This window comes from Staphylococcus sp. 11-B-312, assembly GCF_016743055.1.
GTDB classification, from domain to species: domain Bacteria; phylum Bacillota; class Bacilli; order Staphylococcales; family Staphylococcaceae; genus Staphylococcus; species Staphylococcus ureilyticus.
On record NZ_CP068241.1, the window covers coordinates 634387 to 692057 of the forward strand.

51 protein-coding genes and 3 pseudogenes (1 of these 54 running past the window's edge) are annotated in these 57671 nt (G+C 32.1%); 37 read left to right on the forward strand and 17 right to left on the reverse strand.

The features are described from left to right. Window positions 1–55 precede the first annotated feature (55 nt). From JG554_RS02760 to JG554_RS02775, 4 genes are all read left to right on the forward strand, one after another. Complete coding sequence (locus JG554_RS02760; protein WP_046207587.1) at window positions 56–1723, forward strand: Na/Pi cotransporter family protein; 1668 nt, start codon at window positions 56–58, stop codon at window positions 1721–1723. Between the two features lie 339 nt (window positions 1724–2062). Next, a complete protein-coding gene (locus tag JG554_RS02765; RefSeq protein ID WP_046207588.1) occupies window positions 2063–3079 on the forward strand; it encodes an MsnO8 family LLM class oxidoreductase in 1017 nt (338 codons plus the stop codon). Beyond that, window positions 3076–4407, forward strand: a complete 1332-nt coding sequence (locus JG554_RS02770; protein ID WP_064209325.1) for an LLM class flavin-dependent oxidoreductase — start codon at window positions 3076–3078, stop codon at window positions 4405–4407. The genes JG554_RS02765 and JG554_RS02770 overlap by 4 nt, the downstream gene beginning before the upstream one ends. Before the next feature lie 29 nt (window positions 4408–4436). Then, window positions 4437–5909, forward strand: a complete 1473-nt coding sequence (locus JG554_RS02775; RefSeq protein ID WP_040030123.1) for a Na+/H+ antiporter NhaC family protein — start codon at window positions 4437–4439, stop codon at window positions 5907–5909. 94 nt (window positions 5910–6003) lie between these two features. Here JG554_RS02775 and JG554_RS02780 read toward each other — a convergent pair whose 3' ends face one another. Beyond that, on the reverse strand, window positions 6004–6765 hold the full coding sequence (locus tag JG554_RS02780; protein WP_019468844.1) for a DeoR/GlpR family DNA-binding transcription regulator: 762 nt from the start codon (window positions 6763–6765) through the stop codon (window positions 6004–6006). 174 nt (window positions 6766–6939) lie between these two features. Between JG554_RS02780 and JG554_RS02785 the strand changes: the two genes are divergently transcribed. The 9 genes from JG554_RS02785 to JG554_RS02825 all read left to right on the forward strand — a co-directional run bounded on the left by JG554_RS02785 (window position 6940) and on the right by JG554_RS02825 (window position 14618). Then, window positions 6940–8022, forward strand: coding sequence for an MDR/zinc-dependent alcohol dehydrogenase-like family protein (locus tag JG554_RS02785; RefSeq protein ID WP_203265366.1), 1083 nt, complete (start codon window positions 6940–6942; stop codon window positions 8020–8022). Window positions 8023–8070: 48 nt separating this feature from the next. Beyond that, on the forward strand, window positions 8071–9069 hold the full coding sequence (locus JG554_RS02790; RefSeq protein WP_046207592.1) for a dihydroxyacetone kinase subunit DhaK: 999 nt from the start codon (window positions 8071–8073) through the stop codon (window positions 9067–9069). Window positions 9070–9081: 12 nt separating this feature from the next. Next, window positions 9082–9714 (forward strand): dihydroxyacetone kinase subunit DhaL, encoded by a 633-nt coding sequence (dhaL, locus tag JG554_RS02795; protein ID WP_070037502.1) that lies wholly within the window; start codon window positions 9082–9084, stop codon window positions 9712–9714. A 32-nt stretch (window positions 9715–9746) separates the two neighbouring features. Next, window positions 9747–10190: a ribose 5-phosphate isomerase B gene (gene rpiB, locus JG554_RS02800; RefSeq protein WP_064209329.1), complete on the forward strand. Its 444-nt coding sequence runs from the start codon at window positions 9747–9749 to the stop codon at window positions 10188–10190. Window positions 10191–10559: 369 nt separating this feature from the next. Continuing rightward, window positions 10560–11816: a copper resistance CopC/CopD family protein gene (locus JG554_RS02805; protein WP_046207593.1), complete on the forward strand. Its 1257-nt coding sequence runs from the start codon at window positions 10560–10562 to the stop codon at window positions 11814–11816. Between the two features lie 11 nt (window positions 11817–11827). Next, on the forward strand, window positions 11828–12412 hold the full coding sequence (locus JG554_RS02810; protein ID WP_019468850.1) for a YcnI family copper-binding membrane protein: 585 nt from the start codon (window positions 11828–11830) through the stop codon (window positions 12410–12412). Window positions 12413–12531: 119 nt separating this feature from the next. Beyond that, on the forward strand, window positions 12532–12945 hold the full coding sequence (locus JG554_RS02815) for a DUF2871 domain-containing protein (RefSeq protein WP_019468851.1): 414 nt from the start codon (window positions 12532–12534) through the stop codon (window positions 12943–12945). Window positions 12946–13151: 206 nt separating this feature from the next. Beyond that, window positions 13152–14183 (forward strand): NAD(P)/FAD-dependent oxidoreductase, encoded by a 1032-nt coding sequence (locus JG554_RS02820; protein ID WP_019468852.1) that lies wholly within the window; start codon window positions 13152–13154, stop codon window positions 14181–14183. A gap of 33 nt (window positions 14184–14216) precedes the next feature. After that, entirely contained in the window at window positions 14217–14618 is a 402-nt protein-coding gene (locus JG554_RS02825) for a GNAT family N-acetyltransferase (protein WP_064209331.1), read from the forward strand. 315 nt (window positions 14619–14933) lie between these two features. Here the strand turns inward: JG554_RS02825 and JG554_RS02830 are convergent, their stop codons facing one another. Together JG554_RS02830 and JG554_RS02835 are read right to left on the reverse strand one after the other, a co-directional pair. Next, a complete protein-coding gene (locus JG554_RS02830) occupies window positions 14934–16298 on the reverse strand; it encodes a glucose transporter GlcP (protein ID WP_176745319.1) in 1365 nt (454 codons plus the stop codon). A 215-nt stretch (window positions 16299–16513) separates the two neighbouring features. Then, window positions 16514–17503 (reverse strand): acrylyl-CoA reductase family protein, encoded by a 990-nt coding sequence (locus JG554_RS02835; RefSeq protein WP_046208541.1) that lies wholly within the window; start codon window positions 17501–17503, stop codon window positions 16514–16516. A 253-nt stretch (window positions 17504–17756) separates the two neighbouring features. Between JG554_RS02835 and JG554_RS02840 the strand changes: the two genes are divergently transcribed. Together JG554_RS02840 and JG554_RS02845 are read left to right on the forward strand one after the other, a co-directional pair. After that, on the forward strand, window positions 17757–18275 hold the full coding sequence (locus JG554_RS02840; RefSeq protein WP_019468856.1) for a GNAT family N-acetyltransferase: 519 nt from the start codon (window positions 17757–17759) through the stop codon (window positions 18273–18275). Between the two features lie 269 nt (window positions 18276–18544). After that, window positions 18545–19345: a hypothetical protein gene (locus tag JG554_RS02845; protein WP_070037504.1), complete on the forward strand. Its 801-nt coding sequence runs from the start codon at window positions 18545–18547 to the stop codon at window positions 19343–19345. Window positions 19346–19582: 237 nt separating this feature from the next. Here JG554_RS02845 and JG554_RS02850 read toward each other — a convergent pair whose 3' ends face one another. Beyond that, a complete protein-coding gene (locus tag JG554_RS02850; RefSeq protein ID WP_070037506.1) occupies window positions 19583–21286 on the reverse strand; it encodes a CDP-glycerol glycerophosphotransferase family protein in 1704 nt (567 codons plus the stop codon). A gap of 273 nt (window positions 21287–21559) precedes the next feature. On the opposite strand from JG554_RS02850, the gene JG554_RS02855 reads away from it, so the two are divergent. Then, a complete protein-coding gene (locus JG554_RS02855) occupies window positions 21560–23164 on the forward strand; it encodes an L-lactate permease (RefSeq protein WP_070037508.1) in 1605 nt (534 codons plus the stop codon). Window positions 23165–23286: 122 nt separating this feature from the next. Here JG554_RS02855 and JG554_RS02860 read toward each other — a convergent pair whose 3' ends face one another. After that, the gene (locus JG554_RS02860) at window positions 23287–24438 is read right to left on the reverse strand and encodes a glycosyltransferase family 4 protein (RefSeq protein ID WP_064209334.1); all 1152 of its coding nucleotides are present in this window, start codon (window positions 24436–24438) and stop codon (window positions 23287–23289) included. 392 nt (window positions 24439–24830) lie between these two features. On the opposite strand from JG554_RS02860, the gene mqo reads away from it, so the two are divergent. Further along, entirely contained in the window at window positions 24831–26309 is a 1479-nt protein-coding gene (gene mqo, locus JG554_RS02865) for a malate dehydrogenase (quinone) (RefSeq protein ID WP_046208536.1), read from the forward strand. Window positions 26310–26517: 208 nt separating this feature from the next. On the opposite strand, the gene JG554_RS02870 is transcribed toward mqo, so the two are convergent. Both JG554_RS02870 and JG554_RS02875 read right to left on the reverse strand, forming a co-directional pair. Continuing rightward, a complete protein-coding gene (locus JG554_RS02870; RefSeq protein WP_107360003.1) occupies window positions 26518–27882 on the reverse strand; it encodes a sensor histidine kinase in 1365 nt (454 codons plus the stop codon). Next, window positions 27875–28549 carry a response regulator transcription factor gene (locus JG554_RS02875; protein ID WP_019468863.1) on the reverse strand — a complete coding sequence of 225 codons (675 nt, stop codon included), beginning with the start codon at window positions 28547–28549 and terminating at the stop codon, window positions 27875–27877. Before JG554_RS02875 ends, JG554_RS02870 begins: the two co-directional genes overlap by 8 nt. Before the next feature lie 155 nt (window positions 28550–28704). Here JG554_RS02875 and JG554_RS02880 point away from each other — a divergent pair, with 155 nt between their 5' ends. Both JG554_RS02880 and JG554_RS02885 read left to right on the forward strand, forming a co-directional pair. Next, window positions 28705–29757, forward strand: coding sequence for an ABC transporter permease (locus tag JG554_RS02880; RefSeq protein WP_070037510.1), 1053 nt, complete (start codon window positions 28705–28707; stop codon window positions 29755–29757). After that, window positions 29757–30425: an ABC transporter ATP-binding protein gene (locus JG554_RS02885; protein ID WP_019468865.1), complete on the forward strand. Its 669-nt coding sequence runs from the start codon at window positions 29757–29759 to the stop codon at window positions 30423–30425. The genes JG554_RS02880 and JG554_RS02885 overlap by 1 nt, the downstream gene beginning before the upstream one ends. Before the next feature lie 160 nt (window positions 30426–30585). Here JG554_RS02885 and JG554_RS02890 read toward each other — a convergent pair whose 3' ends face one another. Next, a complete protein-coding gene (locus JG554_RS02890) occupies window positions 30586–31557 on the reverse strand; it encodes a YdcF family protein (RefSeq protein WP_019468866.1) in 972 nt (323 codons plus the stop codon). 224 nt (window positions 31558–31781) lie between these two features. On the opposite strand from JG554_RS02890, the gene JG554_RS02895 reads away from it, so the two are divergent. From JG554_RS02895 to JG554_RS02905, 4 genes and pseudogenes are all read left to right on the forward strand, one after another. Beyond that, window positions 31782–32246 (forward strand): MarR family transcriptional regulator TcaR, encoded by a 465-nt coding sequence (locus tag JG554_RS02895; protein ID WP_019468867.1) that lies wholly within the window; start codon window positions 31782–31784, stop codon window positions 32244–32246. A 365-nt stretch (window positions 32247–32611) separates the two neighbouring features. Next, window positions 32612–33081, forward strand: a pseudogene (locus tag JG554_RS13180) (TcaA second domain-containing protein); the annotation flags it as partial. Next, a pseudogene (locus tag JG554_RS02900) lies at window positions 33079–33996 on the forward strand (TcaA NTF2-like domain-containing protein); the annotation flags it as partial. The pseudogenes JG554_RS13180 and JG554_RS02900, both read left to right, overlap by 3 nt. Before the next feature lie 268 nt (window positions 33997–34264). Beyond that, window positions 34265–35467: a putative multidrug effflux MFS transporter TcaB gene (locus JG554_RS02905; RefSeq protein ID WP_070037513.1), complete on the forward strand. Its 1203-nt coding sequence runs from the start codon at window positions 34265–34267 to the stop codon at window positions 35465–35467. A gap of 361 nt (window positions 35468–35828) precedes the next feature. Here JG554_RS02905 and JG554_RS02910 read toward each other — a convergent pair whose 3' ends face one another. Continuing rightward, entirely contained in the window at window positions 35829–36377 is a 549-nt protein-coding gene (locus tag JG554_RS02910) for a TetR/AcrR family transcriptional regulator (RefSeq protein WP_046208532.1), read from the reverse strand. Window positions 36378–36503: 126 nt separating this feature from the next. Between JG554_RS02910 and JG554_RS02915 the strand changes: the two genes are divergently transcribed. After that, entirely contained in the window at window positions 36504–37151 is a 648-nt protein-coding gene (locus tag JG554_RS02915) for an HlyD family secretion protein (RefSeq protein WP_046208531.1), read from the forward strand. 12 nt (window positions 37152–37163) lie between these two features. Continuing rightward, entirely contained in the window at window positions 37164–39038 is a 1875-nt protein-coding gene (locus JG554_RS02920) for a DHA2 family efflux MFS transporter permease subunit (RefSeq protein WP_046208530.1), read from the forward strand. A gap of 366 nt (window positions 39039–39404) precedes the next feature. Here JG554_RS02920 and JG554_RS02925 read toward each other — a convergent pair whose 3' ends face one another. Next, the gene (locus JG554_RS02925) at window positions 39405–40040 is read right to left on the reverse strand and encodes a hypothetical protein (protein ID WP_070037516.1); all 636 of its coding nucleotides are present in this window, start codon (window positions 40038–40040) and stop codon (window positions 39405–39407) included. A 273-nt stretch (window positions 40041–40313) separates the two neighbouring features. On the opposite strand from JG554_RS02925, the gene JG554_RS02930 reads away from it, so the two are divergent. Further along, window positions 40314–41219, forward strand: a complete 906-nt coding sequence (locus JG554_RS02930; RefSeq protein ID WP_070037519.1) for an alpha/beta hydrolase fold domain-containing protein — start codon at window positions 40314–40316, stop codon at window positions 41217–41219. Window positions 41220–41356: 137 nt separating this feature from the next. Here the strand turns inward: JG554_RS02930 and JG554_RS02935 are convergent, their stop codons facing one another. Continuing rightward, window positions 41357–41764: a hypothetical protein gene (locus JG554_RS02935; RefSeq protein WP_070037523.1), complete on the reverse strand. Its 408-nt coding sequence runs from the start codon at window positions 41762–41764 to the stop codon at window positions 41357–41359. Window positions 41765–41776: 12 nt separating this feature from the next. Further along, a complete protein-coding gene (locus JG554_RS02940; protein ID WP_064209339.1) occupies window positions 41777–42244 on the reverse strand; it encodes a thioesterase family protein in 468 nt (155 codons plus the stop codon). Between the two features lie 141 nt (window positions 42245–42385). On the opposite strand from JG554_RS02940, the gene corA reads away from it, so the two are divergent. Together corA and fni are read left to right on the forward strand one after the other, a co-directional pair. Further along, entirely contained in the window at window positions 42386–43333 is a 948-nt protein-coding gene (gene corA / locus JG554_RS02945) for a magnesium/cobalt transporter CorA (RefSeq protein ID WP_070037526.1), read from the forward strand. A gap of 71 nt (window positions 43334–43404) precedes the next feature. Continuing rightward, the gene (fni, locus tag JG554_RS02950) at window positions 43405–44451 is read left to right on the forward strand and encodes a type 2 isopentenyl-diphosphate Delta-isomerase (protein WP_046208524.1); all 1047 of its coding nucleotides are present in this window, start codon (window positions 43405–43407) and stop codon (window positions 44449–44451) included. 222 nt (window positions 44452–44673) lie between these two features. On the opposite strand, the pseudogene JG554_RS13185 reads toward fni, so the two are convergent. Both JG554_RS13185 and gltS read right to left on the reverse strand, forming a co-directional pair. Then, window positions 44674–44874: pseudogene (locus tag JG554_RS13185) on the reverse strand (IS5/IS1182 family transposase); the annotation flags it as partial. Between the two features lie 240 nt (window positions 44875–45114). Beyond that, complete coding sequence (gltS, locus tag JG554_RS02955; RefSeq protein WP_203265367.1) at window positions 45115–46320, reverse strand: sodium/glutamate symporter; 1206 nt, start codon at window positions 46318–46320, stop codon at window positions 45115–45117. A 351-nt stretch (window positions 46321–46671) separates the two neighbouring features. On the opposite strand from gltS, the gene JG554_RS02960 reads away from it, so the two are divergent. The 4 genes from JG554_RS02960 to JG554_RS02975 all read left to right on the forward strand — a co-directional run bounded on the left by JG554_RS02960 (window position 46672) and on the right by JG554_RS02975 (window position 49853). Next, complete coding sequence (locus JG554_RS02960) at window positions 46672–46995, forward strand: PadR family transcriptional regulator (protein WP_046208522.1); 324 nt, start codon at window positions 46672–46674, stop codon at window positions 46993–46995. Continuing rightward, a complete protein-coding gene (locus tag JG554_RS02965) occupies window positions 46988–47548 on the forward strand; it encodes an HAAS signaling domain-containing protein (RefSeq protein WP_070037528.1) in 561 nt (186 codons plus the stop codon). The genes JG554_RS02960 and JG554_RS02965 overlap by 8 nt, the downstream gene beginning before the upstream one ends. Then, window positions 47545–48348, forward strand: a complete 804-nt coding sequence (locus JG554_RS02970; protein ID WP_070037531.1) for a DUF4097 family beta strand repeat-containing protein — start codon at window positions 47545–47547, stop codon at window positions 48346–48348. Before JG554_RS02965 ends, JG554_RS02970 begins: the two co-directional genes overlap by 4 nt. 176 nt (window positions 48349–48524) lie before the next feature. Continuing rightward, entirely contained in the window at window positions 48525–49853 is a 1329-nt protein-coding gene (locus JG554_RS02975) for a Na+/H+ antiporter NhaC family protein (RefSeq protein WP_046208519.1), read from the forward strand. Window positions 49854–49996: 143 nt separating this feature from the next. Here JG554_RS02975 and JG554_RS02980 read toward each other — a convergent pair whose 3' ends face one another. Then, a complete protein-coding gene (locus JG554_RS02980; RefSeq protein WP_046208518.1) occupies window positions 49997–50605 on the reverse strand; it encodes a DNA-3-methyladenine glycosylase in 609 nt (202 codons plus the stop codon). Window positions 50606–50813: 208 nt separating this feature from the next. Between JG554_RS02980 and JG554_RS02985 the strand changes: the two genes are divergently transcribed. The 4 genes from JG554_RS02985 to JG554_RS03000 all read left to right on the forward strand — a co-directional run bounded on the left by JG554_RS02985 (window position 50814) and on the right by JG554_RS03000 (window position 55453). Then, entirely contained in the window at window positions 50814–51392 is a 579-nt protein-coding gene (locus JG554_RS02985) for a DUF805 domain-containing protein (protein ID WP_070037534.1), read from the forward strand. Window positions 51393–51698: 306 nt separating this feature from the next. Then, the gene (locus tag JG554_RS02990) at window positions 51699–52598 is read left to right on the forward strand and encodes an ABC transporter ATP-binding protein (protein ID WP_203265368.1); all 900 of its coding nucleotides are present in this window, start codon (window positions 51699–51701) and stop codon (window positions 52596–52598) included. Then, complete coding sequence (locus JG554_RS02995; RefSeq protein ID WP_070037542.1) at window positions 52591–53829, forward strand: ABC transporter permease; 1239 nt, start codon at window positions 52591–52593, stop codon at window positions 53827–53829. The genes JG554_RS02990 and JG554_RS02995 overlap by 8 nt, the downstream gene beginning before the upstream one ends. 595 nt (window positions 53830–54424) lie before the next feature. Then, on the forward strand, window positions 54425–55453 hold the full coding sequence (locus JG554_RS03000; protein WP_046208513.1) for an aldose epimerase family protein: 1029 nt from the start codon (window positions 54425–54427) through the stop codon (window positions 55451–55453). Between the two features lie 262 nt (window positions 55454–55715). On the opposite strand, the gene JG554_RS03005 is transcribed toward JG554_RS03000, so the two are convergent. Next, window positions 55716–56372: an MOSC domain-containing protein gene (locus JG554_RS03005; RefSeq protein WP_046208512.1), complete on the reverse strand. Its 657-nt coding sequence runs from the start codon at window positions 56370–56372 to the stop codon at window positions 55716–55718. A 158-nt stretch (window positions 56373–56530) separates the two neighbouring features. Between JG554_RS03005 and JG554_RS03010 the strand changes: the two genes are divergently transcribed. Beyond that, window positions 56531–57220, forward strand: a complete 690-nt coding sequence (locus JG554_RS03010) for a ribose 5-phosphate isomerase A (RefSeq protein WP_046208511.1) — start codon at window positions 56531–56533, stop codon at window positions 57218–57220. A gap of 106 nt (window positions 57221–57326) precedes the next feature. On the opposite strand, the gene JG554_RS03015 is transcribed toward JG554_RS03010, so the two are convergent. Continuing rightward, on the reverse strand, window positions 57327–57671 hold the 3' portion of the coding sequence (locus tag JG554_RS03015) for a peptidoglycan release complex CPBP-like subunit SdpC (protein WP_203265369.1). The gene runs 975 nt beyond the window's last position; 345 of the gene's 1320 nt are visible here — the last part of the coding sequence; the start codon falls outside the window, past its right edge — the gene reads right to left on this strand; it ends in the stop codon at window positions 57327–57329.

Below are 57671 nucleotides of genomic sequence, written 5' to 3' on the forward strand. Positions count from 1 at the left end.
AACAAAAATTAGTTATACTTCACATAGTTTACAAATATTTTAAAGAGGTGTAACGATGGATTCTTCTGTAATGGAGATTATTTTTACCTTTATTGGTGGATTAGGTATTTTTCTATATGGTATTAAACAAATGGGAGACGGTTTACAAGCCGCAGCTGGTGATAGATTAAGAAGCATTTTAAATACTTTTACAAGTAACCCTTTAATGGGTGTCTTGGCTGGTATGATTGTAACGATATTAATTCAAAGTAGTTCGGGCACAACAGTAATTACTATAGGTCTTGTTAGTGCAGGCTTTATGACAATGCGTCAGGCAATTGGAGTAGTTATGGGAGCGAATATTGGTACTACAGTTACTGCATTTATTATAGGTATTGATATCGGTGAGTATTCGCTGCCAATTTTAGCAATTGGTGCATTTCTAATTTTCTTTATTCAAAAACGTAAAGTGAAAAATGTGGGTATGATTTTATTTGGTTTTGGTGCATTGTTCTATGGTTTAGAACTTATGAGTGGTGCAGTTAAACCATTAGCAAATTTAGACTCTTTTAAACAAATTATGTTAGATATGTCTTCGAATCCATTATATGGTGTGGTAGCAGGTACATTATTAACAGTAATTATCCAAAGTTCAAGTGCCACAATTGGTATTTTACAAGGATTCTTTGCCAATGATTTAATTAGTTTACACGGTGCACTTCCTGTACTTTTAGGCGATAATATTGGTACGACAATCACGGCAGTACTTGCCAGTTTAGCAGGCTCGTTGGCGGCAAAACGTGTGGCAGCTGTACATGTACTCTTCAATGTAATTGGCGCTATCATTTTCTTAATAATCATGCCTCTCTATCAATTAGTTATTGAATGGATGCAAGGGATTATGAATTTAAAACCTGAAATGGTTATTGCATTTGCACATGGTACGTTCAATGTAACAAACACAATTATTCAATTGCCATTTATTTTCATCCTAGCATGGATTGTGACGAAGTTAGTACCAGGCGAAGACTTGAATGAAAAATATAAACCAAGAATGTTAGATAAAAATTTAATCAACAGAGCTCCTAACATTGCATTACAAGAAGCTCAAGATGAAATTCAAAATATAGGTCATATGACTTTCGATATGTTTAGATATGCTAAGAACTATGATGATAAAACAGAAAAAGATATAATTCAGAAGCATGCAGCTGTGGAAAGTATGTATGACAATGTAAGACAATATTTAACAAAAATCTCTGAGAAGAAGATATCCAAACAAGATGCAGAAAGAATGTCTGTGTTATTCGATGTTAATCGAACGTTTATTAAAGTAGCAAGTTTAACAGAAGCTTATTTATTGGATTTAAAGAAAAAAGAAACAGAATCAATTCAAATATCTGCAAAAGCAGAACAAAGTATTGAAAGACTATATGACCATGTCGATGCGTCACTTGAAAAAACAATTGATATGTTTAACGTATATGACAGAGTTAAAAAAGATGAAATCGTTCGTTTGAGTAACGATTCGTATACATTAGAACATGATCTTAGGAAGAAACATATCAAGCGCTTAAGTTCTGGAGAATGTTCTTTAGAAGGTGGTTTGCTATATCTAGATATGATAGCTATCTTAGAGCGTATTGGTTACCATTCTAGAAACATTTCAGAATCTATGATTGATATAGATAATATTGAACATGAGGATGATGAAGTGGAACATACTTTGGGTTGGTCATATTAAAAAGTTATTTTAACCACAATGTATGCAAAATTTAATATCATATAATGAGGCAAGCCATAACAGAAATAAATTTTATGCTTAGTCTTTTAAATTAGAGCGGAATAACATCACTTTATTAAAGGGTGATGTTACTCTGCTCTTTTTTTATGAGAAAAGTGTACTTGGTTAACAATTTTCAATTTAAATGATAAATGGTATGTAAAAAATGGAGTACTCGAGATGGCAAAAGCAATCCCTCTCTTAATCCTTAGTAAAACGATAAGGATACTTGACAAAATGTTACCGTGAGCATAAGATTGAAACTAATATAATTTTCAGAAATCGATTGGGGGATTGTTTATGACATCTATTAGTATACTTGATCAAAGTCCGATAGATCATAATGAAGCAGTTAGCGACGGGATAAAGAGAACAGTTGAACTCGCTCAATTAGCAGAAAACCTGAATTATACAAGATATTTTGTTGCAGAGCATCATAATATACAAGAAGTCGTTGGTACGAGTCCTGAAATATTAGTTACACATCTATTAAACCAAACAAATAGAATAAACATTGGTTCTGGTGGGGTTATGCTACAGCATTATAGTCCATTTAAAGTGATTGAGCAGTTTCATTTTATGAGCCAAATCGCTCCGGGAAGAGTAGATTTAGGTATAGGTAAAGCACCTGGTGGTTTTCCTCTAGCGACACAAGCATTGCAAGAAGATATCAAAAGTTCACCTACATCTTTCAATGATAAATTTCATTTATTAAATCAATTTAATAATGGAAACTTTCCTAAAGAAAATCCATATTCAAATTTAAAAACAACGATTCGTAATAAAGAGGTTGAAAAACCACATGTTTTTCTTTTAGGTGGCAGTGAACGATCAGCGCGTTTTGCAGCAGAAGAAAAAGTAGGATTTATTTATGCATATTTTTTGAATTCGGATAATGAACTTTTACAAAAAGCCATTCGTACATACAAAGCATTTTACCCTGAGGGGAGAATAATTGTTGCCTTGGCTGCTGTTGTATCGAATAGCGAAGCGGAGTACGCATTAATTGAAGAAGGGCGTACAAACTATGTTTTACACTTTGATGACGGTCAAAAATTAACGGTATCAAGTGAACACCAAATTGATGATTTTAAAAAGCAAAGTTCAAGGACATTTGAAATTGAAGCACAACAAATAGAGGTATTTAATGGTACAGCTGAGTCCATAAAACAACAGATTCATGAATTAAATATAGATGATGAAGTTGATGAATTTATGTTTCATATGCCCGTTCAAAATCATTCATTACGATTAAAAACAGTAGAGCAATTAGCGCGTGTATATAAAAAATCGACTTTGAAAGCAGGGGTAAAATGACAAATAAAAAAATAGATTTTGGAATTATGTTGAACGGTCCTGGTAGTCATATGCATGCTTGGAAATCAAGTGAGGTTCCAAGTGATGCAAGTACAAATTTTGAATTTCAACTTGAAATTGCTCGCAAAGCAGAAAAAGCTGGCTTCAGTTTCGTTTTTGTAGCAGATGGATTATATATCAATGAAAAATCGATACCACATTTTTTAGATAGACATGAACCTTTAACATTTTTAGCAGCTCTTGCTCCTATAACGCAGCAAATTGGATTAGTTGGTACGATTTCAACTTCGTATAGTGAACCGTTCACAGTGGCCAGACAACTTTCAACCATTGATAACATTAGTAAAGGTCGTGCAGGCTGGAATGTGGTAACTTCGCCTTTAGCTGGGAGTGCTGACAATTATAGTAAAGGAGATCATCCAGAACATGATGTTCGATATGATATTGCTGAAGAACATATCCAAGTTGTACAAGGATTATGGGATTCGTACGAAGATGACGCGTTTACGTTCGATGTTGAAAATGGTGAATATGTTGATAAAAGTAAAATGCATACTTTAGATTACAAAGGTCAATATTTCCAAGTTAAAGGTCCTTTGAATGCAAGTCGGTCAGAACAAGGACAACCTGTTATATTCCAAGCAGGAGCTTCTCCTAAAGGACAGGCATATGCAGCTAAATATGCTGATGCCGTTTTTACACTTGGTGAGTCACTTGAAATTGCTAAAAGTAATTATGACAGTATTAAAAAACAAGCCCAAGCATTTGAGCGTAATCCCGACCATGTTAAAGTCTATCCAATGCTAGCACCAGTCATTGGAAAAGATAAAGCCGAAGTAGAGCGACGATTAAATGAACTTAAATCATTAGCAACAATTGAAGAGGCTTTAGACTACTTGGGAAGATATTATGATCACCATGACTTTACTCAATACGAATTAGATGCACCATTTCCAGAGTTAGGTGACGTAGGGAAAAATAGTTTTCGTGCAACTACTGATGCAATTGCTGAACGTGCGAAATCACAAAATTTAACGTTAAGAGAAGTTGCTCTAGAAGAAACTGTAAGACGTTCACCATTTACAGGCACTTATGAAGAAGTAGCAGCATTAATAATTGAATGGTTTGAACAAGGTGCAGCAGATGGCTTTATCTTTGGACCACATGTCTATGGTGAAATATATGATGAATTTTTAAGAGAAGTGTTACCGATATTAGAAACAAAAGGTTATTATTCGAAATCTTATGAAGGTAGTACATTACGTGATCATCTTGGTATTCCGTTTAAAGAAAATCGATATCGAAACACAAAAGTAGAGCATATCTAATTTAAATGATTTTTAAGGAGTGAAATAGAATGTCTGAATATAGTGCAACTTCACATCATTCGCAAACAGATGTTGAACAAGACCAATTAAAAATAAAAGAAAAAAGAAAATTTCAATTGCCACACGTGTTATTAATGATGTTGATGATGATGATGTTTGCATGTTTACTGACATATGTCATTCCAGCTGGTGAATTTGACACGACAAAAAGTGGTGAAATTGTACAAGGAACTTATCATGCTATTTCACAAAATCCAGTTAATCCATTTTATGCAATTACCTTAATATTAAATGGGGGTATACAATCAGCTCAAACTGTAACTTTATTGCTATTTGTTGGTGGGGCAATTGGAGGTATGTTGCAATTGGACTCAGTGACAAAGTTAACTAATTATATGATATATAGATTTGAACACGCAGGTGCTTTACCACTCATTATAGGATTATTTTCTTTAATGGCGTTTATAGGGTTTTTTGTAGGTGGCGATCAGATGATTGTTTTTGTCACGCTCGGTGTCATTTTAGCGAATAGGTTAAAATTAGATCCAATTATTGCCCTTGGCATGACCTTCCTACCTTTGTATATGGCATTTTCAGTTTCTCCTTCAGGTATGGCTAAAATTGGTCAAATCGTTTATCCGGAAGTCACTTTATATTCAGGATATGGTGGGAGAGCAATTATGTATACAGTGTTTTTATTGGTCACTTTATTATATGTTATCTGGTATGCGAGAAGGGTTATTAAATCACCAAATAAAAGTTTGATGAATACTACATCTTGGCAACAAAATAATGTGCAAACAACAAATACAGAAATTGATTTGAAAGATAGAACAATTAATTGGAGAGATTTGGTTGTAGTAGGATTAGTGATTTTTACACCTATAGTATTAGCAATAGGTAACGGCATGTTAAGTTGGACTGAGAAATATGGAAATGGTGTATTCATTACTGTTTTTGGTATTAGTTTTGTGCTTGCTTACTTAATAAAAAGTAAACGGCCTAGTGAAATGGTGGATGGATTTCTAGCAGGAGCTAAACCAATGCTAGTGGTTGCTTTTGCTATTATCATGGCAAACACAATCAGCGTCATTCTAGAAAAAGGTAAGATTTTAAGTACGATTGTCAACGGATTAACGACACAACTTGATGGTTCTTCAGCCGGTGTCGTATCAATATTAATATTTTTAGTAGCAACAGTATTTAATTTTTTAGTACCATCTGGTTCAGGTTTAATGAGTGTCATGGTTCCAATATTACAACCAGTTACGCATACACTTGGTGTGAATGACCAAATACTGTTAACTTCACTATCTTTTGGCGGTGGATTAGGTAATTTAATTACGCCAACATTGGGTGCGACAGTAGGTGCGATTGCTATTGCGAAAGCTAATTTTAGTTCATGGTTTAAATTTATGGCACCATTGTTTTTAATTTGGGTCATCGTAGGTTCAATTGTGTTGTATATCTTCACTACTGTTGGATGGTCAGGTGGTATATAAAAAGATTGGATAATTATTTTAAGTAAAAAAGCTGTATCAATTAGGTATTAAATTATTCTAATTGATACAGCTTTTTAAATTGTTAATTTTGAAATTAAACAACAGTTAACTTAAATGGCATGTTTTGTAGCCATTTTTTTTGGGGGGGTTCATCAGTAATAACTTCAGTAATATCAGTGATTTTAGCAAATGATAAAGTAGATGAAATATCAAATTTACTGTGGTCTATCAGAGCAATTACTTTTTCACTTTCTTGAACCATCTGCTTTTTGAGTTGAACTTCAGGTAATGAAAAATCAGTCAAACCATTTTCTAAGGTGAAACCGTTTGCAGATAAAAAGAAATAATCAATATGATACATTTCTAAAATTTGTGAATCAATGTTTCCAGTAATTGCATTTGAATCTTGTGATACAAACCCTCCAACTACGAGCACTGTTAAGTTAGGATTTTCTTTTAAGAGTACTGCATTTTCCAATCCATTTGTAATAATCGTAAGTTCCATTGTTGTCTCAGATATTAATTTTGCAAGCTCATATGTAGTTGAACTTGCGTCGATGAGTATGCATTGTTGCGGTTCGATTTTATTTAACGCATGCTCACTTATTTTATGTTTTTCACGATGCTTTTGTGTTAAGCGGTAAGAAAAGTTTAATTTAGAAGTCATCGTATCATTTACTTTTGCTCCGCCATGTGTACGTGTAATCTTATTTTCACTTTCTAAAAGCCTTAAATCGCTCCGAACTGTTGCTTCTGTCACGCTTAAGTAATCTGAAAGTTGTTTTACAGTAGCTCTTTTATGTGACTTTATATAAGTATATATGTGCTCTCGTCGTTCATCTGCATACATTTTCATATGATTCGCAACCTCCTTATGTTCATAATTTAGTTTAACACAATTTTTTATAAAAATAACAAAACAAAAGCAAAACGAAAATAAACGAAAAAATATTTGAAAGAAATGAAAATATATATTAGAATTATAGGTATAAATGAAAGCGTTTTCTAATAAAAGAAGGGGTTGTTGAAAATGACGAATAAAAATTATCCAGACAAAATGAATGCAGTTGTAGCATATGCGCCAGGGGATTATAAATATGAAACAGTAGAGACGCCAACAATTGAGAATTCAAAAGAAATTATAGTGAAAGTTGAAGCATGTGGTATTTGTGCAGGAGATATTAAAGCGTATGGCGGAGCACCAAGTTTTTGGGGTGATGAAACGCAACCTTCTTATATTAAAGCACCGATGATACCGGGCCACGAATTTATTGCACGTATTGTTGAGAAAGGCGAAGATGTGACTGATTTTGAAATAGGTGATCGTGTCATTTCTGAACAGATTGTACCTTGTTGGGAATGTAGATTTTGTAAACGTGGAGAGTATTGGATGTGTGAAAAACACGATTTATACGGTTTCCAAAATAATGTCAATGGCGGTATGGCTGAATACATGAAATTCACTAAAGAAGCAATAAATTATAAAGTTCCTGAAGATCTACCTATAGAAAAAGCAATTCTAATTGAACCATATGCTTGTAGTTTACATGCAGTGCAACGTGCAAACATCAAATTAGGAGATTTCGTTGTATTATCTGGTGCTGGAACACTGGGGCTTGGCATGATAGGAGCTGATAAAAAATCTGGCGCTGAAACTTTGGTTGTACTAGATATGAAAGATGATCGTTTAGAATTAGCGAAACAGTTTGGTGCAGACATTGTAATGAATCCAGCAAAAGTTGACATAGTAAAAGAAATTAAGGATATGACTGAGGGCTATGGTTGTGATACTTACATTGAAGCGACAGGACATCCTAAATCTGTTGAACAGGGTTTGAGTGCAATTAGAAAACTAGGAAGATTTGTCGAATTTTCTGTATTTGGGGATCCAGTAACTGTTGATTGGAGCATCATTTCTGATCGTAAAGAACTAGATTTAATGGGTAGTCATTTAGGACCTTACTGTTATCCGCTTGTGATAAATGGTATACAAAATGGTGATTATCCAACTGAAGGCGTAGTAACACATCAATTGCCACTGCAAGATTTTGAAGAAGGCTTTGAATTGATGAAAAAAGGAGATAAGTCATTGAAAATTGTGCTTGTACCTTAAAACAGCAAAGTGATAGATAACATAGATAGTTAAAAGGAGAGACTTTAAATGAAAAAGATGATTAATCATCCTGATGACGTTATAGAAGAATTAATGGCCGGATATTTAATTGCTTATCCTGAATATATTAGACGTTCAAACTTGCATCAAAGAGCATTAATTGGAAAAAAACGACACCCTAATCGTAAAGTGAGTGTTTTAATTGGTGGAGGATCAGGACATGAGCCAGCTTTTATCGGATATGTTGGTCAAGGTATGGCTGATGGTGTGGCAGTAGGTAATATTTTCGCTTCACCTTCACCAATTCCTATACAAGCTGTAACTAGAGAAATTCATGACGGCAATGGTGTGTTATATATTTATGGAAATTATGCAGGAGATTTAATGAATTTTGAAATGGCCAGCGAAATGACAGAAGTCGAAGATGATATTGAAACAGCAGTAGTAATAGGAAATGATGATGTTGCTTCAGCGAAGGAAATTGAAGAGAGACGTGGCATAGCAGGTGAATTACTGGTTTATAAAGCTGCAGGTGCTGCTGCTGATTTTGGCTATGATTTGAAGGAAGTACGTCGTATTGCACAACTGGCAAATGATTATACACGTTCGATGGGCATTGGGTTAAGTCCTTGTTATTTACCGCAAACAGGAAAACCAAGTTTTGATCTTGAAGATAATGAGATGGAAATTGGATTAGGACATCATGGTGAACCAGGTATTGAAAAAACAACGATTCGCACAGCAAAAGAAACCGTCCAAGTTATTATGAAAAACATTTTGAAAGAAGGTCTTTATCAATCAGATGATGAAGTGGTTGTGTTAGTAAATGGGTTGGGTGCAACCTCACAAATGGAATTATATATTATCAATAAAGAAGTTGATGCAATATTAAATGAAAATAATATAAAGACGTACAAATCGTATATTGGTAATTTTATTACATCAATGGAAATGGGTGGCTTCTCAGTAACATTGATGAAGGTGGACGAGACGTTAAAGTCATGTATAGATCATCCTGTCGATTGTCCAAATTTTAAAGAAGTCTAGGAGGAAATTGTAATGACATTAACAAGTGAAACATATAAATCATTCATCCTAGCATTAGCTGAGTTGTTTGAAGAACAAAAAGATAACTTATGTGAATTAGATAGAAAAATAGGTGATGGTGATCATGGTGTGACGATGAATATTGGTTATCAAGCTGTAAAAAGTACGATTCATAACGAGTTACAAGTACAAGATGATATTGCAAAAATCAGTGTTGCTGTTGGTAAAAGCTTTTTGGATGCAGTCGGGTCATCTGTAGGTCCTTTATATGCTTCAGGTTTTTTAAAGTCAGCAGTTGCAGTGAAAAATAAAACTGAATTAGATGATACAGATTTATATCAATTTTGGATTGCATTCAGTAAAGGAATTAAGGCAAGAGGTAAAACTGAAATAGGTGATAAAACGATGATTGATACACTTGAACCATTCTATCTTTCATTAGAAACATCTAAATCTCAAACTATTAATTTCAAGGAAGCATTTGAGATTGCACTTTTAGAGGCTAAAAAAGGTATGGAAAGTACAAAGGATATTGTTTCAAATAAAGGGCGTTCTAAGCGATTAGGCTATCGTTCGCAAGGTCATGTAGATCCTGGCGCGATGTCAGCGTATCTGATGTTAAATACATTTAAATCATATGTATAAGTGAAGTGATAAGTATATAAGGAGGAGTTAGAATGAAAATAGCAATCGGTGCAGACCACAATGGTTACGACTTAAAAGAAGCAGTGAAAACGCATATAGAAACACTCGGCCATGAAGTAGAAGATTTTGGTTGTTATCATTGTGCAGAGACGGATTATCCAGATGTTGCTGCTAAAGTTGGTAAAAGCATCCAACAAGGAGATAATGAACGTGGTATTCTTATTTGTGGAACTGGCATTGGCGTTGCGATAACAGCCAACAAATTAAAAGGCATACGCGCTGCTTTGGCGCATGATTACTATTCTGCAGAGCGTGCACAGTTAAGTAACAATGCCCAAATACTGACTATGGGTGCACAAATTATTGGTATAGAAGTTGCTAAAAAAAATGTTGAAGCATACTTAAATGTAAGTTGGGAAGGCGGTTCTCAACGTAAAGTAGATAAAATTGTGCAAGTTGAACAAGATGAATTTTAATGCGTTATATTTATGTAAACCATATCATTCTTGAAGAATAAGAAGTTGAGGCCTAAAGCGCATAATTAAAGCAAAGGACTAGTCCGTGTGAGAGTCGACGGATTAGTCCTTTGCTATTTAAATTTATACATAATTTGTAACTTAGCATTTCTAATAAAAACAAATTTAGCATTAGTTTAATACTTATTTTTATAACAACACATTATAAATATTTTTAATGGTAACAAAACTAATCTTTTATTTCTAATTAATTGGAACAATAATATTTAATTTATAATTATTTGTCCAAAAATGACAAAATGAAATTTATATTGTGAATATATATTTCATTTAATATCATTGATAATATAAACTTTTTGAAAAAGGGGGATGAAAGTGCAATTAACATTTAAACTTCATAAGTTTTCTTATGTTATATTTATAATTTCGTTGATCATTGGGATAGTTACTTGTTCTCAGCAAGTTTCAGCACATGCAACTTTAGAAAAAGTTACTCCAGCACAAAATAGTGTGGTTGAAAACGCGCCAAAAGAAATAACATTACAATTTAATGAACCAGTCCATTCAAAGTATTCAAGCATAAAGATTTATGATGACAATGGTTCTGAATTGACTGAAGTAAAACCAAGTACAACAGGTTCCTCTCAAACATTGACATTTCCTATTGAAAATTTAAATAAAGGTACGCACAGTATAAAATGGCATACAATGTCTGCAGATGGCCATGAGATCAATGATAGTTTTGAATTTTCAGTTGGAAAACAGACAGCAAATGGAATTGATACAGCACCACCGTTTTATGAAAAGGCAGATTTTTGGTTTGGGGTTACGCGCTTTATAATAGAAGGATTATTGATTACACTTACCGGCCTTTATTTTGTCAACCGCTTAGCTAAAAGACAAAGTTTACCTCATTTAAATTTTAAAACATACACGATGCCAACCATTTTGACGTTGGTCATGATTTCCGTTATCACAGTTTTAATTTATATGATGACTTTATCTTCTGATGTTGTGTCAGATGTGTTAAGTCTACAAAAAGCAACTTTATTGCAAACACCATTCATATTAACAATGATTGCAGTTATCATATTATTATTGCTTTTCACTTTGAAAAATATGGCTACAAGTTGGTATATATTCATTCCAAGTCTAATATTAATTGCGCTTAGTATGTCTGGACATGCTTGGTCTCAATCTGTACCAATATGGTCGATTTTTATCAGAGTGATCCATATTACTGGAATCTCATTTTGGTTAGGCGCTTTGATATACTTAGTGGTGATGGTATTGGGTAAAAAACAATTTGCAGTAAATCAAATGAGACCTTTTTTATTAAAAGTAAATATTAGCGCTGTCATGTTAATTGTCATATCAGGTGTCCTTATGTCAATTGACCAAACGAATGTCTTAACATTGTGGAAAAATATTCAAACGTGGAGCGTTTTATTACTTATTAAGATTTTGCTAACATTTGTGATGATGACGTTAGGATTTTATCAAACAACTAGAGCGCTTGGTAAGCATCGTCAGACAAATAGATTTGCATTAATCATAGAACTAAGTATAGGTATTTTACTCATATTAGCAGGTGTAATTATGAGTCAATTAAATATCCCAGGATAGGAGTTTAAAAGATGAAAAGACAATTTATTTTAGCCATCGCAGTTTGTTTTACTGTTTTAGTATTTTCCAAAAGTGCTCATGCACATGTGACTATGAATCCTGACACAAGTGAACCAGGTTCTTATGAAAAATATGATGTTAGAGTTCCAGTAGAAAAAGAAGCGAACACGACAAAAATAGAGTTGAAAGTACCCAAAGGTGTAAATGTTGTAGGTGTTGCACCACAGGAAACATTTGATCATAAATTAACTAAAGATGACGATGGTAATATTACCAAAATCACTTGGACAGCTAAAGATAAAGGTATTGGACCCAATGAATTTGTCGATTTACCTATTCAAGTAGCAAATCCTGATAAAGAAGGCGAATTTAAATGGGATGCTTATCAAACTTATGACGATGGAGAAACTGTAAAATGGAATGGTGATGAAGACGCAGAAAAACCATCACCTATGACTAAAGTATCCAAAAAAGCTGATGTTGATTCTGAAAATAATCAATCGGGCAATGATTCTATCGCTTTATGGATTGTATCTATCATAGCTATTATTTTAGCGCTCATAGCAATTTTTAAAAAGTCTCGTAAAGAAAGATAAAGTATAAGTGATTAAGCTAGTAATCAGATTTTGATTACTGGCTTTTTTGTGAAGTTTGGTGAATTGTCACTGTATTTTAATTAAATTTATTTTATAATAATTTTTAAGGAGGATTTTGAATGCGCAGAATATTATACGCTTTTTTAATTTATACAATCTTAGGATTGCTTAGTGGTTTTTATTATCGTGAATTAACACTTGCTTATGACTTTACAGGTGATACACAATTAGTAGTAGTACATACGCATACGTTAATATTAGGAATGTTTATGCATCTCATTTTATTACCAGTAACAAAAGTATTTAATTTGAGTAGTTATTATTTATTTAATTGGTTCTTTATCGTGTATAATATAGGTGTATTGGTAACGATTGGTATGATGTTTACGAAAGGCACTTACCAAGTGATGGGACTTAAAGTTCCAGAATCATTTGCTGGCTATGCAGGAATGGGGCATACAGTGATTACAGCTGGTTTTATTTTATTATTCTTCTTGCTTAAAAACGCCATTGTCAAAAAATCAGAAAAATAATTTCTCTAAATAGAATTTTTAAAACAAATATAGTAATCATAGATATAGTAGACGATCGATACGAATTTGATCGTCTTTTTATTTTATTTTACAGCCATTATACATATAAAGTAATTAATTATTAAAAAGTCATCCTTTTTAATTGATAAGCATTATCAATAATAGGATAATAGGTATTAATAAGTAGTACATGTAGGAGGATTATTATGGATGATGTAATCATTATCGGTGGTGGACCAGCCGGTCTGTTCGCGAGCTTTTATTCTGGATTAAGAGGGATGAATGTAAGAATTATTGATATTCAAGATAAGCTAGGAGGTAAAATGCACGTGTATCCTGAAAAGATTATTTGGGATATCGGGGGATTGGCACCGAAACCTTGCTATGAAATTATACAAGATACTGTTAATCAAGGACTACATTTTAATCCTAAAGTAAATTTAGAGGAACGTGTGATAGATATTAGGAAATTGGCTGAACGTCATTTTGAAGTAGAGACCAATAAAGGAAATATATATAAATCCAAATCTGTTATTATCGCCATTGGTGGTGGCATCATTAATCCAAAACAACTTGATATCAAGGGAGCAGAAAGATATCAATTAACAAACTTACATTATGTTGTGCAATCTTTAAAACATTTTAAAAACAAAAACGTATTGATTTCAGGGGCAGGTAACTCTGCTCTAGATTGGGCAAATGATTTAAGTGGCTATGCTAAAAGTGTGACATTAATTTATCGAAAAGCGGATATCAAGGGTTATGAAGCAATGAAAAATATATTAGATGGATTGTCAGTAGAAAAGTTACCCAACACACATATCTATCAATTAATAGGAGACGTTACCCAGTCGCGTATAGAACAAGTGATATTGGAAAATATTGAAACAGGGGAACAAGAGGTACGTGCTTTTGATGAAGTCATCGTCAGTCATGGATTCGATAGAGAAAATACATTATTAGAACAATCTACAACTCAAGTTGATATGCATAGTGAATATAATATTAAAGGGTTTGGTAACACTGCAACGAGTATTGAAGGTCTATACGCTTGTGGTGATATTATTTATCATGAAGCAAAAGCACACTTAATCGCGAGTGCTTTTAGCGACGCAGCAAACGCAGCTAATCTAGCAAAGCTTTATGTTGAACCAGAAGCAGCTCCTGAAGGTTATGTATCGAGTCATAATGATGCATTCAAAGAATCTAATAAAGTAGTGATGAAAAAATATTTATAAATCATGGTTTAGCAGTCTGGGGGATGAAAATACATGGTTAAAATAAAGTACGAAGCGCCAACAGTACAAGATTATAGAAATATGAGAAAAAAAGCTGGGTTAAGTGAAAAATCACAAAAGGCGACAGAAAAAGGGATATCAAATGCATGCTTTGACATTACAATATATGATGATGACTTATTAATAGCGATGGGCAGAGTAATTGGAGATGGCGGTACTGCTTTTCAAATTATTGACATAGCAGTAGAACCACGTTATCAAGGTCAGGGTTATGGTAAACAGGTTATGACTAATATTATGAAATATATATCATCTGTTGCAGAAGATGGTACTTATGTGAGTTTAATGGCAGATTATCCTGCAGATCAATTGTATGAACAATTCGGATTTACGACTACGGAACCTCATTCTTGTGGGATGTATATCAAATACTAAATTTAAATATGTTGAAGAATGTTTAAATGCGAAGCAGTAGTTTAAAGATAGTTATCTATGAAACACACGTCCATTGCTCTATCATAAAGATAGAATCTGACGTGTGTGATGTTGTGCTAATTGATATCATTTTTTAATGATAATACAACGCGTTCACATTCAGAGTGAATGATACCAAACCATCTTTTAGAAAACTATACGGATTAATTTGCGAGATGCAAAGAGAGCTAATCCAGAACGGATTAGCTCTCTTATTTTGAGCATAGGTTTTATACCCTAAAAACTCACATTAATTTTGTTTTAGCAATGTAATGTTTATTTGGATTCTTTAACATTGACATCAGTTGCATTTGTTCTAGATCTTAAATCAGCTTCTATTTCTTCTAAACTACGTCCGCGTGTTTCTGGTAAGTATTTAATAACAAAGATTAAAGCACAGACACCGATAGCTGCAAAGATTAAGAAAACTTGTTCTACTGATAAAACATCAGTCAAAATAGGGAATAATTGCGCAACTAGTAAACTACCAATAGATAGTACTAAAGCAGCGATTCCTGTTGCAGCACCACGTGCACGCATTGGGAATAATTCTGGTAACATAACCCAAAGTACTGGTCCCCAAGTAAAACCAAAGAAGATGATGAAAAGCGTTAGACAAGCAACCATAATCCATGCAGAAGATTGGATACCAACTGTCCAAACTAATATTGCCATGATTAATAGTGAAGCTACCATACCAATATTACCGATGACTAATAATCGCTTACGATCTATTTTATCAATAATCATAATTGCTACAATCGTAATAAGGACGTTTACGGTACCAATACCAACTGTGCCTAATATAGAAGTTGCATTTCCAAGACCAGCTTTACTAAATATCGTTGGTGCGTAATAAATAATAGCGTTAATACCTATAATTTGTTGTAATAAAGCAAATACACTACCAATGATCAATGTTGGTCTTAACCAAGGTGATTTTAATACATTCCAAGTGCTTTCAGAAATAGCATTTATTTCTTTCATATCAGCAATTTCTTTATCAATTTCGCTTTCTTTAAATGTTAATTTCATAACGTCACGAGCAGCTTTTTCACTTCTGTGTTCAAGTAGCCATCTAGGGCTTTCAGGCATAAATGCTACACCGATTAATAGAATGAGTGAAGGTAATACTGCTAAACCGAGCATCCATCTCCATCCTTCGATTGGAGTGAAAGCATAGTTAATTAAATATGAAGATAAAATACCAATTGTAATCATTAATTGGTTTAAGGAACTTAACGAACCACGTTGTTCGGTAGGTGCCATTTCAGATAAATATACTGGTACGATTGCTGTTGAGCCACCGACAGCTAATCCGATAACAAGTCTACCAATTACTAATACTGGCATTGATGGTGCTAAGGCTAAAATTAATGCACCGACAATATAAATAATAGCGATAATAAATACAACACGTCTACGACCTAATCTATCAGACATAGGTCCACTCGCACCGGAGCCGAAGATAGCGCCGACTAACATCGATGCAACGACAAGTCCTTCAGTAAAACTATTTAACGGTATGTCATCTTTTATAAATAACAGTGCACCTGATATAACCCCCATGTCATAACCATAGAGTAATCCTCCCAATGCACCAAGGAAAAAGATGAGCTTTTTATTCACTTTGATTCCCATATTAACCCTCCTGATAATATTCAATAATAATAAGTATACGCTTTCATATTTTAATTGTAAATGTTAAAGTATAATAAATTTATCTATTGATATATATTTATATGAATTGTAATATTTTTGTAGTTTAAATAAAAATGTATAGTTATATAAGTTGATATCAAATAAAACTCCGCACATCAATTTTTGTTTGATGTGCGGAGTTTTATAAAATCATCTTATGCGTCGAATTCGATAACAATTCTACCAGAATTATTATGTTGAAGCACTTCATCTATGCTGTTTTTAATATCTTTAAAGTTTATATTATGTTTTATATCATGTAATTGATCTGGTTTTAAATCTTTTGACAGACGACGCCAAATATGTTTCCGTTGTCTCATTTCTGTATATACAGAGTCAATACCTATAACGTTTACACCTCTTAATATGAAAGGAAAGACTGAACTATCGAATGTAGCGCCTCCTGTCATGCCAATGAGCGCAACGCTACCATTATAATTAAGTTGCTTAATGATTTGTGAAAAACTGTCACCACCAACTGGATCGATGACTGCTTGCCATGTGCGTTTACCTAAAGGTTTATTATCTTCTTTGTCAATTCTAGAAATAACATCTTTTGCACCTATGGTTTTAAGTGTTTCAGTAGCTTCAGTCTTACCTGTACTAGCGATCACATCATATCCAATGCCATTTAACATCATAATCGCTAATGTTCCTACACCACCTGTTGCACCTCTTACAAGCACTTGATCTTTTTCTACAGATAGTCCATTATGCTCTAATTTTTCAATTGCTAAACCAGCTGTGTAACCTGCTGTCCCATATATCATAGCTTCTTCAAGTGTGAGGTCTTTAGGTAAAGGTACAATCCATTCTTCTTTTACGCGAACATATTCACTAAAACCTCCGAAATGGTCTGTTCCTAAACCGTATCCTGTAACGATGACTTCATCTCCTGGTTCAAAAGCATGTGTGTCAGAGTGAGCTACCACACCTGCTAAATCGATGCCTGGCACCATTGGATAACTGTTAACAATTTTTGAATTGTCTAATGTAGCTAATGCATCTTTATAATTAATTCCAGAGTATTTCGTTTTAATCAACACTTCACCTTCTGGAAGATCATCTATTGTCATATCTTTAAATTCGCTTGTTACTTTGCCGTCTTGTTCATTGACCACAAAAGCTTTAAATGTTTTCGTCATTGCCTTATGGCACTCCCTTATGTATATATTTATGAACAATTAAAAAACTAGAACTACTTTATCATGATATTGTGAATTTCACAATAAGTGTAAAAGCGCTGATTTAAAAGTAAGCGTTTTAATTTTAACAATCGTAAACTTTATGTCATTTGACTATACTTTAAGTTGTCAAAAAAATATATTAAGTCGTATAGTAACATATTTAACATTTTAGTATACTAATTGACAAGATGGTAAAAAGGGGGCATGCAGTATGACAGATAATATTGAATTGGTAAAACAATCGGAAGTACATCGGTTAAGAGAAATTTGTATTACAACATTTAAACATACATTCAAAGAAGGTGGATATACACAGGAAGATTTTGAAACCTATTTTAAACAGGCATATAATGTGGAAACGTTACAAGACGAATTGAATAATAAACATTCATTCACATATTTTTATCTCAGCAATAATGAAATTGTAGGTTATTTTAAATTAAATATAGACGATGCACAAACTGAGGCAATGGGTGAATCCTACTTAGAAATTCAAAGAATATACTTTTTACCTCAATCACAAGGTGGAGGAAAAGGGAAAAATGTTTTTGATTTTGCAATTAAAAAAGCACGCGAGTTGTATAAAACAAAAATTTGGTTAGGTGTATGGGAATATAATGAAAAAGCATTAAACTTTTATAAAAAACAAGGCCTACGTATAACAGGTTCCCATGAATTTCATACTGGTAACGTGGTAGATACAGATTTAATAATGGAAAAAAACATATAGCAGCTTTTGAAAAAGTCATTTATCCTGTAATCTGTTCAATTATCTTGGCGCATTGTATTCCTATTGCAAAAGCTAGATATTAAATTAAAGTTTCTATTTTTTAAGTTTTTGTAAAAATTATATTTATTTCAAAAAAAGTTTTGATAAAAGGTGTTTATTTTAATAATAATAGTGAATAACATAATAATTCTCATTTATCCTAATTGTTAAACACATTACATAATTTTAAATTAGGCAATGGGAAGGACACAACTAAGGAGGCTTATTATATGAAGAAGTTATTAGCAGGTTTTCTTACACTTACATTAGCACTTGCTGCTTGTTCTAATGGTAGTGATGACAATGGCGGTAGTAAAGACGATAGTTCGAAAGACAAACAGTCTTCCGATGACAAATCAAAAGACTCAAAAGATTCTAAGAGCGATGACAAAAAGGACAATGATAGTTCCGATAAAGATTCAGATAGTAATTCGGACAACAAATCAGACAGTGATGCTGATAAAAATAGTTCTGACTCAGACTCTAGTTCTAACTCTGATGATAGCAGCAATTCTGGAAACAGTGACAATGCCAATGATAGTTCGACTAACGGTTCCAACGGCAGTGATAGCAATAGCGATAATTCAAATAATGATAACAATTCAAGCAATGCGGATAGCAATGATAGTACAGCAAGTAATGCAAATAGTAATGCTGATCAAGCATCTAATAGTGCAAGTAATTCAAATGCGGGCAACACAGGTAACAGTGGTGCTTCTCAATATGTGGCACCTTATCAAGGTCAAAATGCAGTGCCAGTCGCACAAAACATTACTTCAGGTAGCACTGACGCACAAACAGCTTTACAGTCATTGCCTAATTTCCAAAACGCTTTAGACAATGCAACTGCTGAAGTCAATGCGTTAAATGGCCAATCAAATCCTTATAATGATTATGCTATTGAAGGAAGCGAAGGGAATTATAGCTATATCTTTAGCTTCCAAAACCAAGCACAACCTGGTAGTTATTCAATTGTAACTGTTGACCAACAAGGGACTGTTAGAGTAGTTGATCCAGCTTACCAACAATAAAAGCATCATAAAATAACGTGATTTTTATACGTATTATAAAAAAGTGGCAAGTAGAAAGCATTAACTTCTAACTTGCCACTTTTTATTTTGGTAAAATTTTCTTTATGTGCGAATCGTTCGAGTATGATTCCTTTAAATGCATTTTATATTTAATTAAAAGCACCAAAGCCAATATTCATATTTTAAAACTTTGAATTTTAAATTAGAATAACAAATTGTTGGTTGTATATGTGATGATTAGTTTAATTTATTGGAATTAATCGACTTTTGAATAATATGTGAAATCGTTTCAAAGGCATGGTTGTCTTTATTTATAAACGGATTAGCATGTATATCTTTCATTTGGTGACTGATTAAATCATTTAAGAGCGCTTTTGAATCACTATATCTGACTGTAGAAAGAGAATGCATAACATCTTCATAAACACCGCGTTCACTCACATATTTTTCATGGTCAGGCGTATATTGGCAGACAGTTTTATCAATCGTAAGTGCATCAAAAATAAGTGAAGAATAATCTGTTAATACTGTATCTGATACTAACAATAAATCTTGAACTTCAATATGTGATGGCGCAATGATAGCATTTTCAGGTATATAGTTAGATTGGTCGTTGATATGTCCTTTAAAGATAACATTATATTTATTCAATAAGCCATCACTCATTGGTAACAAATCGGTTGCTTCATTTGCTGCTTTCCATGTAGGAACATAAAGTAATGTTTGTTTTTGAGGATCTAGTTTTAATTCTTTCTTTATAAATGAGATATATGGTTGATCAGATTGTTTATCTAACAGATATCTAATTCTCGGATACCCACAATTTAATAAGTGTGTGTGTTGTTGGGGAAACGCAGACTTGAAATGTTCCATAATGGCTCCGGAATCACTGATGAAGTAATCTTGTTGCAACCATTTATTATATTTGCGTGCACGATAATTATAGATATTGAGATTCTCATTAGGTTCATGACTATCTAAAAATAGTTTTTTAATAGGTGTGCCATGCCATAGTTGTATAATTGTACCATTTGGTTTGATATCATCAGGGATATCGTTTTCTAAAATAACCACACTTGCTGTTTCTATTAGATTTTTTGATTTCGCGTCATTTGGATCGATAAAATTAGGGCCATTTACATCATTCGTTATAAAAAATATAGGTAATTTAGAAAAGTACTTTGCAAAATGATTAAATAAATAGCGAGAATTACCTCGAAATCCATAATCAAAACCTAAAAAGACGATATGATTTTTAACTTTCGATTTATCTTTCTTATAAATATAACTGCTTTCATAATGTTTTTTTTCGTAATGACGATGAACTAAAGTATAAATCCAATGTGGAAGTTTGAATTTAGTATTTTTAAGCACTTTATCTGTAAATCGAATGTCGTCGTGATTAGGCGCTAGTGTTTCACTATTTTTAAATGGTATCGAGTGTTTATGTTCAAAGGCTAATTTGTTTAAATTGAATTTAGTAGTGTTTAATGGCGTGAATGCTTGAATGTAATCCCATATAGCACTACTGGTTGTAAAAGCATGTTTGAAATTGAAAACGACATGGCTATCTGTTGCTACATCATCTTGCAATAGTGATAATAATGCTAAGTCAAATATATTATTAATGGTATAATTGTTTATTATTTTTTGAGTGGTTTCTATATGGAAAATAATATTTGGAAAATGATTTAGATTATCCATCCAATCATTAAAAGTGATTTCGGGTTTACCAAAATATCGGCAATCATTTAAATATTGTTGATTGATTGTATAATCTGCAACGATAGTGACCGGTTTTAGTGTAACTGCGTCTAACATCGATTGATAAATTTCACTATTTTGATCTATATATACAAAGTGAGTATATCCTTGTGCTGTAGCTTTCTCAAGGTCCTTTACGAAAAGGTCCCACGTTGAAACTTCTATTTGCTTTATCATTTATAATCCCTCGATTTAAATATTATTATCCTTATTTTATCATTTAATACGTCATAGATAAAAGAAACTTCAATATTCATATTAGGATTGAAGAATTGCGTTTGAGATGATGTATATTCAATTGGAATTTATTAGAAAAATAAAAACTTTAATTTTAGGCTATTAATTTTTTGGAAATTATTGTATTTTACTTAAAGTAGATGTTATAATTTATGTGAAATAATTCACAAATGGAAGATGATTAATTAATTTAAGTATAGGAAGTGAGTATAAATGTTTGTAGAAAGTATTAACCCCTTTAACAATGTATTATTATCCAGTATTGTAGCCGCTATCCCTATCATTTTATTTTTATTATGCTTAACCATTTTCAAAATGAAAGGGATATATGCTTCAATTACGACATTATTAGTTACATTGATACTTGCAATAACGATATTCAAATTGCCTATGAATATCGCAACAGGTGCATCAATTGAAGGATTTTTCCAAGGCATCATTCCAATTGGTTATATTGTGATTATGGCAGTGCTGTTATATAAGGTTACAAATGAAACTGGGCAATTTGATAAGATTCAAGATAGTATTGCGAGTGTATCGCAAGATCATCGTATTCAATTATTGCTCATAGGTTTTGCGTTTAATGGATTTTTAGAAGGTGCAGCAGGCTTTGGTGTGCCGATTGCCATATGTGCCTTGTTATTAACTCAATTAGGCTTTAAACCTTTAGAAGCTGCAATGTTATGTTTAATTGCTAATGCTTCAGCTGGTGCATTTGGAGCAATTGGCTTGCCTGTAACAGTGATTGATACACTTGGTTTACCAAGTGATGTTACAGGATTTGCGGTTTCTCAAATGTCTGCTTTAACTTTATCGATTATGAATATGTTTATCCCATTTTTATTAGTATGGATTATTGACGGTTTTAAAGGTATTAAAGAAACGTTACCAGCAATCCTTATTGTTGGTGGAACTTTTACGATATTACAAGCTTTGATTACGGTGTTTATTGGACCAGAACTAGCTGATATTATCCCACCGTTAGTATCAATGTTAGCGTTAGCCTTATATTCTAAAAAACATCAGCCTAAAAATATATTTAGGTTGAAAGATAGTGGAGAACCTAAGTCTATTGTAAAACATAATTTTAAAACTTTAATATATGCATGGAGTCCATTTGTGATTTTAACAGCATTAGTTATGATTTGGAGTGCACCACAATTTAAAGCGTTGTTCTCACCTAATGGTGCGTTGAGCGCATTAGTATTTAATATTCAACTACCAGGTACGTATAGTGACATTGCTGACAAAGCAATTACATTACCACTCAATATCATTGGACAAACTGGTACAGCGATTTTATTAGTAATTTTAATAACTATATTAATGTCAAAACAAGTGAACATGCTTGATGCAACACGCTTATTAAAATTAACTTTTAAAGAATTATGGTTACCTATTATTACAATTTGTATTATTTTAATTATTTCTAAATTGATGACTTATGCAGGTTTAAGTAATGCTTTAGGTGAAGGTATTGCTAAAGCAGGATCAATCTTCCCACTATTGTCACCTATCTTAGGTTGGATTGGCGTATTTTTAACTGGTTCTGTGACAAATAATAATACACTATTTGCTCCGATACAGTCAGCGGTAGCTAATAATATTGGTACAAGCGGTGCATTGCTTGTATCTGCAAATACAGTAGGTGGTGTAGCAGCGAAATTAATTTCACCACAATCCATTGCGATTGCAACTGCATCTGTACAACAAGTAGGTAAAGAATCAGAGTTATTAAAAATGACGTTACGCTATAGTTTTGCATTTATTATCTTTATATGTTTATGGACTTTCATGTTGAACTTTATCATTCATTAAAGCATCATCGTGGTTATGGTTGTTAGTAAGATGCCTGTGATTATGGCATATTACAGATGATTAGGTTTATTGTAATAAAATATAAAGATCGAAATAAAAAAGAAGCCGTTTGGCTTCTTTTTTTATTTCGATGCAATCATCATTTGAAAGTAATGGTAGACTGAATCTGATGAAAATAATTGGACGGTTTGATACCCATTTTCTATGATGGATTGTTTATTAAATTCCTGATTGATAAGTCTGAGTAGTTTATTAGAAAGATCTTTTACATTTCCATGCGATACGAGGTATCCATTGACGTTATTTTGTATCAGAGCGTCTGGTCCTGCATTACCATCAAAACTAACCACGACATTACCTTGATTCATAGCTTCTAAAATTACCATTCCGAACCCTTCATTACGAGAAGGGACGACTGTAATATCACTTTTAGCTAATTTTTCGTTTAATTGCTGAGTTGAACCATAAAGTTTTACGATATCTGCTAGTTGGTGCTCTATGACTAATTGTTGTAAAAGCTCATGCTCTTTTCCGTCACCATAGATGTGTATTTGATATTTAAAACGTCTGACTTCTTGTTGAATAGGTATGATACTTTGAATTAATAGGTCGAACCCTTTTTCGTATTCTAGTCGTCCTGCGGCAGTAATGATTTTTTCTTTTGATATTGAGAGACGGGGCTCATTTAAAATGTTGGGTATGACATAAACAGGAGTTTGAACAAAAGATTCATATTTACTTTTATCACTTTCTGTTAGTGTGGTTATTTTGTCTAAATATTGATAAGCATCTAAGATTTCTTGTTGTAGGGCATCGTTATGTGCTTCAAAATTCATATGTTCCATACCTATTTTCTCTACATTTTGTGGACCATAGTGAGCAATTAATATATTAAAACTCGCACGTGTACCAATGAGCATATCAGTGGAAACATTGCGTATTGCTTGAATCATTTTCTTTTCTATATAATGTGAAAACTGATAAAGACCTGGTTCATATTGTGAAATTAATTTTGGTCTAGAAAACGGAGTGTATTTGCGGATTCTATTAAAAAATATAGCTTTAATATTTAAAAAATGTAACTGATAGTCTGTTAAAGCACGAACTTTAATAGATTTATGTAGTTTGAAATAAGGTTTAGAAGCCCCCTTGAAAACGGAAATGATTTCAACCTTATGACCTTTTTCGGCTAAAACATTAGCTAATTGAGAAATAGATTTAACAGTACCACCCATAGCATAAACATTATGCGTAAAAAAAGTGATAGATTTCATTGGAATACCTCCAAAAGTATAAGAATTAAATTAAAATTTATTATAGCATGAAATTTAAGAGAGTGATAAAGTAATGAATGTTATGTGTGACACAATGTAATTTGATTTTAAGTGTCTAATGTTAATTGCAATTTAAGTCGTCTCATAGCTATTATAGTTAACAGGTATTAACATAATTTGAGTAGAATTACTGAAAGCCCTTTTTTCATAGGACAATAACGTATATAATTAGAAGTGTAACAAAAGATTCTGCTATTTTTTAACATTTAGTATAATTATAGTAGATTAAGATTTAAATTATTCACTATAGAAAACGCTTTATCATGGCTGTGATTTTCCTAGATAAAGATAACGTGTCTATAAACATATATAAAAGGGGGACTGTGTTTGTTATGAGTAAACAACATAGCAAAACAGATGTCATATTAATTGGCGGCGGTATCATGAGCGCAACACTAGGAACGTTATTAAAAGAACTTGCACCTGAGAAAGATATTAAAATGTTTGAAAGATTATCTACACCAGCAGAAGAAAGTTCAAATGCGTGGAATAATGCAGGAACAGGGCATTCTGCATTATGCGAATTAAATTATACAAACGAAAACAAAGATGGATCAATCGATATTTCTAAAGCTGTTAAAATTAATGAACAGTTTCAAATTACAAAGCAATTTTGGAATTATCTTGTTAAGCAAGGTCAATTATCAAAACCTGAAGCCTTTATTAAGCCTGTGCCGCATATGAGTTTTGTACAGGGTGTACGCAATGTAGATTTTTTAAGAAGACGTGTAGAAAGATTAAATAAAAATATTTTATTTAGTAATATGGAAATTACAGATGACAAAGCGCAAATTTCTGAATGGGCACCGTTGATTATGGAAGGGCGTACATCCAATATACCAATGGCTATTACATATGATAAAACGGGGACAGATGTGAATTTTAGTGCGTTAACAAAAAAATTATTTTCAAATTTAGAAGATAAACATGTAGAACTTAATTACGAACATGAAGTAGAAAACCTAAGTCAACGTAAGGATGGCACTTGGGAAGTTAAAGTGAAAGATTTGAAAACGGATGAAGTGACAATAGTGGAAAGTGATTTTGTGTTTATTGGTGCCGGTGGTGCTAGTTTACCTTTATTACAAAAAACAGGTATCAAGGAATCTAAACATATTGGTGGATTCCCAGTAAGTGGTCTGTTCTTAGTATGTAGAGATGAGGCTATCACATCAAAACATCTTGCTAAAGTTTATGGAAAAGCAGCTGTTGGTGCGCCGCCAATGTCAGTACCACATTTAGATACACGCTATATTGATGGCAAACGTACATTATTGTTTGGGCCATTTGCTGGTTTTTCACCTAAATTTTTAAAGACTGGTTCAAATATGGATTTAATAAAATCAGTGAAACCAAACAACCTTATTACAATGCTATCGGCAGGAATTAAAGAAATGAACTTAACTAAATATTTAATTTCTCAACTCACATTATCAAATGAAGAGAGAATGGAAGATTTACGTCAATTTGTGCCAAATGCAAAAAGCGAAAACTGGGAAATTGTGGTTGCTGGACAACGTGTACAAGTCATTAAAGATACAGATAAAGGAAAAGGCACGTTACAATTTGGTACAGAAGTCATTACTTCCGAAGATGGTTCTTTAGCAGCATTGTTAGGTGCCTCTCCAGGTGCTTCAACTGCTGTTGACATCATGTTAGATGTACTTCAACGTTGTTATAAACAAGAATTTAACAATTGGGAAGAAAAAGTTAAAGAAATAGTGCCTTCATTCGGTATGAAATTATCGGAAAATGAAGCTCTATACACTCAAATTAATAAAGAAATAACTAAAAACTTAAAGATTAATTAATAGATATAGTGCACTCATTTTAACAAATGAGAAGCTTAGGAGATAAATAACCATAGTCAAAATAAGAGCGCCAATCCGCAAAGGATTAGCGCTCTTTTTGTAATTAAAATCTCAAGGTTTTAATTGTCTATGTTTGCTAGAAAATATTGTAACCTGTTATGAGCTTTAATTCATAAAATTCACAGGTATCAGCTCACTTGTTATATTGTTATTTATGGATGGTAACAGTGAATGTCGTACCTTCATATTTCGTACTTGCTACTTCAATTGTACCATTGTGTAATTCAAAAATTGCTTTCGCAATAGCTAAGCCTAAGCCATTGCTATTATCATGATTGCTTGCTTTATAGAAACGCTCAAATAGACGAGATTGGGTTTCTGGTGTCATGCCTTGACCATCATCAGTGATATTAAAATGAATTTGATCGGTATCATGTGTGAGTGTAATATCAATTGTACCCCCTTGTTCAGAATATTTGATCGCGTTCGTTATTAAGTTTTGAAAAGCTTGGTTTAGTAAGCGCTCATTCCCAATTATAGATACATTAGCTAAATCAGACATAATGATCAAATCTTTTTCATTCGTCGCAAATTGTTCATGGCGTATAATCTGTTTAATCAGTTTATTAAGTTCGATGTTGTCAGTTAATTCTAGATGTTCGCCATTATCAATTTCTGATAATAATAAAAGTTCTTTGGTTAATTCACTGAGCTGTGTTGTAATTTGGTATATTTCATCGATATATTTTTCACGAGCTGTTGCGTCTTTAGCGAATTTTAATTGATCAAGTAAATGATGAATATGTGTTAATGGTGTTTTGATCTCATGTGAAACATTTTGAACAAAGTGCTGTCTCATGTCATCGACTTGTTTTAAAGAGAGTCTCATTTTATCAAATCGATATTGTAATGTGCCAAATTCATCATTACGTTTAATGTCTATCGGTACATCAAAATTGCCTTCCATTAACCTTTCAGTCGCTTGTTTTAACTGTTGTATCGGTTTAATAATCATATAAGTTGAAGAAATAACCCAAATGATTGAGATGACTAATAAGAGTGTAATTAATATGACTAAGAAAATTCTAAATTCACTAAAAGTTTTTCCGATGTCTGGTCTCATAAAAACAGCATAATTTTGACCATTGGATTGAAATTGCACACCCACAGTATTTTGAGTAGTATTTTCAAAAAATCCAGTGATAAAAGGGTTGTAAGGCAAATTTCTTATCCCATGATAATCATGGCCATTTAACACAGATTTAATGTTTTTAGAGTCAACATTATCTTTTCTAAATGCAGTGCCATAATAAGCCTTTTTGCCATTTTCTGAGACGGTCATCACTTGATAATTCATTTGTCCAAGATGTTTGAAAAAGGGTTTTGGCATTTGTATCTTAGATTCTTTTTCATAGGAAATAGCATCTTTTAATGTTCTCATTATTTTTGCATCATTATTCTCTTTTAAATGATTGTGATAAATAATGTTAGTTAATAGAAAACTAAGCAATGCACTCGATAGTAAAATGACGACAGTATAAATAGCAATACGTGAATATAGTGATTTAAACATTGTCATCAACCTTGTATCCTAAGCCACGTACTGTATGAATCGTAATCGTAGCTCCTAACTTTGACAATCGCTTTCTCAAACGCTTAATGTGTACGTCAACGGTCCGTTCATCACCTTCATAGTCAAAGCCCCAAATTTTTTCAATCAAATCGTCACGGTTAAATACTTGTTTTGGATGTGAAGCAAGTAAGAATAAGAGTTGAAACTCTTTATTTGGTAAATTCATTGATTTAGTAGAAGATTGAAGTTCTAAATAAGCTTGATTGAGCGTGAGATTTCCAACTTTCAATTCATTATTAGCATTTATATTATACCGTTTTAATACTGCTTTTATTCTAAAGATAAGCTCTTTTACTTCAAATGGCTTAGTAACATAATCGTCTGTACCAGTTAAATAGGCTTGTTCCTTATCACTAAGTGCGTCTCTTGCTGTTAACATAATGACAGGCATTTCAAAATCTTCTTTTAAAACTTTACATAGTTCAAAACCACTCATGCCAGGCATCATTACATCGACGATAGCAATATCAACCTGATGTGTATCTAAATACGACAGTGCGTTTTCAGCACTTGATTGTGTCACAACATCTAGTCCTTCTCGTGAAATATAATTTGAAACATATTCTAAAATTTTACTGTCATCATCGACAATTAAACAAGTTGTCATGCTCAAAATCTCCTTAATCATTTTACAGACATTATATATGGAAAAATTTAACTTAACAAATAGGAAATAATTTAAAAAGTTAATCATAGTTCATATTGAGTTCATATAAAGACCTTAAACTTTAAATATAAGTTCTTGAAAGGGAGTGAAACACTATGAAATTGGCATGGCAAGAGATAAAATATTATAAATTTCGTTATATATTAATCATGTTAATTATATTGTTATTAGGTGTTATGGTTTTATTTATTAGTGGGTTGGCACAAGGTTTAGCAAGAGAAAATATTTCTATGTTAGATAATATGAAGTCAGAAAAATATGTGATGCAAAATAACAAAACACCACAAATCGAAAAATCAATTATTAAACCAGAACAGCAAGAGAAAATTGAAGATATTAGTGGACAGTCACCTTTAAAAATAGCATCTCAAACTTTGAAAATTGATAAAGATGAAGAAGATGTTGTTATGACGAATACAGTGAAAAATGAAAAACCAGAATTGTCAGAAGGACATTATCCTAAAAAAGACAATGAAGTTGCAATTAATAGTAAATTAACTGCAAGTGGGGTAGATGTTGGAGACAACATTAAAATTAAAGACGGTGAAACGTTAAAAGTATCAGGTATTTTGGATGACACAATGTATGCTCATAGTTCAGTGGTTATGATGAATAATAGTGGATTTGATAAATTGAATAAAAATGTAAGTACCGTTTATCCAATTCAAGATATGTCACAAAAACAGATAAATAAATTAGAAGATATTAATGGTATCGATGTATTTACGGAAGACGATATCACAAGTGAAATACCGAGTTATCAAGCAGAACAAGCACCACTTAATATGATGATAGTTAGCTTGTTTGTCATTTCTGCTATAGTTCTCAGTGCATTCTTCTATGTTATGACGATACAAAAAATTCCAGAAATCGGTATTTTAAAAGCAATTGGTATGAAGACAAGACATTTACTAAGTGCTTTAGTATTACAAATATTAATAACTACAATGGTTGCAGTGATAATTGCTGTTGCATTAATTAGTGGTTTATCATTAATAATGCCAATTTCTATGCCTTTCCACGTAACTGTTGCGAATATATTATTAGTCGTAGGCATTTTCATCGTTGTTGCAATTGTTGGCGCAGCACTATCATTTATTAAATTATTTAAAGTAGATCCTATTGAAGCTATCGGAGGTGGAGAATAATGAGTTTACAAGTTAAAGATATAAAAAAATCCTTTGGGAAAGGTTCTTCCGAAACTAAAGTTTTAAAAGGGATTAATTTTGAAGTGAATGAAGGAGAATTTGTAATTTTAAACGGTGCTTCAGGCTCAGGTAAAACAACGCTTTTAACTATTTTAGGTGGGCTATTGTCACAAAGTGGTGGTGAAATATTATATAATGGTGAGCATTTATATGATAGTGATAAAAAAGCTTCTGAGCTAAGACTTAATGAAATTGGTTTTATATTTCAATCTTCACACTTAGTACCTTATTTAAAAGTTAAAGATCAGTTAACAACAATAGGTAAAGAAGCAGGTATGTCTAAAAAAGAAGCCACTGATAGATCAGAAAAACTATTAACACAAATCGGTTTAGCAGAACAGCTCAACGTATTTCCACACACACTTTCAGGCGGACAAAAGCAACGTGTTGCCATCATGAGATCATTGATGAATCATCCGAAAATAATCTTAGCTGACGAACCAACTGCAAGTTTAGACGCTGAACGTGCCACAGAAGTGATAGATATGATTAAAAATCAAATTCAAAGTAAAAATATGATTGGTATTATGATAACGCACGATAAAAGACTATTTGATTATGCTGATAGAGTCATCGAATTAGATGATGGTGTCATCGTTGATCAATAGTATAATTAAATGAACCGTAATATAATTATGATTCCTAAATCAATGGAGTGGGACAGAAATCTTTTAATAAAATTAGACTTCTGTCCTACTCTTTTTCTATGAAGAAAACACTATGTTCTATTGTAAAAAGGATGCACAATTTATTTTGTGTATAGTGGCTTTAAATGGATGGAATATGCCACAACGCCATCATACTTGCCCAAAATAACACTACAAAGTAACAAGTTAGTAAAAGCTTATATTGGTACATGATTGCTAAAAAATCCCTAATTAATGCAATTTCAAAGAAATGATAAGGTGTATGACTGCCGACACCTTTTAAGTTGAGGTTTAATTTTTGTCCAAACCTTAAAGCGCGCATAATATGAAATTGACTTGTGACACATAGGATACTTGGTTCATATCTATATAATTGTTGAATGAGCACTTTTGTATATTTAAGGTTTTCTAAAGTGCTCGTAGACTGGTCTTCAAGTACTATCATTGAAGGATTAATATTTCTTTGGACTAAGTATCGATACATAGCCAAGGCCTCTGAAATTGGTTCGTCAGGACCTTGTCCACCACTTACAATGAGTCGAGCATTTGGATTTAAATGGTGTAATGCTATAGCTTTGTTTAATCTTTTAGCTAGCATAGGTGTTACTTGATCAGTAAAAATACCTGCGCCTAACACCAATATGACATCAAAGTCTTCTTTGTATGTAACATTTGAAAATGCAGATGTGCAAAGCGCATAACAAATGAAGGTGAAACATGCACTAAATGCAATAGCAGCTAACCAATAAAAAATCACATTGATACCTACAGGTATTAGACTAATATAAGCACAAGCAATCATAAATAGTAATACTCTATATGCAATAGCATACAAACGGCGCAAAAAAAGTGCGCTTAATCTATGTTTAAATAAATGATGATGTTTGATGTGTATTAACAACACGCCAACAAACATAGTGAATATGAGTGGCATAGGCAAAGATAACTTACCTACATGTAAGATGATTACAAAGTAACCTAAAATAATTTGAATTACAAAAAAAGTTAAATTAGTAGTGAATTTGAAATTTTTAATCATAGCAATAAAACCACATAAAATAATTAAACTTATAATTAAAGACAACGTATACATGGTTCACCCCGAAAGTTTATAATATTTTAAATGTAGAGCAATTATTAAAATTAATCAAATTTTAATGGTATTGTATTTTGTAATTTTGCTAGATTTAACAATTAAAAAACGCAGTGAATACAAATTTCTGCTTTTATACCATCTCGAATATTGATATTATAAACATAATATAAAAAAAATAACGTTTACTTATGTGAGCTAGAATAGTAGAGGTGCGAGAAGTTATGGTTAAAAATTTAAGTAGTCATATTGATTTTATGGGTGAATTTATAAATGATGTGAATACTTTGTTAGCTAAATTGTTAAAAGAATTAAGAGAAGACTATAACGTATCAAAAGAGCAGGCCAATGTTATATTAATGTTAGAAAACGAAAAAACCATGACGTTAACTGAAATAACTGAAAGACAAGGCGTAAATAAAGCTGCAGTTAGCCGGAGAATCAAAAAATTAATACAAGCAGAAGTAGTTCAATGGGAGAAAGCAGAAGAAAATACAGATCAAAGATTAAAATATATTAAATTAACAGAAAGAGGCAAACAATTTAATAAACAAAGTAAGGAAATTATCAATACGATTGTTAGTGATATTTTACACGACTTGTCTGATGAACAAATCGAACAAGCACGTTATGTTTTAGAAATTATTGACCAAAGATTAAAAAATTTCAATTTGAAGCACAGTATTTAATAGTATAAGCAATGAAAGTATTTAAAAGCAAAGCTAAATACATTTAATTAAAATCATGCTTCAACAACCGGAATGACGTAGCCAAATTAAAATGATTCATTTGAAGTGCATAATTAAAAGCTTAAGCTATATAAGATGAAAGAAAAAATCATAGAAGATATAAGAAGACATTGGACTAATGATGTATATCTTTTACTGATTTATATACATATAATAGAAATAAGGTAGCGTAAAAATAAATTTCACTTAATTAAAAAACTACAAAAAATTGGTGGAAATGGCTTGATAAAGCCATATAGTTTATAAATATATTATGTTAAAATAACGGGATAATGTAAAAATTAAGGACTGAGCGTGGTGATAAAATGCAAAAGTGCCCTAAATGTGGGGGAAATATAAGGATAGGACAACGAAGATGTAGTCATTGTGGCTATCGTATAGAGTCGACAAGTAACGAAAAAATGACTCGAACTTCAAAAGAAAACAAAAAAACTGTTAATAACAAAGCAAGGAAAATTATTCCCTGGGGTATTGCAGCTTTTATCATTATTCTACTGGTGATTATATTTATCTTATTGAAAAATTTTAATTCTCCGGAAGCACAATCGGAAATATTAATTAATGCTGTAGATAATAATGATACTCAAAAATTATCAACCTTATTAAGCACACAAAATAATAGTGTGGATGAAAATGAGGCTAAAGCTTATATTAAATATATAAAAAAGAAGTTGGCATGAAACAATATACAAAAGATATTAAACAAAAAATAGCTTCTTTAAATAATAATGAGACGAGTGAGGAAGACTTTGTAACAGCCAAAAATGGTGAAAAAGTTTTGCGTATCAGTAAAAATGGGCGACGTTATTTGATATTTGATAACATGAGTTTTACAGCACCTACAAAAGAAGCGATTGTAAAGCCTAAGTACGATGCAACATATAAATTTAAAGCAAATGATAAGCAAAGAACTGTTCACGCACAGAAGAATAAGACGACGGTACTTGGTGAATTCATACCAGGTGATTACGTTATCGAGTCTAAAAAGGAAATGGCTAACGGACAGTTTAGTGGTGAACTCAAATTTAATTTTAATAATAGTAATCATGAAACAGTTGACGTTTCAGAAGATTTTAATGAAGCTTATATTGTCTTAGATTTAAAAGGCGCATCAGAAATTGATAAAGATACGGTTAAAGTGAAAGTAAATGATAAAACATATGACTATAATAATAATAAAGAAATAGGACCATATCCAAAAACACAAGAATTAACAGTTTCTGCCGAAGGTGAAGCGAAGAAAAAGACATTTAAATCAGCTGAAACGACTGTTAAAACGGATAACTTGAAAGATAAAACATATGTAACATTGAATTTTGATGGTGATGAAATTCAAGATTATGTTGATAAAAAAGAAAAAGAAGAAAATAGTTTCAGAAATAAGGTGGTTCGTTTTTTCGGTAATTATACTGCTGCAATGAATAACGCGCATAGCCAAAGTAACTTTAATTTAGTTTCATCTTATCTGAAAAAGAATAGCAATAACTACAAGTCTACAAAAAATCAAGTGAAAGAAAATGCTATTTTTTATTTACCACAGCCACAAATCACTGAAATTGTGAGACAAGGTGAAACATTTTATATTACTGCTCAAACCGTCAAAGAAGACGGACAGTATGGCGAAGTGAACTATCAACTTGAAGGCGATGATGATGCCAGTAATCTCAAGGTAGTGAAATATTCGGAATAGTAATGTAGTGAAATGCTTGTCAATATCACTTTGATAAATGTAGTAGTAGAAAAATAGAGCAATTTGAGAATAAACTCATTCTGACTCATGTATAAGCGTCAATTTCTATAACAGTTAGTAGAAATTGACGCTTTCTTTGTTTTTGAGCTAAAGCTATAATGATAATAATGCTTATTCATAATATTGTAATAAGTCAGTAAGAAATACATAATTAAATGTAGTTATCGTCGAATTGAGTATTTTAAGTAATATTTGAAGGAGTTATAAGATGTCAGACAATCAACAACAAAAGCAATCACTTATTTTCATTTTAATTCTAGGTGCATTAACTGCAATTGGTGCTTTATCTATAGATATGTTTTTACCTGGTTTACCTCAAATTCAGACTGATTTTAATACGACAACTTCAAATGCACAATTAACTTTATCTTTATTTATGATTGGCTTAGCTATTGGGAATTTATTTACTGGTCCTATTTCTGATTCCATCGGACGTAAACAACCACTTATGATTGCGATGTTGTTATTTACATTAGCAAGTTTAGGAATTATTTTTGTAAACAATATTTGGTGGATGATCATTTTAAGATTTGTGCAAGGTTTTTGTGGAGGCGCAGGCGCAGTTATTTCTAGAGCAATATCAAGCGATTTATACAGTGGTAAACAATTAACGAAATTTTTAGCTTTACTCATGTTAGTCAATGGCGTCGCACCTGTATTAGCACCCGCTTTAGGCGGTGTGATCTTATCATTTTCAACTTGGCATATGGTGTTTGTCGTACTTACCATATTTGGCATGCTCATGTTTTTTGGAACAATGTTTAAAGTGGAAGAATCATTATCAATTGAACATAGGGATAGCCCTCATATGGGAAGTATTTTTAAGAATTTCTTACAATTATTAGAAGCACCACGTTTTGTATTACCAATGTTGATTCAAGGGGTTACGTTTATCATATTGTTTAGTTATATTTCAGCTTCTCCATTTATTACTCAACATATTTATGGTATGTCTCCACAGCAATTTAGTATTATGTTTGCAGTTGTTGGTATAAGTCTGATTGTTTCAAGTCAATTGACTGGTAAGTTGGTTGATTTTATAAATAGGCAAATGTTATTACGAATTTTGACATTGATTCAATTAGTAGGAATTCTGAGTGTAACGTTTACTTTAGTAAATCACTTGTCAATATGGATTTTATGCTTTGGTTTTATTATTCTTGTTGCACCGGTTACTGGTGTAGCAACACTGGGATTTTCTATAGCAATGGATGAACGTACTGGGGGTAATGGAAGCGCATCAAGTTTACTTGGACTTATCCAATACTTATTAGGTGGGGTGATTTCACCTCTCGTAGGTTTAATGGGAGAAGAAAATTATGTACCTTATGTCACAATTATCCTAATTGCAGGTATATTACTCATAGTGTTGCAAGTGATGAGTTATTTTGTATTTAGAACAAGCAAGTGAGCCTAAGAGAGGATGAAATAAAATCTTTTTAGTATTTTGGTAAGTAGCTGGTGCATGTGTTTCAAGTCAAGTACTTTAAGTTGATTTAAACATGCGCTTACATTCATGGATGTAGCAATAATGTCATTTTAAACAAATTAGATTTTTATTCCAAGCTAATTTATTTTGCAGGAATGATTCGAAGTGGCGAAGGCTAGAATTTTGCTAAACCAAGGTGAAGTATAGCATTGACATGATGTTGCATGGTAGGTATCAAGCTGTTCTATATATTTGAATTAGAAATAATCTAAGACTATTAAACTTCTATTATTTTGTAGAAATTTAGTAGTCTTTTTAATTAGATCATTTATTAGGAAATGACTTAACGATTCAACTTAATTGTATTAGCTAATAAAATTTGAGCTAAATCATTTACCGGTTGATTGCATCCTTCTTTAATCCAAGTATAAACAAGACCCATTTGGCCACCTAGTGCGTAAATTACAAATTGTTTTTTATTTATAACACTGGTATAGTCATCCAAAATTTTAATATAGGTATCACGCGTGGCATGCATATATTCAAAAAACAAGTCTCGATTAGGATATGTGACTAAAATAGCATGGAAATAGCCATAATGGCGTTTAATATAGCGTAAAATGATTTTGAAAAACTGATATAGTTTCGAATAATTATCTGCAATCTCTTCAGAACTTTTATATAGATTTTCTAATAGTTTTTTATATTTCTGAATATGGTGTGACTGTATTGTAGCTAAAAGATCATATTTATCTACGAAGTAATCATAAAAAGTTGTCCTATTTATATCACTATATGCACATAACATTTTGATAGTTATATTTTCAAACGGATGTAGCTCTAGTAATGCAATCATATTATGGATGATTTTACGTTTAGCATTTTGTTTCATAATAACTCCTTCATAGAACATAAATAACGTACCCAACACATTTTATTTAAGTGTCGGTATACTTTTAAATTTCATCTCTTTATAATATACAAGGTGAATTTTAAATGCAAATAGGAGGAAAGTATCATGAAGAAAATGGTATTAATCAATGTCATTACCATTGTTGTACTTGTAATTATTGGTGTCGTAGGATTCCATTTTTATAATCAAGCAACATCTTTTGTAAGTACGGATAATGCTAAAGTGGATGGAGAACAAATTAAAATATCAGCTCCAGCTTCTGGCGAAATCAAATCGCTTGATGTCAAAAATAATGAAAAATTAAGCAAAGGTGACAAAGTTGCAGAGATTGCTGCTAAAGGTGAAGGCGGTCAATCTCAAGATATGAGTATTAAAATGCCTAAAGATGGCACAATTGTAAAAGTTGATGGCATGGAAGGTTCAATGGCTCAAGCTGGCACACCAATCGCTTATGCTTATAATTTAGATGATTCTTATATAACTGCTAACGTGGATGAAAAAGATATTGCAGACGTTGAGGAAGGTAAAGATGTAAATGTTAAATTAGATGGTGAAGACGCTGAATTAAAAGGTAAAGTAGAAGAAGTAGGCAAAGCAACTGCTTCAAGCTTTTCAATGATGCCTTCATCAAACAGTGATGGCAACTATACAAAAGTATCACAAGTGGTACCAGTGAAAATTTCACTAGATTCAAAACCATCTAAAAATGTTGTTCCAGGAATGAACGCTGAAGTAAAAATTCATAAAAATTAAGGGGGTCTTAAAATGACAATGACCTTCATTATTGTTTACGTAGTCATAGCGCTCATTCTTGTCGGCGGACTAAATTTCTTTATCATGAAAAGAAATAAGCAAAAATCTGCCAGAAAAATGGAACAATCTAAGCATGAAAGCATTGCTTCTAACGAAAGTTATCAATCTAAATTTAAAGTTAAAGACGACAAAACAACAACAGAAAATCAAGAACAAAACAAAGATGAATCAATAGACGAAAAGCCAGAAAAGGCAACGCACTCTGATAGTGACGCTACTGAATCATCGACACAACATGATTCGGATCATGAACAAATCAATCCGAATTCTGAAGAAGCACAGGTAAATGAAAAGCTAAAAGCTAAACATAGTTCATTTATGTTTGGAAAAGGCACTTCTCAAGGTAAAGTTTTAATAGCGATGATTTTCGGTATGTTTATAGCTATATTAAACCAAACGTTATTAAATGTTGCATTACCTAAAATAAATACAGATTTTAATATTTCTGCTAATACAGGTCAATGGCTTATGACAGGCTTTATGCTTGTGAATGGTATTCTAATACCAATCAGTGCCTATTTATTTAATAAATATTCGTATCGTAAATTATTCTTAATAGCGATGACATTATTCACGATTGGCTCGTTAGTCTGTGGTATATCAGGTTCATTTACAATAATGATGGTTGGCCGAGTACTGCAAGCTATTGGTGCTGGTGTCTTAATGCCACTCGGTACAAATGTATTTATGACTATATTCCCACCTGAAAAACGTGGCGCAGCAATGGGGACACTCGGTATAGCAATGATTTTAGCACCTGCAATAGGACCAACATTATCAGGTTATATTGTAGAAAATTATCATTGGAACGTGATGTTCTATGGCATGTTCATTATAGGGCTTATTTCATTGGCTATCGCTTATATATGGTTTAGAGTATATCAAGTTACTACAAACCCTAAAGCAGATATCCCCGGCATCATATTTAGTACAATTGGATTTGGTGCGTTATTATACGGCTTCAGTGAAGCGGGAAATAACACGTGGAGTTCTCCAATAGTTGTAGTGTCGCTTATTATTGGTGTGATCTTTATTATTGCTTTTGTAATTAGAGAGCTTACAATGCGTGTGCCAATGCTAAGCATGGAAGTTTTAAAATACTCAGGTTTTACATTAACAACAGTTATTAACATGATTGTAACCATGAGTTTATTTGGTGGTATGATTTTATTACCACTTTACTTACAAAACTTAAGAGGTTTTACACCAGTACAATCAGGTTTATTATTATTACCAGGTGCTCTAATAATGGGTATAATGGGCCCAATAGCAGGAAAATTATTAGATACGATAGGTATTAAACCACTAGCTTTAGTAGGGACAGCCATTATGACTTATGCTACGTGGGAATTAACAAAATTAAATATGAATACAACGTATGGTCATTTAATGGTTATTTATATCATTCGTTCATTTGGTATGAGTTTTATCATGATGCCAATAATGACTGCTGGTATGAACGCATTACCACAAAGACTCATCGCACACGGCAATGCATTAACTAATACATTGAGACAATTGGCTGGTTCAATTGGTACGGCATTACTAGTTACAGTCATGTCTACACAAACAACTCAACATATTGCATCATATACACAGGATTTAGATAAAACAAATCCATTTATTAAAGACCGTTTACAAGAAATGGCTCAAGCAATGGGTGGAGAACAAATGGCAACTTCTCAAGTTTTAGAATTTGTGCAAAAGCTAGCTTCAATTAACGGCGTAAATAGTGCTTTCTTAATCGCTACTTTGTTAAGTGCGTTGGCATTTATTTTGAGCTTGTTCTTAAAAGGCAAGTCACATTACATTTCAAATGAAGAATAAGAAAAAGAATCAGTGATATAACATTTCTGACTAACGAAAAAGCGACAATTTCTATAACAGTTGTATAGAAATTGTCGCTTTTTTAATCTTTAATAAAGTCTGCGTTACTATTTTCTTATAATGAATACTTTTGTGACTCAGATAATTACTAGTATTATATACATTAAAAGTAAAAAGCCACGTGGTCTAAATAAATTTGATAATTAAGTTGAGACCTTTTAGGGTTTGACTTTAATTTTATCAAATATATTAATCGATTGGTGCATCGATCTATAGGTATAAAAGAAACCCGAAAATGAACTTCGGCATACATTTTCGGGCTTAATATACTATATGTAGCAGCTTTTTGATAAAATTTGAACGAAGTTAAATTCTTGGTTTCCGATTTCTAAAGAATAAACTAATTAAAAGTAAAGCAATACTACAACTTAATAAAATAAAAGCGTTATGGATTGCATTTGCTTCTGTTAATATTTGGTTTGAATCAACAGTTATATAATATTGATTCATTGAATCGGCAATTCTTGTAGCAATATTTTTAATTAATGCAGAAAAACCAAAAGTAATTGCAAGCATGATCGCTATGATAAACATATTAACTATTTTCAAAATCGTTTTATTAAAAAATAATGTAAAAATAGTTAAGATTAAACTTAATATACAGGCGATAAAAAATATATAAAATACAAGTATTAAGCGATCAATACTTGTTTGTAAGTTATCAATGCTTTCTATATTTATATTTAAATGTGTTAAGTTATTGATGGTTTCTTGAAAATTCGTTAATTCTTTAAAATTAACCGATTTATCTACGAAAACTAAATTGAATATGGGCTCTTTAAACATACTGTAACCAGAAATTGCAACTAGAATTAAGACGATTACTTGTATAATAAGGCTAACCCAAGATTTTTTCTTTTTTCCATAGCGAGTGCCTCGTTGCATTGTTTCATTCGTTAAAGTGTGTTCAAAATCTTTAAATTGGTGATTGTTTGCGGTCATAACTTACTCCTTTCATAACATTAGATGGGGGATCTAGTTATTTTATGACTTTTATTTTGTTATAATATGTGATAACTGTTACATTTTAACCAATGTAGTTGAATATTTTAATTTTTAGTATGAATTGTCATATTTTTAAAATTTCAATATCTATTATAACTTCTCGTTTATGTCATTATTTTTATTTTATCATATAATTTATTTTAAATACTGAATTGAAACAAAAATTCTATAATTCTAAAATTTGTTACAAAAAGATAGGGATGATTATGTATGAAATCAAGACTAACAACAAAATTTGTTAATAAATACTTATTACCACATCGTTCAATTATATTTGATAACCAACAAAGCTTTGAAAAATTTTTACAAAAAAGATTAACGATGAATGAAAAAAAGCACAAACAACCTGAAACGTTAAATGTAAAATCAGATTTAGAAAAACAAATGATGGATGATATGCAGTTGTTCAGATTTCGTTTTAGACATAGCCAACAAAAGAAAATACTTTATATTCATGGTGGGTATAATATTTTACAGCCTTCAGCTTTTCATTGGAGATTTATGGATAAACTTGCATTAAGTACTTTATACGAAGTTGTATTGCCTATTTATCCAAAAGCACCTAAATATCATGTTGAGGATACATATACTGCGATTCATAAAGTGTATCAACAATTATTAACAGAATGCAGTAATGAAGATATTATTGTGATGGGTGATGGTACTGGGGGGGCATTAGCGATGAGTTTTGTGCAACAATTAAAATCTAACAATCAACCTTTGCCAGCTAAATTGTACTTGTTTTCACCTATGTTAGATGCTCAATTGAATAATGAAAATATTACAGATGACTTAATCGATAAAGATGTCATCATAAATATAGAAGGTTTACAAAAAATTATGAAAGTATGGTCCAATAATCTTCCATTGAATGATAGTAGATTATCACCAATTTATGGAGAATTATTTGGTTTACCGCCTATATATATATTTGGTGGTGGAAGAGAGATTTATTTACCAGATATGAAAAGGTTAACTTATATGTTAGAAGATATGCGTCAACCAGTACAACTGTATACCTTTAAAAAAATGGTGAATGCATTCGCATTATTACCTATTAGAGAATCTCATAAAGTTGTAAAAGAAATCGTCAATACAATTCATGATAAACGTTAATGCGTTAGCATATAACTGAATTTTAGAAGCATGATAAGCCTATAAAAAATTAAAAACAGAGGCGAGGTAGACATCAAACATAAATGTGTTGATATTGCCTTGCGTCTGTTTTTATATGTCCCAAATAGTTCATTGAATTAGTAGTGTTCGTTCATTATTGTATCAATGACAGTTAAAATAGTCTGTGTCCCTTTTAATTTATAGTAGAGTGCTATAAATTCATTGAAATCTTGCTTTGGCTCATCCATATTTTTAAATTCTAAGAGATTATTTTTATACAGTTGTTTTTCTTCTTGAACAAAAGTTCTGTAGCGTTGAACTAAATCTTCTTCTACATCAATTTGTTCGACTAATGAATGAATCGTATCTATCGCTTGTTTCTGACCTTGGTAATAACTGATATCAAATCCGCGCTTAATCAATTGATGATCAGGACCATTAATAACTAGCTGTTTGTTTTGGTTAAGTTCGCTAAGCGCAGCTTTCATATCATCGTTTAAATCATAAAGCTGCACTTTGATTGCGTCGATTACACTTTGTGACATCTTAAGCACTCCTTATCTTGAGATACCGATTTTATGACCTAATTGTTTAGGCCATTCGATTAATTGTTGATTATCATAATAATTGCTAACTTGGTCAGCAAATGATTTAGGAAAGGGCGCTGTTTTATTAATTGTGCGATCAATCCCTAACATCATTGCTTCATTTGTTGCTATATTAATACCATCTTGGTTTGTCATGATGGAAAAGAAATGCAAGCTTTTTTCATTATAATCATAGATGTAGATTGTAATGGTAAATGTATCACCTTCAGTTAATTCTGATAAATAAGCTGTTTGTTCTTCAACAGTGAATAATGTGTAATTTAACTTGTCACGTTCAGCTAAAGATAAGCCATGTGTATAATTAAATTGATTAATTGCCTCACTGAAAACCATATTATAGTTTGCATCATGTACATGCCCATTATGGTCAATCATATCAGGTGTCACATTGTTGGAAAATGTGAAAGGATTGCTCATCGTTACATCTCCTTTAATACTTTAATTGTTAGATTAAGCATATATATTAATTTTGCTAACCTAAGTTTACTAAAAATTGTATATAACATACACAAATAGCATTTCGTGATAAAATAAAGAAAATGATTATAGGGGTGACCTATGGCTATCACAATGAGATACTTATCGTCTGAAAATAAACTCACAAGCGCTAATTGTTTAGAAGATATTCCGAAAACAGCGCAGTTTATATGGTGTGATTTTAATCAACCGACTGAGGCAGAAAATACATTTTTAAAAACACGTTTTAACTTTAATAAACTTGAAATTGATGATACAGTAAACGGGACACCGAGAGCTAAATACAAAGCTTATGACACATATCAGTACATTGTAGTACATGATGTGAAAACTGGAGATTTCAATGCAAAAGCTTTAAATATTTTTATAAAAGATCGTTTACTAATTACATACCATCATCAACCTTTTGATATTTTAAAGAAGATTGAAACCACTATTAAAACACAAATGACAAATAACATTCTCCCAACTCATATATTTATCTTGGTGCTGGATTGTTTAGTAGACGGTTACTTTGATTTCGTTTATGCTATCGAAGATAAGGTATATGAATTTGAAGATAGTGAAAATACAAAGGGTTCTATGAAATTTGAGATGGACAATGTATTTAAGATACGATCGGAATTAATTAAATTAAAGCGTGTCATTTATCCCATGACAGAATTAGTCAATCAATTAAAAGAAAGTCATCAATTATTTTTAGATGATAAGAGCCAGCTTTATCTTCAACATATTGACGATCATATGATTAAGCAACAAAATATTTTGAAAATATGTCAAGAAATGACAAACGAAATAAAAGATAATTTGACATCGTATGCTTCATATAAAATGAATCGAATTATGCAAGTCCTCACCTTAGTGTCAGTTGTATTTTTACCGTTGACATTAATTACAGGTATTTATGGTATGAATTTTATAAACATGCCAGAATTAAAATGGCGATATGGTTATTATTTTGTCTTAGCACTAATGTTTTGTATTAGTATAGGTTGTGTGATTTATTTTAAAAAAGAAAAATGGTTTTAGTCTCATGGTATGAAATTAATGACGCAGTTTGAAAACTGACAAAATAAAAATTTTTGAGGTAGGAGTAAATAATGAGTGATTTAAAAAGAGAACAAAGAAAAAATGAACACGTTGAGATTGCAATGGCACAAACAGATGCTTCAATCTCAGATTTTGATGAAATTCGATTTGTACATGATTCTATTCCGAGTATAGATGTGAGTGATGTTAATCTTGAACATTCGCTAAAAGATTTCACGCTCAGTCAACCACTTTATATTAATGCGATGACTGGTGGCAGCGAATGGACGAAACAAATTAATGAAAAATTGGCAATCGTGGCACGTGAAAGTGGTATGGCAATGGCAGTAGGTTCTACACATGCAGCGTTACGTAATAGCAATATGGCATCATCATTTACAATCGTGCGTGAGGCCAATCCTGAAGGTATCATATTTAGTAACGTCGGCGCCGATGTGCCTGTTGATAAAGCTGTTCAATCAGTTCAATTACTTGATGCTCAAGCATTACAAGTACATGTCAATGCACCTCAAGAATTAGTCATGCCTGAAGGTAATAGAACTTTTTCTACATGGATGGACAATCTTGCACAAATTGTGAAACGGATAGATGTTCCAGTGATTGTCAAAGAAGTAGGTTTTGGTATGAGTAAAGAAACAATCAAAAACTTAAATGAAATTGGCATAAGATATGTAGACGTGAGCGGACGTGGTGGTACGAACTTTGTAGATATTGAAAATGAAAGACGTGCCTACAAGGACATGGACTATTTAAGTATGTGGGGACAAACAACTGTGGAATCATTATTAGAAAGCACTGCTTATCAAAAAGATATGAATATACTTGCTAGTGGTGGCGTACGGTCTCCTTTAGATGCTGTGAAATGTTTAGCGCTTGGGGCAAGTGCGGTGGGTATGTCGCGCCCATTTTTAAATCAAGTTGAAAATTATGGTATTACAGAAACATTAAACTATACTGAGCAATTTACTGAACATATGAGAAAAATTATGACGATGTTAAATGCGCCTACGATAAATGATTTAAAACGCGCTAAATTGATTTTTGGCCCTAGATTACAATCTTGGATAGAGCAGCGTAATATCGATATTTATAATTAAGATTTTATTGAAATTTATTTTAGTAAATCTAGTCATGAACTACTGTGTTAACTTTCGTATATTAAATCATTGATGATTAAAGATAAATTAAAAGAATCTTGGACATAAAGTTCTTGTATAAGAGACAAAGGCAATTTCTATTGAACAATATAGAAATTGCCTTTGTCTATATTGTTTTAATTATAAATAGCTCATTGAGTTACTACTTTTCTCATATTAAATACTATTAATAGCAAGAAATAAAGATTCTAATAGGACATCTAATTTAAGATTTACTCTAAAACGATTCATTGTTTTATAAGAAGGTGTTTGATTTTGTGAGAGCTACAACTTTCAGATACAATCATTAAGCAGTTTTTCAGTTACAAGACCAAAGCATTCAGATTGTCTGTATGCATGTAGAATAATTTTTAACATCATTTTGGTTGATATAAGACCTTGTTTTTGAGTATTTTAATGTGAAATGACATATGAATACGTTGTATTTTGGCGAGCTGCTTGAGGGAACAGGACAAGCTGAAGCTGCGCCTAAGAAAGCGAGCCAACAATATGAAGTATAGAAACAAAATAAGAAGCACTCCGATGAATTGAATCATCAGAGTGCTATTTTTTTTAAGATCTATGTCTCAGAATCTTTCCTATGTTAAAAATCAAAATTCAGCATTAGAATAGATTGATAAATGTAGTAACGATTGGGACGCCAAGTAAATCAATTAAAAATGCACCTACAATCGGTACGACCAGATATGATTTTGGTGAAGCACCGAATTTTTTGGTAATAACATCTAAGTTTGCCATAGCGTTTGGAGTTGCACCTAGACCATGACCAATAAACCCACCGATCATTACAGCTGCATCGTAATCTTTTCCTAAACCGCGGAATACGATAAAAATTGAGAATAACACGATAAATACTACTTGTATTAAAACAATAATAATTAAAGGTAAAGCTAATTGATATATTTCTGTAAGTTGTATACTCATCAAAGCGATTGATAAGAAAAGGCTTAGTGATATGTCACTAATTTTATCAACGAATTTCATATCAATAAGATTTAAATTATTATATTCAGAAATATTGCGAATGATAACTGCTACAAACATTGCACCAACATATATAGGAATATTGATACCAGTTAATTCAGAGAATGTATTTCCTAAATATGAACCAATTGCCATACAAATAGTTACAATCGTAAATTGTAATAAAAAGATGGTAGTAGGGTTCATGCGATTATGTAAGTATTCATTAGATTTCACGTTACCATAGTCTGTTGTTGTTTCTTCTGCATGTTCTGATTTTAAATTATACTTAGTTATTAAAAATTTTACTACAGGGCCACCGACTAAACCACCAGCTACAAGGCCTAGTGTTGCTGCTGCTAAAGCTGCGGTCAATGCAGAATCAAACCCCATGTCTCGAATAGTTTGCCCATAAGCAGCTGCATTTCCATGGCCACCTTCCATAGACATAGAACCAGCTGTTAAGCCTAATAATGGTGGAATATTTAATACTTTTGCTAATGAAACACTAATTAGGTTTTGGAAGACTGCAAGAAAACCGCAGAATATAAAGTATAAAATGAGTACTTTTCCGCCCAAACGTAGTAACTTTAAAGAAGCGCCTAATCCAATTGTTGTAAAGAACGCAAGCATAAAGAAGTTTTGTATGAATTCAGAATCTAGTTTGATTGTTATAATGTTCGTAGATTGTAAAATTGCAACTAAAATCGAGAAGATTAAGCCTCCGATAACAGGTGCTGGGATACAAAGCTTTCTTAATATTGAAACATGATTAACAATAAATATACCTAACAGGTATAACAAACTTGCGATTGCTAAAGTAGTAATTGCATCTAGCTCTAGCATTTTCAATCCCCCTTATATTTCAAATGAAACTCTCCTGTGTGTCTTGTTATATGGATGGAGTCGTGTGCAAAATGACAATGAAGAAAGTGCTTACAAAACTCCATGCTATCTATTATACATATTTAAATCGCATAAATCTAGTTTGGAATTAAATACTAAATAGAATAAATAGTGATTGTTTTATTTGTAATCTTCAGACAATAATACTATTGTCTGATACGCAAAAATTAAAGAGGAATTAATCAAGGATATTTATAGCACAGTACCTTGCAATGTACAGTAGTGTGTGTTATATTCTGTTTGACAGCTACTGTGTAATGTATAGTACTGGTTTCCCATAGGAGGTAACATATGAATAGTCAATTTAAAAAAGGCGCACTTGAACTTATTGTGTTGCTAATAATCAAAAGAGATGACCAGTATGGTTACTCGCTCGTTCAAAATATTTCGAGGCATATGAGTATTGCAGAAGGAACAGTATATCCATTGTTACGAAGATTAGTGAAAAATGGAGAACTCACGACATACTACCAACCTTCTTCAGAAGGACCAGCAAGGAAATATTATAAAGTCACTGACCAAGGTAATGACAGGTTAGCTGATTTATTACATGAATGGCGATCATTTTCAAGTATTGTAGAAATATTTATAAAGGAGAGTGAATGGAATGACTAAAAATGAATTTTTAAAACAATTGCATAAACATTTAAAACATGATTCTGATGCAGAACGACAAGATATTTTAAATGAATATGAAACACATTTTTATAGTGGACTGAAAGAAGGTAAATCAGAAGCACAAATTTCAGAGGAGTTAGGAGATCCTAGAACTTTAGCTAAAGAAATGAATGCGACAGCTGCTGTAGAAAAAGCTGTTGACAGTAAAAAATTTGGTGACGTAGGAAATGCCATTTTTGCAGTGATGGGTTTAAGTATATTAAATTTCTTTGTAATTTTAGTACCGTTTATTTTCGTGTTGAGTATCGTTGTTTCATTGATTGTCACTACAATTTCATTTGTTTTAAGTCCAATATTGTTATTAGTGAAAGGGTTTTTAAATGGGTTTGAAAATATATTACTTTTTGATGTTTATGCGGTAGGTGCATTGTTCGGTATGGGATTAATGTTATTTGTGATTACGTATTTAATTACTAAAGCATTTTATTTAATTTGTGTGAAGTATCTCAAATGGAACATAAACGTGGTGAAAAGGAGTGGGGTTTCATGAAGAAAACACTAATTATCCTCTTCATAATTGGATTAATTATAACGATTGTTTGCGGCATTGGTGTGGTAAATCAGTTTCAAGTAGAAAGTAAAAAATCGAAAGAAGTCACTGAGAACTATAATAAAGTATATGATAATAATGCTGAGGTGAAAAAACTCAATGTAGATTTGAGCAACAGTAATATAAAATTAAAAAGAGGAGATCAACTAAAAGTTGAATCACGAGGCACCAACGATAAAATAAATATGGATACTACGGTGAAAAACGGAACGTTATATGTGAAAGATAAACCCTTAGACAGCAATGTTGATATCACATTTATGGATTTTAAGCATAATGATGTCACGATTACTTTACCAAAATCATTAAGTCATTTAAATGTTAATACTGAATCCGGTTCGATTATGGTTGATCAAATAAAAGCGGATTATGCTAAATTATATGCGGATGTAGGGGAATTGAATATTAGTCATGCAAAATTTGATCGTTTAATTGCTGAGGTTGATGTTGCGGATATGTATGTGACAAAAACTCAATTTAATTCGGGTGAGTTCGAAGGTGATACTGGCTCAATTGATATCAAAGATATGCCAATTGATAAACCGGTTAAAGTGAAAACGGATGTGGGCGATATAACAATGGATTACTCGGACAAACAGCCTAACAATACACGGATAGAATTTGATAGTGACGTAGGAGAGCTGGATATTAACAATCACTTGTTTAAAAACAAACAAGTAGGAAATGGATCAAATCTCATTCATATTAAAACAGATACAGGTGATGCTGAAATCAACTAAATCTGTAAGATTAATTATTAAGTAACAGTGTGTGAGCATAAGTCAATTGGATTTTGACTCATGCTCACATTTTATTTTTAGCATGAGACGTGGTGAGATTTTAAATTTCTGTGTTTACTCATTTTTTGATATACTATATGCCATATAAAATTACTAGGTTTATCAGGAGGAGTGTTATGCAGGAATTTAATAGAAGTGATAAGCAATATGGTTTTTTAGCACTTCTGCCATTAGTCATATTTTTAGGGTTATACATTGGTGTAGGTATTACTTTTACCATAATGGGTAAGGAAGATGCTTTTGATCAATTACCAAGACATGTTGCTATTTTTATTGGCATCATTATTGCTTGGACATGCTATGATAGAAAAACAAAATTCACTAAAAAAGTTGAAATATTTACAGAACATGCAGGTAACTCCGGTATTGTTAATCTAGGTCTAATTCTCTTATTAGCAGGCGCTTTTTCTACGGTGACATCGGAAATGGGCGGTAAAACAGCAATGGTGAATATGGGACTTACTGTAATCCCACCAAGTCTACTTATACCTGGGATATTTATTATGAGCGGTTTTGCTGCACTAACCTTAGGTACTTCTACGGGGGCACAAGCTGCATTTATTCCTGTAGGTGTTGCTGTAGCGCAAGCAGCGGATTTAAATGTTGCAGCAGCTGGTGCCGCTGTGATTGCTGGTGCGTATTTTGGTGATAATTTATCCATTATTTCAGATACGACAATTGCAGCAACAAATGGTGTCGGTGCTAAAATGAAAGATAAATTTAAGATGAATGTATTGATTGCACTACCTGCTGCACTTATTACTGCAATGATATATGCAGTTGTGGGTGGAACGGGTAAAGTAGAAGGTGATTTAAGTTTTAACTTTATCAATATACTGCCGTATCTATTTGTACTTGTAGCAGCAATCGCAGGTCTAGATGTGATTTTAGTGCTAATCATTGGCATTATAATGGCAGGTATCATTGGTCTGGCTCAAGGTAATTTGGGAATATTTCAGTTTACGAAAGCTATAGGTGAAGGTATGGAAAGTATGTTCCTTATTTTTCTTGTGGCGTTTTTAGTATCAGGACTGGTGGCGTTAATCCGATATTATGGTGGTATTGATTGGATCATTAAGACAATGAAAGAGAAAGCAAAAGGCCGTAAAAGTGCGGAATATGTGATTAGTTTAATGTCTGGTGTGCTTTCTGCTGCTTTATCACATAACACGTTAGCTATTTTAATTTCTGCGCCTATCGCTAAAGAAATTGGAGATGAATATAAGGTACCGCCTAAACGAATGGCAAGCTTATTAGATATATTTGCTTGTTGTGCCTTAATGGTGTTGCCACATGATAGTGGTATGTTAATGGTTGAACAGTATGGTGATGTTTCTTATATAGAAGTTTTAAAATACACATTTTATCCTGTGATATTTGTTGTTTGTACTGTTATTACGATACAATTCGGTTTACTTGATAAAGATAAAAAACTTTCTAAATAATTTTTAGTTTGTTTGTGGTAATGCGTAGAAAAGTAAAACATATATCATAGACGAGCATTTAAAATGAGCGATTATAATTCAAATAGTTTAATAATATTTTAGGAAACAGAGCATATATTAAATATAAAGCTCTGTTTCCTTTTTTAACGCCATGTATCCTGTGGCGGTACCGTAGAACGTTTTGATATTCTGGAAACGTACGGATTGCCTTTAACGATAAAACGAAGTGGTTTTTGTGTCCATTCACCTTTATTGGGGATACCAATTCTCGGTGTTTCCTCGATATGTTTAGGGTATTTACGGTTTTTTGTATCTATTTTTAGATGGCCTTCATTTAATCGTGAACCATCCAGATGTCTTGGTATATTAAATGCTTTAGTCCATTTTCCAGGGCCATTTGTTAATTCAAAGCCGTCTTTGTTTCTATTTAAGCGCATTGCTTCAATATTCTCTTCTGGTTCAACAGCACGTATCAGTACACCTTCAGGTACACCTTCTAATTGCGTTACAAAGTTGATAAGTAGATGGGTATGCATCACATGCGCATAAATTGTGCCACCCAGTTTATATAAAGATTCTACTTTGGGTGTGCGTTTGCCATTAAATCCGTGAGCAGCTTGATCTTTTTTTCCAACATATGCTTCAGTTTCAACAATGTATCCTGTAAACGTATGTAATTCATCTTCGAAAATGACACGTACGCCTAATAAATCTTTGGCGATAGTGACTGTATCTCGCTGTAAAAAATCCATTTACTAATCCTCCATATAATAGTTTTAGAAATTAAATGTTTTTCAAACTTTTTTATTAAATTGTAAAATTGTGTTACAACCATGTGTAAATTTTGGTAGAATAACCTTATAAGTTTACTAAAAATTAAAAAGTCTAGTTAAAGTATCAATGACTATATTAAAGTTAAATAAACATTATATCAAATGAACTTGAAACGGGGGGAGCAATTTGGAAAGAAAAATTGGGTTTGGAGAAGCATTCAAACTATTTTGGAAAAATTATTTTAACTTCAAGGGCCGTGCACGCAGAAGTGAATATTGGTATATGGTTTTATGGCATTTAATTTTTCTAGTACCAGCGTTCGTTGTATATTTTATTGCTTTGGTTGCATTAATAAGCGCTGCTGCTTCTCAATCTGAAACAGTCATTATGATAAGCGTAGTTTTTCTTATCATCAGTTTAATATATTTCGTTGTGTACGGTTTGGCTACGCTGATACCTAATTGGGCAATATTTATTAGAAGGTTTCATGATACAGGTAGAACAATGTTATTACCGCTTATTTATTTAGGCATTACAGTATTTTCTTACATCATATTTTTAATCATAGCTGTATTAGATTCAGATTTGAATCATATTGCAAGTATAATTTTCATTGTATTGATGTACGCATTCTATATAGGCTTTGGTATTTATGCGTTAGTCGTTAGTTGTTTGGATAGTGAACGCAAAACAAATAAATATGGTCCGAGCCATAAATACGCAAATCAATATACTAAGATTGATGACATGTATAGAGAACAATAATTAAAATAAACCCAAGTATACGAGTTAGGCTGTTAATATGCTTCGTGATACTTGGGTTTTTATAAAGTTTATTCATTTAAATAAGATAAATTTAGATAATGTAATCCTAATACATCATGTAAAATATTGTAGCGATGAAAAAGCATCATCTACATTTGTACCTATCATTGCTGTGACTCATGCTGTAACATTGGAAAGAACCAAAATGAGAACTTCTATATATAAGACAATTTGAAATGTATATTTAAGGTGTGAAATGTTATTATCAATATATACTTAACAGACTTTAAGGGAGGGAAACTTGTCATGTCCTTAAAAATAGCAAATGTTACAAAAAAATATAAGGATTTTACAGCAGTTAATGATATTTCGATAAATTTAGAACAAGGAAACATGCTAGGTTTTTTAGGACGTAATGGTGCAGGAAAGACAACAACATTTAGAATGATACTTGGGTTGACGCCGATTACTGAAGGACAAATTTTGTATAAAGATAAAGCAATCGACCAATCAATATATGATAAAATTGGATATTTGCCTGAAGAACGAGGATTACATCCAAAAATGAAAGTGGTCGATGAGTTAAGATACTTAGCTACATTAAAAGGGATGAAATCCAAGGAAATAACTAAAACCATTGATTATTGGTTAAATCGTTTTGATATTGAAGAAAATAGGGACAAGAAAATTGAATCATTATCTAAAGGGAACCAACAAAAAATACAACTATTAGCAAGTATGTTACATAATCCAAAGTTATTAATCTTGGATGAACCTTTTAGTGGTTTAGACCCAGTTAATGTTGAATTATTAAAATCAGCTGTAAAAGATTTAAATGATGCAGGAACGACGATTATTTATAGTTCTCATAGGATGGAGCATGTAGAAGAGCTTTGTGATGATGTTTGTATTTTGAATAAAGGTGAACTTGTTGTTTCAGGGCCGATTGGTGAAGTGAAAGCAAATCACGGCAATAAAAGCGTAATCATTGAAACCAATCAAACGATGCCAGAAATAGATGATATCAATGGGGTTATCCAAGTGGAACGCAATAAGAGGGAAATACGAGCATTAATAGAAGACGAATCTATTGCAGAGGAAATATATCATATCGTTGTGCAGTATGGTTTTGTAAAAAGATTTCAAGTGATAGAACCAACATTAAATGAGATTTTTATAGATAAAGTAGGTGAGGTAAATGGATAAATTTTGGGCTACTTTTTCACTTACGTATAAAAGTAAAGTTAAAACAAAATCATTTATGATTTTCACAGCAATTGTCGTTGTATTAATGTTGGCGGCAGCTAATATTAATAAAATCGTTGATCTATTTGATAATGGGCCTGATAAGATTGGTATCGTAGTCAATCAAGACTCAATATATAAAGGGGTTAAAGCACAAAGTGATCATCTTGATAGTGATGCGAAATTTAAAAAATTGACAGAATCACAAGCACATCAACAAGTGAAAAATGAAAGTTTAGATAAAGCGTATGTCATTCAATTACATGATAATCATAAATTGACTGGTGAAATATTAAGTAAGGATACCGTTTCGAAAACAGATGAACAAAAATTACAAACTACTTTATCAGCTATCCAAACCAAACTTGTGGCATCTAGTTTGAACCTATCTGAAGATGAGCTAAAGCAATTGCAATCTCAAAGTGAAGTAAGCTCACAAGTGCTTTCAGATAGTGCGAATGGCACACATTTAAGTGAATCACAAAAAACATTTAATACGATTATCGTATATGCAGGTATTATGCTCATGTTTTTCATTATCATAAATTATGCCAATCAAGTAGCGATGGAAATTGCAACTGAGAAGACGTCACGTGTCATTGAAATGATTATTACAAGCATATCACCAGTAACACACATACTTGCTAAATTGTGTGGCGTCATTGCTGTGGCATTAACACAAATTAGTATTTTCATTGTAGTAGGTATTATAAGTGTACTGTTATTTGATATTGGAGATATGCTTAAAGGATTTGATGTACAGCCGAATGATCTAACAGTACAATTAATCATCGTTGGTATACTATCGCTGATTTTAGGTATACTTTCCTATATTATATTGGCAGCTATTTTGGGATCGATTACTTCACGTATCGAAGACATTAATCAATCACTTATGCCAATGACTTTGATTAGTATCATTGCATTATATACGGCAATGTTTGGTGTTATAAACCCTGACACGACTATCATAAGGATTACAAGTTTTATTCCTTTATTATCTCCCTTTATCATGTTTTTACGTGCATCAACACCTGATGTAGCTACTTGGGAAATTGTAATAAGTATGAGTCTATCAATAGTAACCATATTTATCTTGCTTTACATTGCAGTAAGAAGTTATAAAGATACAATCTTAAGTTTTGATAAAGGTCTGTTTAAATCTATGAAACGTGTTTTCGGAAAAAATTAACATATGTTAACGATTATAGAAATGAGTTATAGATGAACAAATAACTTTTAAAAACCGTATCATAATATATAAGTAGGGGAATGAAACTCAAACAACATGATGGTTTCACTCCTACTTTTTTTATGAAAGTATGAATTGTAAAACAGGGTCCTCGAGTTTGTTGAATATGCCAAATAAAACATATTTATAAAAAATAGAAAAAATATCACAATTTTAAATAATATTTGATAGAATGAATAATTAGTATAGATAATGAATTAGTTAAGTTGTTACACTATAGATAAGTAAGATATTTACTAAGGGAAGTAGTAAGCTATTTTGGAATTTTAAATTTTAGTGGATGAAGTATTTTGCTCAATAATTTGGGGAGATATTGAGTGCGTATTGACCTTAGCTCATTTTTAAATGTTGTCTCATTCACTTTAAAAGCAATGAATTTTAGAACTACCAGGACTCCTATGTCTTGTTTTATAAAACAAAGATGGTGTTCATGACTGTGGTTCGATACATTCAATTTGTTTGAAGTTTTATTCAAGATAGAACTGAAAGTCTAAGTGAATCATAATATGTTTGGTTTGAAAGGGAGTAATTGATGATGTTTGCAAAAGTAGAAAGACAAAGTAATGGTATTGATTTAATTAAGATAGACAATGAAGCAACTAAGATTGTTTTCACAAACTATGGCGCTCGTATCGTGTCATGGAAATATGATGATAACAATATTGTATTAGGTAATGTGGTAGAAGCGGATGAATTCTATCAACAAAATCCTTTTTATTTTGGTGCTACTGTAGGCCGTTATGGTGGACGGATTGCAAATGCAGAATTTCATTTGGATGGTACAACGTATCGATTAGATACGAATGATGGTAAAAATAATATTCACGGTGGTTATAACGGTATTGATAAATGTTATTTTGATTATGAAATATTTGAACAAGTAGGACAAGTGAAAATTGTGTTTTCCACTACAATTCAGCAATCAGATGATTATTTTCCAGGAAATATCGATTTAGAGGTGATACATACTTATGACGTTGATCACAAATGGACAATTGAGTATAAAGCCGTTACTACCGAAAAAACAATTTTTAATCCTATGAATCATGTTTACTTTAATTTGAACAGAGATAATAATGTTATCGATAACCATAGTATTTCAAGTTCAACATTAAAAATGCATTTATTAGATAACGATCATTTTGTGACAAAACAAAAGCCACTAAATTTAGAACATGTTTTTGCACGCAATCACATTCAATTTAAAGATATTTTTAATAGTGAGCATCATGACATTCAATCACAAATGAAACGTTATGGTGGTCTAGATCATCCGTTTCAGATTGGAGAGCAAGGTATGACAGTTGAAAATAAACATTTTCAACTGACTGTTGAAACTGATATGCCCAATGTCGTGATATTTACATTTAATGATACTACGGAATGGGAAAGTGATTTCAATATTTATAAAGCACATTCAGGATTTACGTTAGAAACACAATGCATACCTAATGATATTAATTTGTATGGAGAAGATGCGCCATCAATTTTAGAAGCGAATCAGCCATTTTATTCTAAGACATCATATAAAATTGCTGAAAAAACTTGCGAAGAAGTAGAATGATATCATTGCGCGTGTATCAAGTGTTTTGAATTAATATAAAGTAAGCAAACACCACTTATGGATAAGTAAGTAGCAATTTATAATAATGTATTACAGAAAATAGATTAAGTAGACAAACTCAGGTAAGTGCAGTTATATTAATACCATTTTTGGTCAGTTACTTAACCTGAGTTATATCAATATATCATTTTTAAAGATTCTTGTTGTATAAGAATCTTTTTTTTGAGCCATTAGTTTAGGATATTTACCCATATTGTAATGTTTATTTTTGAGCGCGTTTTAGATATTTTTCTAATTTACGTCGTCTTTCTTCAGTTAAATATGGATTTTTCAAAGCATATGCCAAGCGCACGACATTTTTATTGTCATTGTAATAAATATCATTAAGTTCGAATACAGATAAAAGAGAATCATGTTCCCCGAATTTTATGAGCTGAAGATGAGACGAATCGTAAACAAAGCCTTCCTTAACTACTCTAAAGTAACAACCAGTTTTACATGAACTGGACATGCGTTTAATAAGATTAGGAATTTTATACTTTTCTTGTATTTTCCAACAAGGCTCTCTTATCTCTGAAACTTCGATAATCGCTTCACCTAATTGAAATTGATCTCCAAAATGCAAATCTTTTTCATCTAAGTCTTTGACCGTTAAGTTCTCGCCAAACATTGCATATTCTGGTAAATCTGTGACATCATCTTTCCATAGATCGTAATTTTTTTCGCTATATAAACATACAGCCTTATTGGGCCCGCCATGTCCTTTGTATTCTTGTTCATCTTCAGAAAAACCGGTTTTTGAAAGCCACATCTTACCGGTGAAAAGTGTTTTGTTAAGTGCTGAACGCATTGGTCTTTTAGTACTATAAGGTAAATCTTCTATTTTTCCTGTAGCAATCGCTTTTAAATGATAAATCATGACAATCCTCCTAGTTGGTGATGTATTATTATTGTAAACTAGCTATTTAATTATGCAAGAAGATATATTAATTTAAAATTTATACATATTTTTTAACTATGTATTTTTTTCAATCTCATGTACAATAAAGGTGAGAGTAAGTTATGTAAAGGGGACGCATTATGGATACGAAACAGTTAAAAATTAGTACATTTAATGAAGCGTTAAGCCAAATCAGTGACGGTATGGTTGTGGGCATTGGTTCTGGTTCAACAATAGAGTTGCTTGTCCCAAAACTAGCTGAGAAGTTGGACCATGAACAGATTGATATTACAGGTGTATGCACCTCTAATAAAACTGCTTATATCGCAAAAGAATTAGGTATTCGAGTAGTGGATGTCAATGATGTAGAAAAAATTGACGTTGCCATTGATGGTGCAGACGAAGTAGACAACAATTTGAATTTAATTAAAGGTGGCGGCGGGGCATTATTTAGAGAAAAAGTGATTGATGCCATGGCGGAAAAGTTTATTGTTTTAGTAGATGAATCTAAGTGTGTATCATACTTAGGTCAAACTTTTAATTTACCTGTAGAAGTAGATAAATTTAATTGGTTATTAGTTTCTAAAAAAATAGTAGCTTACGATAATTTAAAAGTGATGCGCCGAATGGTGGATGATGTCCCATTTATAACTGATAATGGCAATTACATCCTTGATGTTACATTGAATTCATCTATCGATCCTTATGCTATGCATGAATTTTTAATTCATTTAGTAGGTGTTTTAGAAACTGGATATTTTCTTGATGTTACAGATCAAGTCATTATAGGTAAGCAAAAAGGCGTTGAAATTTTAAATAAATCATAACTCAAAATATAATAAAAGCAGGTTAACTAACGGTATAAATTAAGATAGACATGAAGTTTATTCATTGTATCTGAATATACGATTAGCGTAACCTGCTTTTTGTTAATTAACGACGATGATCATGTTTGTTTTTAAGTTTAAAAGGTGATCGTTGTCGTTTTTTATTTTGTTGTTGTATGGTTGGCTCAGAAGTACTAGAATCATCATGTTTTGGTGATGATGTCTCCACCTGTGCTTTTTCAGTAGAATTTTCAACGGCGCCATTTACCTGTGTCTCAACATGTTGACGTTCATCTTGGACATCGTTGTTCTCTATAGTTTGTGGCGTGTTTTCATCAATAATATTGTTTCGGCTGTCATCGTGCTGTGTTTGTCGGTGATCCTTCTCAGTGTCCGTGTCATTCACATGTTCAGTCGATGGTTTTGAGTCAGCATCATGTGAATTGACATG

Excerpts from the sequence above, each read along its gene's own strand:
- rpiB (WP_064209329.1), top strand. The coding sequence starts at position 9,747 with ATGAAAATAGCAATCGGTGCAGACCACAATGGTTACGACTTAAAAGAA.
- JG554_RS02965 (WP_070037528.1), top strand. The coding sequence starts at position 46,988 with ATGACTAAAAATGAATTTTTAAAACAATTGCATAAACATTTAAAACAT.
- JG554_RS02825 (WP_064209331.1), top strand. The coding sequence starts at position 14,217 with ATGGTTAAAATAAAGTACGAAGCGCCAACAGTACAAGATTATAGAAAT.
- JG554_RS02805 (WP_046207593.1), top strand. The coding sequence starts at position 10,560 with ATGAAAGTGCAATTAACATTTAAACTTCATAAGTTTTCTTATGTTATA.
- JG554_RS02870 (WP_107360003.1), bottom strand. The coding sequence starts at position 27,882 with ATGTTTAAATCACTATATTCACGTATTGCTATTTATACTGTCGTCATT.
- JG554_RS02770 (WP_064209325.1), top strand. The coding sequence starts at position 3,076 with ATGACAAATAAAAAAATAGATTTTGGAATTATGTTGAACGGTCCTGGT.
- JG554_RS03005 (WP_046208512.1), bottom strand. The coding sequence starts at position 56,372 with ATGATTTATCATTTAAAAGCGATTGCTACAGGAAAAATAGAAGATTTA.
- JG554_RS02790 (WP_046207592.1), top strand. The coding sequence starts at position 8,071 with ATGAAAAAGATGATTAATCATCCTGATGACGTTATAGAAGAATTAATG.
- JG554_RS02980 (WP_046208518.1), bottom strand. The coding sequence starts at position 50,605 with ATGGATTTTTTACAGCGAGATACAGTCACTATCGCCAAAGATTTATTA.
- fni (WP_046208524.1), top strand. The coding sequence starts at position 43,405 with ATGAGTGATTTAAAAAGAGAACAAAGAAAAAATGAACACGTTGAGATT.
- JG554_RS02925 (WP_070037516.1), bottom strand. The coding sequence starts at position 40,040 with ATGACCGCAAACAATCACCAATTTAAAGATTTTGAACACACTTTAACG.
- JG554_RS02855 (WP_070037508.1), top strand. The coding sequence starts at position 21,560 with ATGTTTGTAGAAAGTATTAACCCCTTTAACAATGTATTATTATCCAGT.
- JG554_RS02875 (WP_019468863.1), bottom strand. The coding sequence starts at position 28,549 with ATGACAACTTGTTTAATTGTCGATGATGACAGTAAAATTTTAGAATAT.
- JG554_RS02860 (WP_064209334.1), bottom strand. The coding sequence starts at position 24,438 with ATGAAATCTATCACTTTTTTTACGCATAATGTTTATGCTATGGGTGGT.
- JG554_RS02880 (WP_070037510.1), top strand. The coding sequence starts at position 28,705 with ATGAAATTGGCATGGCAAGAGATAAAATATTATAAATTTCGTTATATA.
- gltS (WP_203265367.1), bottom strand. The coding sequence starts at position 46,320 with ATGCTAGAGCTAGATGCAATTACTACTTTAGCAATCGCAAGTTTGTTA.
- JG554_RS02775 (WP_040030123.1), top strand. The coding sequence starts at position 4,437 with ATGTCTGAATATAGTGCAACTTCACATCATTCGCAAACAGATGTTGAA.
- JG554_RS02810 (WP_019468850.1), top strand. The coding sequence starts at position 11,828 with ATGAAAAGACAATTTATTTTAGCCATCGCAGTTTGTTTTACTGTTTTA.
- JG554_RS02910 (WP_046208532.1), bottom strand. The coding sequence starts at position 36,377 with ATGAAACAAAATGCTAAACGTAAAATCATCCATAATATGATTGCATTA.
- JG554_RS02975 (WP_046208519.1), top strand. The coding sequence starts at position 48,525 with ATGCAGGAATTTAATAGAAGTGATAAGCAATATGGTTTTTTAGCACTT.
- JG554_RS02760 (WP_046207587.1), top strand. The coding sequence starts at position 56 with ATGGATTCTTCTGTAATGGAGATTATTTTTACCTTTATTGGTGGATTA.
- JG554_RS02935 (WP_070037523.1), bottom strand. The coding sequence starts at position 41,764 with ATGTCACAAAGTGTAATCGACGCAATCAAAGTGCAGCTTTATGATTTA.
- mqo (WP_046208536.1), top strand. The coding sequence starts at position 24,831 with ATGAGTAAACAACATAGCAAAACAGATGTCATATTAATTGGCGGCGGT.
- JG554_RS02905 (WP_070037513.1), top strand. The coding sequence starts at position 34,265 with ATGTCAGACAATCAACAACAAAAGCAATCACTTATTTTCATTTTAATT.
- dhaL (WP_070037502.1), top strand. The coding sequence starts at position 9,082 with ATGACATTAACAAGTGAAACATATAAATCATTCATCCTAGCATTAGCT.
- JG554_RS02895 (WP_019468867.1), top strand. The coding sequence starts at position 31,782 with ATGGTTAAAAATTTAAGTAGTCATATTGATTTTATGGGTGAATTTATA.
- JG554_RS02920 (WP_046208530.1), top strand. The coding sequence starts at position 37,164 with ATGACAATGACCTTCATTATTGTTTACGTAGTCATAGCGCTCATTCTT.
- JG554_RS02885 (WP_019468865.1), top strand. The coding sequence starts at position 29,757 with ATGAGTTTACAAGTTAAAGATATAAAAAAATCCTTTGGGAAAGGTTCT.
- JG554_RS02890 (WP_019468866.1), bottom strand. The coding sequence starts at position 31,557 with ATGTATACGTTGTCTTTAATTATAAGTTTAATTATTTTATGTGGTTTT.
- JG554_RS02820 (WP_019468852.1), top strand. The coding sequence starts at position 13,152 with ATGGATGATGTAATCATTATCGGTGGTGGACCAGCCGGTCTGTTCGCG.
- JG554_RS02960 (WP_046208522.1), top strand. The coding sequence starts at position 46,672 with ATGAATAGTCAATTTAAAAAAGGCGCACTTGAACTTATTGTGTTGCTA.
- JG554_RS02940 (WP_064209339.1), bottom strand. The coding sequence starts at position 42,244 with ATGAGCAATCCTTTCACATTTTCCAACAATGTGACACCTGATATGATT.
- JG554_RS02850 (WP_070037506.1), bottom strand. The coding sequence starts at position 21,286 with ATGATAAAGCAAATAGAAGTTTCAACGTGGGACCTTTTCGTAAAGGAC.
- JG554_RS02785 (WP_203265366.1), top strand. The coding sequence starts at position 6,940 with ATGACGAATAAAAATTATCCAGACAAAATGAATGCAGTTGTAGCATAT.
- JG554_RS02840 (WP_019468856.1), top strand. The coding sequence starts at position 17,757 with ATGACAGATAATATTGAATTGGTAAAACAATCGGAAGTACATCGGTTA.
- JG554_RS02845 (WP_070037504.1), top strand. The coding sequence starts at position 18,545 with ATGAAGAAGTTATTAGCAGGTTTTCTTACACTTACATTAGCACTTGCT.
- JG554_RS02835 (WP_046208541.1), bottom strand. The coding sequence starts at position 17,503 with ATGACGAAAACATTTAAAGCTTTTGTGGTCAATGAACAAGACGGCAAA.
- JG554_RS02830 (WP_176745319.1), bottom strand. The coding sequence starts at position 16,298 with ATGGGAATCAAAGTGAATAAAAAGCTCATCTTTTTCCTTGGTGCATTG.
- corA (WP_070037526.1), top strand. The coding sequence starts at position 42,386 with ATGGCTATCACAATGAGATACTTATCGTCTGAAAATAAACTCACAAGC.
- JG554_RS02915 (WP_046208531.1), top strand. The coding sequence starts at position 36,504 with ATGAAGAAAATGGTATTAATCAATGTCATTACCATTGTTGTACTTGTA.
- JG554_RS02995 (WP_070037542.1), top strand. The coding sequence starts at position 52,591 with ATGGATAAATTTTGGGCTACTTTTTCACTTACGTATAAAAGTAAAGTT.
- JG554_RS02815 (WP_019468851.1), top strand. The coding sequence starts at position 12,532 with ATGCGCAGAATATTATACGCTTTTTTAATTTATACAATCTTAGGATTG.
- JG554_RS02990 (WP_203265368.1), top strand. The coding sequence starts at position 51,699 with ATGTCCTTAAAAATAGCAAATGTTACAAAAAAATATAAGGATTTTACA.
- JG554_RS02780 (WP_019468844.1), bottom strand. The coding sequence starts at position 6,765 with ATGAAAATGTATGCAGATGAACGACGAGAGCACATATATACTTATATA.
- JG554_RS02930 (WP_070037519.1), top strand. The coding sequence starts at position 40,314 with ATGAAATCAAGACTAACAACAAAATTTGTTAATAAATACTTATTACCA.
- JG554_RS03000 (WP_046208513.1), top strand. The coding sequence starts at position 54,425 with ATGTTTGCAAAAGTAGAAAGACAAAGTAATGGTATTGATTTAATTAAG.
- JG554_RS02970 (WP_070037531.1), top strand. The coding sequence starts at position 47,545 with ATGAAGAAAACACTAATTATCCTCTTCATAATTGGATTAATTATAACG.
- JG554_RS02765 (WP_046207588.1), top strand. The coding sequence starts at position 2,063 with ATGACATCTATTAGTATACTTGATCAAAGTCCGATAGATCATAATGAA.